Source organism: Xanthomarina sp. F1114, assembly GCF_026410255.1.
GTDB lineage: Bacteria > Bacteroidota > Bacteroidia > Flavobacteriales > Flavobacteriaceae > Xanthomarina.
Map to the genome: position 1 here is coordinate 1 of NZ_JAPMLL010000005.1, position 57,671 is coordinate 57,671.

The following is a 57,671-nucleotide window of genomic DNA, read 5'->3' on the forward strand; positions in this document are numbered from 1 at the left end:
GAAACAACAGATAATTCAGATACTTGTAATATAACAATTACACGTACTTGGACCTTTACTGATGCTTGTGATAACAGTTCGTCTGTTTCTCAAACAATCACAATAATAGATACAACTGCTCCTGTAGCTCCAGAAGCTCCTGCAGATGTTACTTATGAATGTGGAACTGAAATCCCTGCTGCTGCTCAACTAACAGCTGTGGATAATTGTGGCGCTGAGATTGTTGGTACAGTTTCAGAAACAACGGATCATTCAGATGCTTGTAATATTGTAATCACGCGTACTTGGACATTTACTGATGCTTGTGAAAACAGTTCGTCTGTATCTCAAACTATATCAGTAATAGATACAACTGCTCCGGTGGTAACAAACGACTTATCTGATATTACAGTGAACTGTGATGTTGTTCCTAGTGCACCAACATTAATTTTTGATGATTGTTCAGATGATATAACCATCACACATTTTAACGAAGACAATTCTTATGATGGAACAAACAGTGATTACGAAATAATCTGGACTTGGGAGTTTAGTGACTCTTGTAATAATATTGGAACAGCTTCTCAAATTGTTTATGTAACCATGACAGATACTGTTATTACAGAAAATGACAGTAGATGTACAGAAGATGGGATTATTGACTTATTCGATTACTATTATGGAACTGACACTTCAGGAACTTGGATTGTTCTCTCAGGAGATGCAAACCTAGATGGTCAATACTTTGATCCATTAAATGTAGAACTTGGAGACTATGTATTTAGCTATACAGTTGCTAGTAACGGTTGTTTAAGTACTACGGAAGTTACCATTAATGTAAACGATGATTGTATTGTATTAGATTGTGGTTCGGAAGCTGTAGTAATCTCGAAAGCGGTTACCCCTAATGGTGACCAATGGAACGAGTACTTTGAAGTTACTGGTGTAGAGGCTTGTGGCTTTGTAATGGACCTGAAAATATTTAATCGTTGGGGAGCTATGATTTACGAATCAAATAACTACCAAAACAATTGGAATGGTGCAACATCTAAAGGCTCTGTAGGAGGTGCAGATAAAGTACCTAACGGAACATATTATTATATACTAAACTTAAAAAATAGTGGATTACAACCTTTTACAGGCTACATCTACCTAGGAACCAAATAATAAAACTATAACCTATGAAACCTATTAAACATTACATAGTTGCCTTGGCAGTATTGAGTTGTACGGTTGGAGTTGCACAACAATTACCACAGTTTACTCAGTACATGTATAACACAATTTCTATAAATCCGGCCTATGCTGGAAGCCGTGAGACTTTAAGTATCGTAGGCTTACACCGTAGCCAATGGGTTGGAATAGACGGTGGGCCGGTAACTCAAACCTTATCGGTAAACACGCCTTTGAGAAATGAAAAAATTGGATTGGGATTATCATTTATTAATGATAAGCTTGGAGACGAACGTTTTTCTTATCTATATGCAGATTTCTCTTATACCATTCAAACAGGTGATAACACGAAGCTTGCATTTGGAATAAAAGGTGGTTTTACAGGATATAGTTTAGATAGAGGCGCTATTGATCCCGACGGACAAGATCCAAATATTTATGGCGTAGAAGACCGTTGGAGTCCAAATGTTGGAGCTGGAATTTACTGGCATTCCCAAATGTGGTATTTAGGACTTTCTGCTCCAAGAATTCTGAATACAGATTATACCAAAGGCAAAAACAATCAGGACATTGCTGCACTAGAGCGTGTTAGTTATTACTTTACTGGAGGTTATGTTTTCACACTTAGTCAAAACACCAAATTAAAACCTGCCTTTTTAGTAAAAGCTACCAATGGTGCTCCATTATCATTCGATTTAACGGCTAACTTCTTATTCTACGAAAAACTATGGCTTGGTGGAGGGTATAGAATTAACGAGAATACCTCTGCCCTTGCCGGGATAGTAGATTTTCAGATTTCTAAAGAATTCCGAATTGGATACGCATACGAATATCCATTATCCGATCTAAACAGTTATACTGGAGGAACACATGAGATTCTAGTCATGTTCGAATTGTTTAAACCTAAAAGAATTAAATCACCTAGATACTTCTAAAAATATTTCAGCATGAAAACAAAATTCATATTCACAATACTCGTATTAACTAGTGCTTTCATTTTCGCTCAAGAAAAAGTAGCCGATAAGTTTTTTGATAACTATGCCTATTTAAAAGCAGCTGAGTTATATAAAGAAGCAGTAGATAACGGAAAAGATACCAAACATGTCCTTACTAGATTAGGAGATTGTTATTACAACAACTCCGACTCTGAACAAGCCGCTATATGGTATGGAAAAGCATTGGAACAATATTCTAGTGTGGAACCAGAATACATCTATAAGTATATTCAAACACAACGTAGTTTAAAAAACTATGAAGCAGCTGATACTTGGTTAGATAAGTTTAAATCTCTACAAAATAACGATAGTAGAGCTAGAAAAGCAGATGAGAACAATTTACATTTATACGAAAGATTAGCATCTACAAAAGGTACTTTAGCAAATGTAAAGAACCTTTCTATTAACTCTAATTATTCAGATTACGGTGCATTTGTTCACGATAGCACTATTTATTTTGCATCGTCTAGAAATACAGATAATAAAATTTATAAATGGAATAACGAGCCTTTCCTAGACTTATACCAAGCAACTATTAGTTCTACAGATGGGGAGCAAGAAATATCAGATGTTAAAAGAATAGAGTTCGAAGGTGTTCGTAGAAGCAATGTACATACAGCAGATGCTGTTTTAACTAACGATGGCCAAACTATGTATTTTTCTAGAATGAACGTTGGAAAAAGAAATAGAGCCAAAATGGATAAGCAAGGTACTGTACAATTAAAAATATACAGAGCCACTCTAGTGGATAGTGTTTGGTCTAATATTACCGAATTACCTTTTAATGACGACTCCTACTCTACTTATCATCCCGCTTTAAGTCCGGATAATGGAACCTTGTTTTTCTCTTCAGATCGTGAAGGTGGATACGGACAAACAGATATATATAAAGTAACCGTAAATGGTAACAACTCTTATGGTGAAGTAACCAATTTAGGTCCAACAGTAAATACAGAAGGTCGTGAAGGTTTTCCTTTTGTAGCTAAAGATAGTACGCTATACTTTTCTTCAGATGGATTTTTAAACTTAGGATTATTAGATATTTTTAAATCAGATTATATTAAAGACGAAAATGCCGAAACTGTTAATCTTGGTGCTCCATATAATAGCGGTTACGACGATTTTGCTTATTATATTGATTCAGATACTCAAGTAGGTTTCTTTTCTTCTAACAGATTAGACGGAAAAGGAAGTGATGACATTTATCAATTTAACGTATATGAATGTAAACAAAAAGTAGAAGGAATTGCTAGAAACAGCAAAACTTTAGAACCTCTACCTTTAACAACTGTTCAACTTATAGACGAATCTGGTAAAATTGTTGAAGAGGTAACTACAGACGAAATAGGACAATACTCTTATGAACTTGATTGCGACAAAACATATAAAATTCTTGGTAGTAAACCTGATTACAGAGATGCTTTAATTACTTTAGAAACAACCAACGAACACGAAAAAGTACATAATGGCGATTTATTCTTAATTCCATTAATTGACTATAACGAAATTGTAATTAACCCTATTTTCTTTAATTTTGATAAATGGGATATTAGAGCGGATGCAGCATACGAGCTAGAAAATATTGTATCTGTTATGCGCGAACACCCAAATATGGTTATTAAAATTGAATCGCATACAGACAGCCGTGGATCGGATAGTTATAATATGAAACTTTCGGATAGAAGAGCAAAATCTACAAGAGATTATTTATATTCTAGAAATATTGCTCAAGATAGAATAGAAAGTGCTATTGGATATGGCGAAAGCCAATTAGTGAACGAATGTTCTAACGGTGTGAAATGTTCTGAAGAGCAACATCAAGAAAATAGACGCTCCAAATTTATTATCATTTCTGATACAGAAGAATAATCTAAAGCTATTAAAATAATAAAAAACTTAAGTCTTCTATTATTTTAAGATTACACGGTAATAAGTTGGAATATTTTTAATATTTATAGCTTACATATTATATACCTTCCTAACAATAACTTATTACCCTAAAGCCACTCTTACTGAGTGGCTTTAAAATTTTATAACATTTTGTAATCTCTATAAAACAACTGTCATTCTAAACACATTTTACTTTTTTCTTGTTTATTAAAAACCCTAAATAAAACAAGTTTTAAAGTTCATGTCTTCTTTCCTCTTTTACCCAAAATTATGTTCTGCTTTTGTACTTATTAATTAAATATAAAGGGTGAACCTATAAATTAAATGACTTAAATTTTTAAAAGATAAAGTCTCTAGGCACTAGAAAACACTAAATTTGCAGAGTTAAAATTAAACATACCTCTTTATATGCCCCGTACGTCTATAACTATTATTTTCTTAACAATTTACGTTCTTGCAATTATTGTGGTTGGTTTATGGAATAGCAAAAGTACTTCTAGCGAAGACTATTTTTTAGCTTCTAGAAAACTTCCTGCTTGGTTATTGGCTATTACTTTTATTGCTTCTTGGTGGGGAGGTGGATCGGCAATAGATTTAGTAGACCACGCTCATAACAATGGTTTGAGCTCCTTTTGGATTTATGGTGTTCCGGTTTTAATTGCTACTGCTTTAATGTATCTATTTGCTAAAGGTATAAGAAATGTTGGAACAATCTCACAACCCGAGCTCATGAACCAGAGATACAATAACACGGTATCTTTAATGCTTACTATATTTATTATTATTTTTATGATTATTGCCTCGTCTGTTCAGGTAATTGTTATGGGCCGATTTTTTCATGCATTTTTTAATATGAGCTACGAATCTGGAGCCATTCTTGGCACTTTAATAGTACTAACCTATTCTATGTTTGGCGGATTTAGAGGTGTAGTACTTACAGATTTGTTACAGTTTGTATTTTTCCTTTTTACAGGCATATTTTTATTTTACTATACCTATTCGCACGCAGGTGGTTTAGAACAAGTTAAACTAATGGCTATTAATAATTCAAAAGTTGGTTATACTAACTTTTTCTCTAATGTATCAGATAATCTAGCCTATGTAATAACCTTTGGTACTTCTTGGATGATTCAGGCAAATATATGGCAACGTATTTCGGCAGCTAAAAAAACAACAGATGCTAAAAAAATGATGCTCTTTAGCTTCTTTGCTTTTATTCCTTTGTATTTAATGGTTACTTATACAGGTATGTTTTCTTCAGTAATGTACGATGTTGTTCCAACAGGTGGAATTGTTCCAGATATAATTAGTAAACTCTCCAATCCTATTCTAAGTTCAATTCTTTTTGTTGGTTTGTGTTCTGCAATAATGTCTACTATGGATTCTCTTATAAATACGGGAGCACTTTCTTTAACTGTAGATATTTACCAAAAATATATTAATCCGAAAACCACTCCAAAACACTCTGTGCTAATTGCTAGACTATCCACAATTTTTATGGCAGGTATTGCTCTACTAATTGCCTTAAAAATTCAATCTGTTTTAACTATTTCATGGATTGCATCAGATTTTCTTACAAGTGGTGCTTTTGTTCCATTAGTTTTAGGATTTATATGGGGTCGTGGAACATCTACTGCAGCAACCATTTCTATGGTTTTTGGCTTGATTTTTTCAACATATAACTTGTTGGTTGCTTTAGGTGTTGATTTACCAATTGCTTGGGAAATTGCATCGGCAAAACAAGCGCTTATTGGAATTTCTATTTCTTTTATATTATATGTTAGTGTTAGCTATTTAACAAAAAACGACTTAGAAAAAAGTACTCAGTTTATTAGAAAAGCAAATATCTTAAGCAAAAAATGACAACTTAAATAAGTTTGTTTTACTATCTGCTTTAAACTTTGTTTACATTTGATTAATAATAATCTATAAATGAAAACAACGATTTTAATAATAAGTAAGAATGCTTATTTACTTTTACTACTTCTAATATTTAAGTCTGGATTTTCGCAAGACATTGAACCTAGAAGATGGACCTCCATGCCTCTTGGAACTCAAGTAATTGGAGTTGGATTTAATCATGTTTTTGGAGAAATAGATTTTGATCCAATTTTGCAGGCAGAAAACGCTCAGGTATCTATAAATTCTATGGCCATACAATACGTTAGGCCGTTTAGAATTGGAACCAAACAAGCCCGTATAGATGTATTAATTCCTTTTAGTTCTGCTAATTGGGAAGGACTTTTAAAAGGAGAAGAAACATCTATAACTAGAACAGGATTTGCGGATCCCAGATTGCGACTTTCTGTTAACTTTATTGGTCCTGAAGCAATGACTATTAAAGAAATGCAAGAGTTTATGAAGGAAAATCCAGTATATACAACAGTTGGAGCTTCTTTAGCTGTTAGCTTTCCCTTTGGACAATATTATGGAGATAAATTATTAAATCTTGGTTCTAATACGTTTGTTTTTAGACCTCAATTGGGAATGACACATAAGTGGGGTCCTTGGTCTTACGAGTTATCTACTTCTGTTTTTATCTATACCAATAACAACAACTTTTATATAGGTAAAACAAAAGAACAGAAACCACTTTTTGCTGTGCAAACACATCTTACCAGACTATTTAAGCATCAAATCTGGACAACCCTTAGTTTTGGTTATGGTCTGGGAGGAAATTCTATTGTTAACAGACAACGTAAACACGATGAAAGAGGTAATTTTTTAGGTGGACTTTCTGCCGGAATGCCAATATTTAAAACACAAGCCATAAAAATAGCTTATGGTACAACGCTTACATTAAAAGATGTAGGTGCAAATACAAATGGTTTTGCTTTATCCTGGTCGATGATGTTCTAAGTAACAATTTTAATTTAGAAACTTTTTATTTCTCTTTCTTAATAGACTAAGCTTAATTAGTGGTACGTAATAAGAAACTAGCCTAACAAAACCCACAAGAATTCAAGTTAGACTAGCTTTTTCAATCCTCTTTTTATATAATTTCTAAAGCATCATTCCAGATGCTACAATTTTTTTATTTAAGTTATAATATCTCTTTTGTTTCGTGTTTTAAATACTTTCAACCTCGATTAGCACATAAAGTTCTCCCGTTTAGTGCAATGGACTTTGAGTACAAGGACAATTACTAATACCTTGTAAGAAGTCTAATCCTATAGTTATCATATGGGTTCCGGAGTTATACCCAGCCATATCGTTAATTGTAACTTGATATGCATAAGCAAAATAGAAATTAGATTTCTTTATTCCTGCCATAGGTCCAAGGTTTAAAGGATTCATAAATTGGTCGTTAAGGAAACGATAGGAAATTCCACCCCAAAAATAATCTTCATTTTTATTAAACTTTCTAACCTTGATATTTATATCTGTACTAGAACGGTTATCACTATCAAAATACTGGAAATATAGAGAAGGCTCTATTTCTAAACTTTTGTTGTTTTTATTTTGAATAATAAGTCCCGTATAAATCTGGTAGTTTAAAAGTAAATCAGGTTCAATACCTACATAATCGTCAATATCCTTTGGCAATAGGTTATTAGCATTTAAACTAAAGTAGAAGCCTTTATTTCTATATAAAACTCCCACATCAAAGTTATTATTAGAGTTAGCTCTGTCGTCTGTTACTCTTGGATCTATAATTGGTGTTTCGTAGGTTGGTTGAAATTTATCAATATCAATTCTAAAACTATTTAAATTATAAGATATACCAAAAGATAAATACTGCTTGGAATAATAATCTAATATTAAGTGATGAGCAAAAGACAGTTTTAATCCTTTTTGTAAGGTGTATCCATTTTTATCATTATATAGCGAAACTCCAACTCCCGAACGATCTGCAATTCTAAAATCGGCATAAAGAGATTGGTTATCTGGAGCTCCTTTTATTCCAACCCATTGGGTTAGTCCATTTGCTCTAATTTTCAGATTATCTCCTATTCCCGCATAAGTTGGGGAAATTACAAATGGGTTATCTGCTAAATATTGTGTAAAAACGGGTAGATTTAACTCTTGACTATAACTATGTGTTAAGACAAAAAACAGGGAAAATATAAGTAGCTTTTTCATTTTAATTCGTTTTTGTTTTTTAATAATCACTGTTTATGGTTATCTATATAAGGTGAAATGTCCAACAAAACTTCTATTATCTTTAGGATCATTCAGTCTAACCACATACCAGTAATCACCTGTTGGAAGTTCTTTCCCGTTATAGGTTCCATCCCAAGATTGACCTATTCTTAAAGTGGCAATTTTACGGCCATAGCGATCGAAAATATCGAAATCAAGATTTGGGTAATGGATTGTACATCCTGGTGCCCAACCATCTTGGTTTCCATCTCCATTTGGTGTAAAGTAATTTGGAATACATACATCTACAAATTCGAAATGTCTTGAAGCTGTAACTGTACATCCATTACTATCTGTAACTGTTACAGTGTAAGTTCCAGATTCTGAAATAACAAATACATTAGTACTTCCGTAGTCTACACCATCAAGAGTGTATTGATAACCGCCAGAACCTCCGGTAGCCACAGCAACTATTTCGTTTATTTCACCGTCGTTTAATACAAGTGTTAATGGGTCGTATCCCATAATATCAAATAATGGGGTTCTTTGTATACAACCATTTGTATGTCTAACATCTATAAAGTGTCCGTTTCCAGGAACCACATCTATAAATACATTACTTGGTTGGTACGGACCTCCATTTAATGAATAATCTAATTCACTTGGATCTGTAATACTATCGTCAACAATTACTGTTACTACATTCCCTTGGGCATTATTTACACAGGTGTAGTCAATTTCAACTAACGGATTGATTAATACAGATTCTGGGAATGTAATATTCCATTCAGATTCACATCCAAGACTATCACGTACATAAACAATATGATCTCCTCCACCTAAGTTCGTGAAATCAAACTGAGTTTGTCCTGCAGTTCCTGTTGTATAAGGTCCGTTGTAATCGTCTATACTTACGGAGTAAGGAGGTGTTCCTCCAGCGATATCAATACTAAACTCACCATCTAAATCGCCATCACAAACTTCTGGTAAAATTGATCCCGGTACTATTGAAATGATTACTGGAGTTGGTTCTGTTATAGTAAAATCGATTGTTACATAACAACCTAATTCATCTTGTACAATAACTTCGTAATCTCCAGGCTCTAAGTTTTCGAATACATTCGTATCAAAAAACTGATTCAATTGCGGAGAAATAGCGTATTTAATAATACCTGTTCCACCGGTAGCGTTTATAACTACAGTTCCATTATTGGCACCATAACAAGTAACATTTGTAACTGTAAATGGAGCATCTAAGGCCTCCATAGGTTCTGTTATTTCAAATGGAGCAGTTGTATTTTCACAATCTCCACTTTCCACATGTACTACATAAGTTCCTGCCGCTAATTCTGTAAAAACACCAGGGCTATTTTGCGTAGCAGGAATAATGTTTCCTGAACCGTCTTGTAATGTGTAAACATAGTTTCCTAGTCCACCTAAAGCCGTAGCAACAACAACTCCTGTTGTATCGCCCGCGCAGTTAATAAACCCATTGGTTACATCCAGATCCAGAGTTAAATCTGGTAACGGATCAATAATAATTTGATTAGATACAACAGCCACACATCCATTAGCATCCTGCACGTAGTATTCGTGTGTTCCAACAGGAACTGTAAACGTTACTGACGTTGAGAAAGTTCCTAGAATAGGTGTAAAGTTGCTATTGTTGCTATAGGTATATGTTCCTGTTCCCCCTGTTGCACTTAAAGTAAGCGTCGATTCTGTTAAACATGTTTGCGATGTCGCTTTTACCAAGCTAGCTTGCACCGGCGTAGGTTGTGTAATTACAATTTCAGGAGAAGTAAAACTACAGCTATAAGCATCTGTAATTACTACCTGATAAGTTCCTACTCCTAAGTTTTCAAAGACAGGAGAACTTTGAGGTCCTGACGTACTACTTGTAGGCGTAAGCATATTTAATGTATATAAGTAATTACTACCTAATCCACCTGTAATATTAGTTGCAGCAATTGTAGCGTCTGAGTCTCCAAAACAATTTAATAAAGTAGCACTAGCTGTAACTATGGCATCTATTGGATCAGGTATTACAAGTGTTACTGTATCTGAAGCAATACAGCCTTGAGCATCCATTACATTCACTGTATAAGTTCCTGCTGAAAGATTTTCGAAGGTTCCATTACTTGAGTAAGGAACGATAGCATCTCCTGTTAATTCATATTGATAAGTTCCCCAACCACCAGTTGCTGTTGCGTTAATAGTTCCTAAGTCGTTTGTACAAGTTACATTCGAAGTTTCTAATGCTACAACATCTAGAGCCTCTGTTGGAGAAGCAATAGTTACTACATTAGTAGTTGTTGCACAGAACGGACTATCTGTTTCGGTAACTTCAACAGTATAATTTCCAGCTTCTAATCCTGTAATTGCTTGTGGATTTGTACTTGTATTTGCTGTTATTGGACCTACAACAGAAGTCCCTGAGCTATCAAAAACCTCATAATTATAAGCTCCAGAATATCCGGTTACATCAATCTCTAATGCACCATTATTATCTCCAAAACAAGTTACTGCTGTGGTAGCTGTTGCACTAACATCAATTAAATTAAATGGAGCAACCGTATAAGCAGCTGTAGCTATATTACAACCTGTACCTAAATCCGTTACTAAGAAGTAGTAATCTCCAGGTACACTAACATCAAAAATATTAGAAGCCTGTGGTACTCCATCTGGTAACATTTCATATTCAAAGTTTCCAGATCCACCTGTAACAGTTATCTCTAAAGATCCTGTATTATTACAATCAATTGGAGTGGCTTCTGTAACCGTTGCTAAAGTTAAGGTTGGTAAAGGCAATATATTAACAGTATTAGTTGCAATACACCCGTTAGCATCTTTAACATAAATAGTTATGGTTTGTGCACTTCCGGTATCGATTATATCGAAAATATTAGAGTTAAAATAATTTGTTCCATTAATACTATATGTATAAGGTCCAGTTCCTCCTACTTCTGTAATTGTTAAAACCGATGTGTTTATTGAACCATCTGCTGCACACGCAAAATCGGTAGCAACTCCAGATACTTCTAATAAAGTAGGTTCTCCAATAACAACATTTTCTGTAGCCAAACATCCTCTTCCTGAATTTACTTGAACTGTATATGTTCCAGCCGCTAAACCTGTAAACAGATTCGAGTTTTGAGGTCCAACAACAATTGGTGCGGTAATTTCATAAGTGTAAATTGGGTTATCGTTTCCTGGATCTAAATTAACTGTTATAGCTCCTTCATTACTTCCATAACAACTAACATCTGTTACTGTAGTAGTGAAGCTAACTGGAGTTGCAGGATCTAATGTAATAGTAGCATCTTCTGTACAACCAGTAGTAGCATCTGTAATAGTTACAGTATATGTACCCGCTGGAACTCCAGAAAACACATTTCCTGTTAAGGTTATAGAACCTGGATTAGGAAGTATACTGTACGTATAAGTTCCTGTTCCACCTATAGCCGAAACTGTAATTTCTCCATCATCATCAGAACAAGTGGTTATTCCTGTAACTGTTGGTGTAATTCCTAATGGAGATTCAATATCAACACTTACCATGTTTCCACATCCATTAACATCTCTTACCTCAATAGTATGAGTTCCAGATGATAAGTTCTCAATAGTAAATGGAACCGTTTGTGTCTGGAAAGCTCCACCATTAACACTAAAAGTGTATGGAGGCATTCCCGCTGTTGCTAAAGTAACGTCGATTTCAAAGTTACCTTCGGCAGTATCACATTGATTACTAACAGAAGCAGCAACAACAGGTGATGGATCCATTGGTAGAACTAGAACTGGTGTTGATTTAATACATCCGTAGGCATCCATAACATGCACATAATAACTATTGGCATCCATATTAAATGTATTTGCAGAATCCCATAGTGGATCTGTTGCAAGTGGTGGCGTTGCCGAAGTTGTTATTTGATACACATAAGGTGCTGTTCCATTTGTAGCTACTGCATTAATAACACCAGAGTTTGCATTACAATTGGCATTCTGGTCTACAGTTGCACTTAAGTCCAATTCTATAGCAGATTCTGTAATATTAAAAGGTACAGTTACCACACTACATCCAGTATTTGGCCCTGTAGTTTCGCTAATTAGAACAAAATATTGTCCAAAAGGTAACGGCCCTAAATTGGTTATTGGTAAAGAACCATTTGCAGGAACTGTTCCTGTTCCATTAATTCCTGTTGAATTTAATGAAAGTGAATCGAATATCTCGTAGCTAACATCTGTTGATGTTCCATAAACACTGTTTATTGTAAACGATACATTTCCATCTGCACTTCCTGTACAAGTTATATTGTTGGCTGTAACAGCCGATGCTGTTAAGGTAGAATTTGTTGGAACAGGACTTGTAGCAGATTCGTAATAACTACAACCCGTGGAGTCATCATACACAATAAATGTATAGGTAACTCCTGGTAATAACCCAGTAAATGTAGTTGATTGACTTCCCGGTGCGTCTTCTGGTTGCCATGATCCTGGTGGATTTGGATATACAGAAATTGGTCCCTGGTAAATACTGAAGTAGAAAGGTCCTGAACTAATTAAAGTAGTTCCAATAGTTACAACAGCTTCTCCTCCTGAAAGACAATCTACAGTAGTATCTATATTGATATCTAAATCGTCCGGTGGAGATGCAACAAGGACATCTTGTATTAACACCGAACATCCATTAGCATCTACTACGTTAATTTGGTACAGTCCAAAATCAACGACATCAAAACTAACTGAAGTTGATCCTGAAGCGTTTAATTCTGAATTTGAATAACCATTAGTTCCAGTAACAAAATAGTTATATGGAGGAGTTCCTCCTGTTACTCCATCGACTATTACAGATCCTTGAGATTGACCACTAGCATCACAAGTAATATCTACAGAATGATAATCTACTACAATTTGATCTGGTTCTGCAATAATAATAGTTTCAGTATCTGTACAAGAATTCCCGTCGGTTAAGGTAATTATATAAGAACCTGAAGATAATCCTGAAGTTTGCGTACCATAATCTACTCCTGTAGTAGTATTAAACACATTAATCTCATAAACTGGTTCACCTACAGTTGTATTAATTACAATATCGATAGCCGCATTACTATCTCCAAAACATAAAATAGGTTTTATCTGCGTTACGGATGTAATTTCTGGTAAGGTTAACTCATCTATTGTGCTTACTCCTGAAGTAACCGTACAACCCTGAGCATCTGTTATCTGGAATTGATACGTTCCATCTGTTCCTGTTGAATAAGTAAATGGTGTACCTGTTGCTCCTAAAGCTGTAAAAGCACCTCCATTAATTGATACCTCATAGGTGTATGGCGCATATCCTCCAGAAATAGTTCCTGTAATTAAGGCATCAGGCGATACCGTACAATCTAAATCTTTAGTAATAACTGTACTTAAAGTTAATTGAGGCTCAATAGTTTCTGCTGGCAAGCTAAAAGTACATCCAAAAGCATCTCTTACTGTAATTGTATAAGTTCCTGGAACCAAGTTATTAAATATATTATTTGAAATATATGGCGATCCATTAATACTGTATTCGTAAGGGGCTTGTCCTCCAGAAACTGTTACTTCTAAAGTAGCTCCATTAGTACTATCGTAACAATAATCAGATGTTAAGCTTATTGTAGCAGTAGGACTTGATGGCACAACTAAATCGAAAGTAGTTGACTCCGAACATCCGTTAGTATCTGTAACAGTTGCAGTATATGTTCCAGTTTGAGATAAATTGACAAAAGTATTACTTGCCTGCGCTGGAGTTACAGTTCCATCAGGTAAAGTTATGGTGTAAGTATTTCCACCCCAACCTCCTGAAGCATCAATAACAACTTCACCATTACCATTACAAGTAATTGGTGCTATTGTAGTTGAAATACTTAAAGCTGAGTCTGGTCCTTCTACAGTTACAGTAGTAGTAGCCTCACAATTTGTAGTAGTATCTGTAACTACTATAGTGTAAGTTCCTTCGGTTAAATCTGTTAGATTTATTGGAGAAGTTCCTGTAATCGATGTTCCTCCATTTATAGTATATTCAAAACTTGTTGAGCCAGATACTGTAAATTGAGCCGTACCGTTAGCATCTCCAAAACAAGTGATATTACTTGTAGTTTGTCCCACTACTGATAAAGCTGGTAATGGCGCAATAGTATAAGATTCTGAATATGTACACTCATTTTCATCGCTTACCTGGAAAGTATATGTTCCTGGTGCTAAATCAGCAAATACATTTGAAGCTTGATAAGGAGTTGCAGCTGATGCAGGTGCAATTATTTGATATTCTAAAGTTCCAAAACCTCCCGTAGTTCCGGTAATAGTAACTGTTGAATTATTTAACGGACAGGTTAATGCCGAACTATCAAAAGTTAAATCTGTTGGAGGGTCTAATGCTTCAATTGTAATATCGTCTGCAATAAAAGTACAACCAGTATCATCTTGCACAGTTACAGTATATGTGCCATTAGATAAGTCTGTAAAAGTAGTTCCGCTCTGGAAATTTACTCCATCTATACTATAAGAATATGGAGGAGTTCCTCCTGATACATCGGATACTGTTATTACTCCCGAAGAAGTACAAGTATAAGGTGCTGTTAACGTTACAGTTCCTGTTAATGTATCTGTTTCTGTAATGGTAATAGTTTGAGGATTAGAAATACAAACATCTGGTCCAGTTGTATATTCTACAACCACTTCGTAATCTCCAGCAGAAAGTCCTGTAAAAACATTAGAATTTACAAAGGTAATTCCACCATCTATACTATACATTAAACTGTTTCCATTAGGATTGGTAACATTAACTGTAATTGTTCCGTTTTCAGAACCAGCACAAGAAATATTGGTCTGATCTACCGTATATTCTGGAGCTAATGAAGTTTCAACCGTAATAGTAGTTGTTGTCTCACAGTTATTAGAATCAACAACTAAAACATTATAAACTCCAGGAGTTGTTACTACTATTTCTGGTACTGTTTGGAAATCTGTATCTCCATTTACAAAGTAGAAATAAGGAGCTGTACCTCCATCCGCATAAATTGTAATTTCACCATCTGTACAAGTTAACGGACTCGTTAAAGCCGAAGTAGCAGTTAATAAAGACGGTTCTATAATGGTGATATCCTCGGTATATGTACAACCGTCTTCCGTCTCAACAAGAGTTGTATAAGTTCCTGGATTCAAGTTTGAAAAGGTATAATTATTATCTGAAATAGGTCCAACACTGTTAACCAAAGTTGCCCCGTTATAAATAGAAAAGAAGTACTGTGGAGGCACATCGTTTGCAGCTAGGCTTATACTTCCTTTATCTCCATAACATAGAGGTTGTGTTATAATGGTTGAAACCGTAAAATTTCTTTCTCTAATTTGTACATCAGGAACCGTAAAAATACATGGGTTTGATGTTACACCTACTTGTCTAATATATATTGTATAAGTATTTGCAACAGTAATTGTAAAAATATTACTCGTTTGATAGTTTACACCATCAATACTATACTCATAACCATTTGGTACTCCACCTACCGTAATCTGTCCTGGAGTATCACAAATTATATCATTACTTGTAACTGTTGGGTTTAGTACATTCTGATAAACATTAAAATAATACTGATTAAAACATCCACCTTCATAGTTCAAGGTAAGTCTAAATTGTCCTGCAATATTAGCGTTAAAGGATGGACCAGTATTTACTTGATTCCATGTACAAGATGCGTTTTCATTAGCACAATCTGTATTTCCAACAGGTGCGCAACTTCCTTCGTCTAGTTGTTCCCAAACAATTGAAGATGCATCTGTAATATTAGTTTCAATTAATCTAAAGTCGTTAGCTCCACATAAAAAGATATTAGGAAGTGGTTTTCCATTATTCGGACAAGTAACTACTTCATCGGCAAATGGAATCACTGGGTTTGTAACTGTAGCCCCACCAAAATTGGTGACTTCAAAAATTTGATCTATAGACTGACAAGGTGCCGTTGCTGTATTATGAACATAATAAGTTCCAACATCTGAAACTGTAATGCTTTGGGTTGTTCCTATAACAGGAACACCAGTTGGGCTAGTTGACCAGGAATAAGCATCATAACCATCGGCAGCTGTTAATTCAACTGTGTTTCCACAAAGAGTTTCATTTTCGGTAAAAATACAATCATTTAAATCTGCTAAAAAATTGGTAGCTTGAGGCTTAATTAAACAACCTGTATTTGTATTTATACTAGGATCATCTGAAATCTCAAAATCAGGGTTTTCAATCCCGCTATAAGTTGCAAAAGCTTGGTTGTTAATAATGTTCGAACAAGCGTCGTTTAACGCATTACATGACTCTACCACTTGTACATGAATTCGAATTTCAGTAACCGGATCGTCTTGTTCCACAATAGAGTTGTCCACACTAAATACTAATTCTCTTGTACCTGGATTATAACTTTGTACAGTAACTCCAGGGGGTAAAACTCCCAAATCGGTTGGGTGATTATAAATAACATTTACAGGAAGAATATCTCTAATAATTAAATTATTAGCATCATCGTTTCCTGTATTTTGAAAACCTATTATATAATTTAATGGCTGCCCCAAACCAATAGTTTGACCGCCAATATCATTTCCTAAATCGTCTTCAACAATTTTGGTAAGCACTATTTTGGGTTCGATAACATCTACTGCAAAAGCAAAGAAATATGCGAAATATTGGTCCTGATTACTTTCCATTCTAATAACAGCATCAGTATCTCCATTTCCTATCACAGTATTCCCAGGGTTTGGAACCACCATAACTCCAGTATCAAAACCTAAAGTGTTGGTACTATTTGGGTTTCTATTATTTACAGGTAAAGCGCTTAACTGTGTAACAGAAGAATTAAAGAAGTTATTTACTGAACGATCTGCAGTCGACATGGTGTAACCGTTTATTTTTAAACGATCTCCAGAAATAGGTTGATCACCTTCCAAAGCAGCAAAAGCAAAGTTGGCTCTTACAGGAATTGGAGGTGGCGGAGTTGTAAATCCGGATACTGGAACATTGACGTCATTAGAACTATTAATAGAGCTAAACCCATCAAAACTAGTCAGGTATTTTCCTGGCAACGTAGGGTCTTCAAAAACGACAAATAGAGACCAACCAGCTGAATGTCCAGTTCCATTATACGGGTCAAAAGTACTTGTCTGACCTTGACCAGTAGATACATTACCTACAGTATAAGTTCCTAGGTTATTAGGTAGACCAGAAACTATAGATGTTACATCTGCATAACATGAATATGGGTAACTACTACCTGTTTGAGTACCATTGGCTTCGTAAATTATTGACCCTGTAATATCATGATAACTCCCTGAAGGTCCTTTAAACTTAACCTCGGTCATTGGTGTATCCCCATTATTTACTGCTCCCCAGTATAAACCAGCATAAACAATCTCATAACAACCTGGATTCGGAATTTCTAAATCGGCACTACTAGAGTTAAAGGTTGTAGGATCTCCATCTACATCCACATAAATCATGTTTACTAAGTGATTATATTGACCACCGTTGTATGGAGCATTACTATAAGGACCCAGAATATTGTTTCCGATTAATCGAATATCTCCTTTTAGAGTTCGGTCAAATCTAGGGGTAAATGGCACGAAGTTTTGGGCGATAGATTGTAAACTCATCAATAAGATAGTCACAATGATGCCGATCTTAAAAAAAGTAGGTTTTTTCATGATATATTTATTTATAAACATTTAATCATCATTAGGGGCATAATGAAAACAAATGGTACTTTTAAATTAGTTCTTTTCTTTAATTTTCAATTTTTACTACAGACATATTCCCGTTATAAGGTTTATCTCCTTTTGTTTGTAATTTATTCATAGCTTCTTCTACATAATCGAACTTCTGGTAGTAAATAAAATATTTACTTGAATTAACATCGAAGAAAAAATTAATATTTTTTTGTCCAGTAGACACCACTTTTTCCAAGAAGGCGTCTCTATCTTTTGCGTTGTTATGAACAGCAATAATCATGTAAAATCCATTTTCCACATTTTGAACTCCTTTTAAGATTTGCACATTACTAGTTTGTTTTTCACCAAAATCAAAATCTTCTGCAGTCAAGGTCTCAGAACTTATTGGCGTACTTTCAATAATTCTTTCTAAGGCTGTTCTGTCTTTAATATATCTGTCTTTTTCATTATCGTATTGAGCACGTTTTATTCGTCGTTTTCTCTCAATTTCTGTTTGTACATTAATAGTTTCTAGGGTTGAAACAAGTCTAGCTTTTACTTTTTCAGACTGCTTTTGCTCCTCTCTTATTCCTTTAATAGTTTCTAAATAATACTTACTGGTAGCATCATTTTTATTTGATCCTTTTTGAATTCTCTGAATATAAAGCTCCTCCAATTCTTTAATAGTTTTACTTCTTTCTTCCATAGCTCTATCTAAATCGGCTCTTAAAGCTGCTAAAGCTCGGTTTTCTGCAGTAATACTCTTAAATGGCTTTGGTTCCAAATAAATACCTTGCTCACTTAAATCGTTTTCTTCTCTTAAATCTTTAAGGTCTTGATCTTTTATAGCGATTACATCATCAAACCTTTGTAATAATTCCTCCTGTTGTTCTTTAGATTCTTTAGTGCTTTCAGTTAAAGCAAACATCGATTTTGCCAATTCATCTTTTTGAGTTACTTGTACATCTGGTTGAACTGGTACAGCTTGTGCTATCGCTGCTGCTTCTGCTGCTAACCTTGCTTCTTCATTAGCCTGAGCCTGAGCAGCTGCTTCTGCTACTAATCTTGCTTCTTCTTCAGCCTGAGCTTGAGCGGCTGCTTCTGCTGCTAACCTTGCTTCTTCATCTGCCTGAGCTTGAGCGGCTGCTTCTGCTGCTAACCTTGCTTCTTCATCTGCCTGAGCCTGAGCAGCTGCTTCTGCTGCTAATCTCGCTTCTTCATTAGCCTGAGCCTGAGCAGCTGCTTCTGCTGCTAACCTTGCTTCTTCATTAGCCTGAGCCTGAGCGGCTGCTTCTGCTGCTAATCTTGCTTCTTCTTCAGCCTGAGCTTGAGCGGCTGCTTCAGCTACCAATCTCGCTTCTTCTTCAGCCTGCGCTTGAGCGGCTGCTTCTGCTGCTAATCTCGCTTCTTCATTAGCCTGAGCCTGAGCGGCTGCTTCTACTGCCAATCTTGCTTCTTCATTAGCCTGAGCTTGAGCGGCTGCTTCTGCTGCCAATCTTGCTTCTTCATTAGCTTGAGCCTCAGCTGCTTCTGCTTGAGTAGCTGCCACAGTTTGTGCTTCGGTTATGGCTTTAGCTTTTTCTTCACTATTAAGTTGAGCTGCTTCTTGAGCACTTTTTCTAGCTTGTGCTCTTTCTTCTGCTGCCAATCTTGCTTGTTCTTGAGCTGCTGCTCTTTCACGAGCTCTCTCTTCTGTTACTTGAGCTCTTTCTTCGGCACTCATTTTTGGTTTTGTAGAAATTCCTGGCTTACGTTTTTTATCTTTCATGAGCAAGGCTTCTTCCCTATCGTCTCCACTATAATAGTATTTATCTCTACTTTCAAACTTATAAGCTAAAGTAAATTCATGCGAAGCTCCAAAGGTTGATAGATCTCCTACTGCTTTTTCATAATTGTATTCTACAGCTATTTGTTTAGTAATATTAATACCAAGCCCACCAGTAAAACCATATACTGAATTATAACCAGCTTGCGCCCAAATTCCTTTAGGAACCATAAGCATAGCTATTCCTGAAAAAATAGTTTGATCTTTTTCAAATTCGGATTTTACGAGAGCAGAAAACTTACTTTCATCAAAAAAACCACGACTAGACATATACCCAGTATACATTAAGTGTGCTTGAATACTTTGTTGTGGATCCTTTTTTAGTAATTCTGAAGATTTAAAATTGTATTGAACCAGGTTATTAACCGACAAACCAAAGTCGAAAAATACTAGCCCATAATTAATACCAGGACTCACACTTAATACCATATTATTAGGTATATTATCTAAGGATGGGTCTGGCTGATTTACAACTACCTTTCCATCGTTGATGCTACTTTTATAAAACCCTATATTTAAACCAAAAGTTAAGTTACTATCTGTTTGTAATTGAGCATTATAAGCTAAGTTCACAAGTCCTCCAAAGGTGGTTAATACTCCGTGATTTTGTTGAAAAAGTCCAACTCCTACTCCAATATTTTCTTTAAATCTTCCCGAGTAGTTAATTAGATAAGTTTGTGGAGCATCATCAAATTGTCCCCATTCTCTTTTATTAGTAATATTAATATAGGTATTTTGCTCTCTTACAAAACTGAAGGTTGGGTTTATAATATAACGATTAAACTTTAGAGAACTCCTTACTGGAATAGCCAACGATACAACACCATCTTCTTGAGAGAAGCTGAATTGTATCGAACAGAAAAACAAGACTATTATAAGTAAAAGTGTTTTCATATTATTTTACAACGGTTATAGAACCTTTTTTGGTTTTATTATCTTGTGTTGTTATTACATAGTAATACACAGGATTTACACTAGTAAAACTTAATTCGTTTTGAGGCCAATTATTTTGGTAGTCGTTTGTGTTTAAAAGGACTTTTCCATAAGAATCCATAATAATAACTTGTGTGTTTGTGCCACTAACATATTGGTTTGGTATCACCCAAGTATCATTTATACCATCCCCATTTGGACTAATTAAATTTGGAATATCTGCCACATTTGGAAATGGATCTACTGTTTCTATAATTTCAAATTCTAATTCATTTGAAACTAAACATCCGGTTGTTTGATTTACTATAACTTTATAATTACCAACTTGGGTTGCTTGATAGGAGTTTCCTGTAGCTCCTGGAATTATTGTATTGTTTAAATACCACAAAAACTCTGGGTTTTCTGCTGTTGTATTTACAATCACCTCTAAAGAATTTCCAGGATCTATGGTGTTTTCTGTATCTACATTTAACGAGCTTGTAAACATGTCGCTAACTAGTTCTATACTTGCGGTTGAAATACATCCTCCTAAATCTACCGTTACAGAATAAGTTCCAGAAAATTCGGTATTATAAGTTTGTTCTGTGGCGCCAGGAATTGCTGTTCCATCTATATACCATTGATAACTAGTTCCTGCCGAGGTAGTTAAAGTTGTTGGACCCGAATCTGGACAAAAAGGATTGCCCAAACTAGATACAATATTAGTAGTAGAACCATTTGTAGATTCTGTAACAGTAACTCTGTTTGAGAAAGACTCTGATGTACAGGTACCATAATTAGTTTCTACAAAATAAGTTCCGTCTGTACTAACCGTTAGACTTTCTCCATCTGCAACAAACACAGATGTAGTTGGACCAGTTTCTTTATACCATTTAAAAGTTAAGGATGGGTAATTTAAAGGAGAATCGTTTAGACCTGTTCCAGGATTATCTATTGTTAAAAGGTAACTTCCTCCAGCACAATATGAAGCTGTAGGAACTAAGTGGTTAATTGTAAAAGGGCTGTCTTGAATTTTGTAATAAGCTGCAAATGATGGCGACCCAGTACTAGTTGCTGCCGGAGCTGTACTTTTAATTCTTATTCTATAAGTTTCTCCTGCTGTTTCTGTTGGAAAAGAAAAATTAATATTTGCTGGAGATGATGTAATCTCACCTGCATTTGAAGTATAAATAATATTTGGATCTGTACTAGAGAAACTCCCATCTGGAGCTGATAATTCGATTATAAATTGATTGCTAGGACTTAATGCGGCTTCTGGTGAAAAAACAAAACTTACATAAAAAGAATTAAATTCAGTATTAGCACAAGCCTGAGAAAAACCTAGATTTGGAGCACCAATAACTACCTGAGCTTTTAGGCTCTGGCTATGAACAAGAACTGAAAAACACAAAACAGCAAGTAGGTTTTTTACAAAAGTAGTTTTATCCATACACTTTAATAGTTAGTCTTCAATTCTAAATGAGAAGTTTCTTCAGAATAGCATGTTCTATGGGTATTATCATGTTTGATAATTCCTTACATATTAAAGAACTAGTTAGGTATAATTCTTTAGTCAGAATGCTCATGTAGATTTGGGGCAGTTGTTGTTTTAGTTTTTTGGGGTTATAATTAAATATTTTTGTTACTAATTAGTTTAATCTAAGCTAGATGCAATAATTTTATTAATACGCAATCTAAAGTCTGGTCTTTTTGAATTCTTTAAATCAATAAATGTTTCAGAATCCAATCCTTTAGAATACACATTAAAGAAGCTACTATTTCCATACCAACTTTCTAAATCTTCATTATTAGAGTTATACTCTATAAAGATGTTTCCCTTACAATTATTGAAATACATTTCTGTAAATCGGATTCTATCTAAATTTTCATTATTGATTTTAATTTTATTCTCGAATAAAACCGCTGGATTAAATCCAGAAACAACACTTTTACTCATATCTAAAGAAGCATATTCTCCAATATAAATAGCCTCTCTAACTAAGCCCATTTTAATTTCAGAATCTAAATTATCACTGGCGTTGATTAATGTTAAATTAGTTGCTGTAACTAAGGTTTGCTTTTTAGAGAAATCTATATCGCTTTTATCATCTTTATAAGTCATCACCTCCATAGCTCTAGACCCTTCAGGACTTGAGATATAAGAAGATCTTACAGCTAAAGAGTTATAAATATTACACTGTGTACCGTAATTAAAGTTATAATCAATTCGGTTGGCTTTATAGGAAACCACTTTACTTAAGTTAACCTGTCCGCCATACACGTCTAACGAGTTTCCTGCAGAATAACTAACCATCACATTTTCAATAATAGTCTGACTTCCAACACCAGCTAATAGCAAAGCATTAAAATTATCTTTACCCATTAATTTTTTTCCAGCAAATTCAATTCTCACAAATCTTAAAATTCCTGAATTACTTTCAATATTATCTCCTCCATAACTTATTTGATCGTAAGAGACAGATTTAAAGTTGTGATTTACAGAAGAACCATTTCCAAATTTATTAATTGGCGCATCGCCAAGAATAATAAGTCCTCCCCAATCACCAGCTTTTTTAACACTTCTATTAGAAGTAAAAACTATAGGATCTGTAAGTAGGCCATCTGCAATTATTGTAGCTCCTTTGGTAATGATTAAGGAACCATTAGTTTTAAAGTCACCAATAATTACCGTTCCCGGTTCGATTGTTAAAGTGGCGTTATCGGTAACAAAAACATTTCCTAATAACATGTAAACGTTTTTCTTAACCAATTTTGTGTCTGTAGAAATATTCCCGGTAAGAATTTCTGTAGCCTCACCGTACTCTACTTGTTCTGGATTAAATTCTGACCAAGAGTTTAGCCAGTTATTGGTACCAATGATGCCTTTTTCCTGTTGTGCATTGACGCTACAAAACACTAACAGAAAAAGAGTTAAGAGTTGGGGCAAATTTTTCATAGTTAAAATAGTTATTTATTAATCATAAATCTCTTTTATATATGTATCAAACATAGAAAATAATTCTATTAAATACAAATAAAAGCGACGAAATGCATAAATCGATTTGAAGTTAAGGTTTTTTCCTACAAATAAAATTTAGTATTTTTCATAAATATTAAAAAATCACATTTCTTAGCTTACTATTATATTTAATTCTGGGTCAAAAAATGCCTTACACAATTAGGATTTAGTAATTTCTTAAGACATCAAGTTTTATTGTTTTAAGTAGACTTCTTAAATTTCAATACTTATGAAGTATCCTTAACTAATTAAATTAGTTTATAAAACAAGAGACATGGATAATCTAAACTTAGAAATTAGAACCTATTGTTCTGGCTATATATATGTAATGATTTTAGAGTCTCTTCATAGAATAAAATGGCAGCAATTAAATTTGCTCTATCAGAATAGGGTAATATTTTATTCTGAAAATCCATAGTGCTCTGGAAATAACTTGTGGTAGCATTTATTTGATCATCTAAAGCTCTTCTGTTATCTTTTGTATCAGGAATTCCAAAAGTTGACATAGTTACTCCTGGTTTTGTAGCAAATGCTATATAAGGTAAAATTTTAACAATAATCTCTATACGTTCATTATAAAGATTAAGTAAAACACCTTTATTCATTGTTTCTAATTCTTTTCGGTCGTGATACTTAGCAATTCTTACATCCTGACTAATAATGCTTTTAGGTGCATTATTTTGGGCAAAGCCCATGCCAACCATTAATAAAAAAGTAAGGCAAAACAAAGTAATTTTAGGTTTCATAAGTAGATATTTTGGGTTTCTATAAAACAAATTTATGTAATTAATCGTAAAAACCAAGCGTTTTGTCGAATATTTGCAGCATTTTATTTTTATTGATTACAAATTATAAGATTTTCTTTTCTAACATGCAGAAAACAATGGGGTTATAAAATACTGCTTTTTAACCAGTATTTATTATTACCGTTTCATTGGCTGTAAAGACATAACTTACTCCAGATTCTCCATTCAAAAATAATGAAACTATAAGTCTCTATATTAATTGATAGGCTAAAACGAAATTTCTTCTCCGGTTTAGTTTGGTTTAGGGTGTAAAGGACGAATAGTCATTTCGTTTATCAACAAATTATCTGGAGTTTTCAAAACGTGCAAAACAGTTTCTGCAAGATCTTTTGGCTGCAGCATATTGGAGTGCGCTTCAATACCTGAACTTTTAAAAAAGGAAGTTTCTATAGAACCTGGGTTAATACAGGTTACTTTTATATTAAAAGGTCTTAATTCTTTAAACAATGCGTCGCTAAAACCCTGAACTCCAAATTTTGTTGCACAATAAGCTGTACCATCCGCTCGTCCTACAGCTCCAAGAATAGAACCTATATTAATAATATGTGTACTGGAAGTTTTATATTTCATTATTTTTGTAACTTCTGAAGTGATATAGAACAAGCCATTCAAATTTACATTTACCATTTTGTTCCAGCTACTATCAGTCATTTTATCTATAGGGGAAAATGAACCAACACCTGCGTTATTTATTAAAATGTCTGGACCAGGATTTTTAGAAAATGTTTTATCCACCCATTTTTTAACAGTCTCAAAATTTGAGATATCAAGATTTATAGGAATAAACTTGTCTCCTAATTTTTTTAGTAAATTCTTTAGTTTAATATCGTTTCTACCAATACCATAAACCACGGCTCCATGATCTATTAGACTTTTTGCTATAGCTGCCCCTAAACCACTGCTTGCTCCCGTTACTATAGCTGTTTTTGAAGAAATATGCATGACATTATTTATTATTATTAAATTAGTTTAAAAAACGTGCTCAAGAAAAACACGAGAACCACTTCTTTAACTAACTAAGAAATTATTTAATTTAAAAGCTACCATAATATGACAACAATAATTGTAGTTTATTATTTCATACTTACTAAGTTTAATTTTAAAAAGCTTCTTTTATTATAAGCTCTTTAGGAACATTCAAACTTTTTAACTGATTCTCTACAGCATCCATCATACCTGGAGGACCACATACATAAAAATAATTATTTAAGGAGAAAGCGTTTTCTTTTATAAAATCTTCGGTAATATACCCGTGAGCATATTCTTTATTTTTTTCTTCGGAAAGAATATTTATAAAATTATACTTGAGCATATCTTCAAACTCCGATTTAAGAATAATATCAGTTCTTCTTTTATTAGCAAAAATAAGTTTATTGCTTCCTAGTTTATTTTTTGCTCTTAAATCCCGAAGAATAGAAATAAATGGTGTTACTCCTGCTCCACCCGCAATAAAAGTACCTTCGCCTTTATAATTTATTGCTCCAAACACATCATTAATAATTAATTTATCTCCAGAATGTAAACTTCGTAATTGATTGGTAACTCCGTTATGAGAAGGATAAGTCTTTATATAAAATTCCAAATGTTTGTCCTTAGGAAGTCCTGTAAAAGTAAAAGGCCTTCCTTCGTTCTCCCAATTGTCTTTGTATAAAAAAATCTCTGTAGCTTGACCTGGAATAAAGTTTACACCATTAGGTCTCTCCGTAACTATATGTAAGACATCTGGAGTTGCATGCGTTATGGATGTAATTTTAACAAGTTCATTTTTCATAATTTTCAGGTATTAAATTAATAATTTCTAAAACAAGTATTTGTACCCTGTTAATACTAAAAAGCAGTTTTTAGTTTTTTAGTCAATTTGAAAATCAAATTTCAGGAAACAAAACTTCTATTCGTATTAAGTCTACTTTTATCTATAAGCCAAATAATGTTTAGGATTCAAATTCAGTACTTTTCTAAACTACAATCTAAATTCATTATATAATATGTATTCTAAGACTTGTGTTTATCCATTTCTTCCATGGCTATAGTAGCATGGGCATAAGCTGCTCCCGCTTGCATTTCGGCTGCTACCCAAATAGCCTCCATAACTTCTTCTTTGGTTGCTCCCTTTTTAAGTGCCTGGGGCGTATGGGCACGGATACAATAAGGACATTGGGTTACATGAGCTACTGCTACTGCAATAAGTTGCTTGATTTTTTCATCTAAAGCTCCGGCTTCAAAAACTGTTTTACTAAAATTACGCCAAGCTTCTATATTTTTTGGCGCGAGTGCTGCTTTTTTTGAAATTAAATCTGGGGTCGTTTTTGGAAACATTTCATTATCTTTCATAATAAGTAGTTTTAAAATTTAATAAATTCAGTTTAATCAAATAATTTAAACTAAGATAGACTCAATCCAATTTAACTAGTTGGTTAAGTCTTTATTAGAGAGGATGTTCATATTAAAAACAACTTAAAATAACTGTTATAACCTAGTTGGATTATGAACTTATATTTATTTCTAAAAGAATAAAGAATATTCCTCCTTCTTTAATTTACTGACTTCTTTTGTATACCAAGGCTACAAGCTTTCATGGTTAAGATTAAAGAATACAAATGCGTGGAGCTAAAATATTTAAATACCATATATCTACTCTCCGTTTAAAGGAAACTTCTATATATTACTTTCGTGTATATAAGATAAGAAATTAGATTTAATTATTGCGTATTTATTTAAACAAAAGAACCATAGAGCTCTTGGTTCCAATACATTATTAGATAAAAAACACCAAATGCAATAAACAAAATAACTAAAGCCCAAACCCAAGCAGGAATTGCTTTTGGCGTTTCAGACCCCTTAATTACGAAAAAGTCTTTATTCTCGCTTCCATAGGCATTAATTATCAGTGGCACATTGGTATCGACAGTTTCATTTTCTTTTAAACCAACTACGGAAATTGATGGTCCATTTCTAACTACAAATGGAATTTCTCGAATACCTTCAATACCATCTGAAGATTTGGCTACAATTTTTAAAATATGCTTCCCATCGGGAATCTTAGTAGTATCTAATACAACCTTTACGGGAGGTGCAAATGAAGCGAAGGGCTTTGGGTCTTCATCTAAAAAAACTTTTATAATTCTATGATCTTCCATAACTAAAATCCTTCATTTTTAACAATGTTCTTAATATGGTCTGAATTACTCTCTTTAGGCTTAATAAGATATTTTAAGCTTAAGATTAATGTTATTCCAACTATAATTGCAGACACCCAAATAATAATATAATCTATGGTTCCAGACGGTCCTGGACCATGAGTGACATCCTGTAGAATTTCAGGTTGGTTTTTTTTACATACATCGCAAGCTTTAACTACTTGTTGTCCAAATAGAAAAAGTAGGATGAAAATGGGGAGTATCTTTTTCATAGTTTATGGATTTAATTCTTTATTAATAAACTCTCTAATTTTCTTCACATCGTCTTCAGATACAGGAGGCGCATTATTACCCCAACTACTTCGTTCGTGGGATGCTATAGCTGCAATTTCTTCATCTGTAAGTTGTTCTCCAAATGGAGGCATTACTCCAAAATTTGGATTAGCATCGTACCCTTGAATGATAATTCGGATCAGAGTTTCGTGGTTTTCATCGTTTACAATTTTACTACCATCTAAAGGTGGAAATGCTCCTGGAATTCCTTTTCCATTGTCTTGATGACAAGCCACACACACTTGTTTGTATAAATTAGCACCATCTGGTCCGGATCTAGCATTTGAAGAATTGGATGTACCTCCAGATACTTCTTTTCTCTTTTTAGCAGGGATAAAGTCTTTTGAAATACCTGTTGGTAATTCGGTTTGTTTTAAAGATTTTAAATAATCTACTAATAAAAGTGCTTCTCTAGAGGCAACAAGAGCTATTCCAGGTTTATTAAAATAGGCCTCTGGCGCTACAACTTCTCTATCGTCTTTAGTTAGCATACTTTCCGGAACTTCTCGAAATAACCAAGGATAAGAAGGCATTACAGAAGCAGAAACTACTGCCCGTGGATTGTACAAATGAAGTAAATGCCAATCTTCACTAGGTTGACGTGATCCAATATCTGTCAAGTCTGGCCCGGTTCTTTCACTTCCTAAAACGGAAGGCGATTGTCTCCAAACGTCCAATCGTTTTTTACTATAAAAGTAATCTGAAGGAATGGATGGTCTAGACCCCCACATTTTATCCATTTCAATATTTCTAACTTGTTGTGTATGACAGGCCATACAGTTTTCTTTAACGTAAATGTGAAGCCCTTCTCTCTCGGCTTCTGTTAAGGGTTTCTCGTTAGGCAATGGCACTGTTTCCTGCATTTGAAAAGCTGGAAGTATGGCCACCATAACACTTAAAGCAACAAATACAAGGCCTGCCGTTAGCACCAAATTTTTATGATCTTTATGAAAGTTAAGCATCTTTTATTCTTATTTAACAGTTAATTTCTCTACGTTTTTTGTTGACGTTGAAGTTTTTATTTTTTGATAGTCTTTTACCATATAATAGAAATTATATGCAAAAACTAAGTGGGATATAAACATTAGCGAACCTCCAACAGCGCGCCATACCCAATACGGTTTCATTAAGATAACAGACTCTATAAAAGCTTCACCTTCTATCCAGCTTAAACCTTTGTAAGTTCCTCCAGCCATAAGTGAAATCATATAAGCGAACAGCCCAATAAATGCCATCCAGAAATGCGCTCCTACTAATACTTGAGGTGGTTCTTTTCCTGTAATTTTTGGTAAAATGGCATAGATACATGCCCATAACATAAAAGCAATAATACCATACATGGTCATGTGGGAATGCGCTACATTAAAGTCGGTGAAATGCCAAACATAATTTGTAAATCTAAAGGCTTGAATGCTTCCTTGAGAAGAACCCACAAAATAAAAGATAACTCCCACTAAAAAGAAAGGTAATACATAGCTTTTTGATATGTGGTTCCAGCTGCCTTTCATGGTCATTAAAAAGTTGGTAGTTCCAGCTATAACAGGAATAAACATTCCTGCACTAAACACAATGGCCACAGTTTGTAGCCACCATGGTAATGGACTAAATACAAAGTGATGCGTTCCAATCATTGTATAAAACAACATCTGAGTCCAAAAGGCTAAAACTCCTAAAGAATAGGAATAAATAGGTTTATTTAAAGAAGATGGGAGGTAGTAGTAAACCAAACCTAAGGTAAAGGTCATAAACCACATTCCTACACCTTGGTGCATATAATAACCCTGTATAACAGTTTCTCCTAAACCGTCTTGATAAAATGGTAAATATCCAATAGTAGTTAAAACAATTGTCCAAATTAAAGCGGCTAGAATAAACCAGTTGGATATATATATTTCCGATATTTTACGTGTAGCAACCGTTTTATAGAAATTCCAAAAGGTAAGGATTAGACCAATAGCAAACAGCAACATAATAGGCCAGATATATTCTCTATACTCTCCACCTCCATTATTAACTCCTAGCATTAAAGATAGACTTCCTAAAATTATGGTTGCATTAATCAGGCGCCAAGCATACCAAGCCCATTTGTAATTATAAATAGTTGTATTGGAAGTTCTTGCTATAACAAAATACCCTAAACCAATCATTGCCAGCGAAGACCATCCCCAAAAGACCATATTGGTATGAACGGGTCTTAAACGACCAAACGACAACCAAGCTTGATGGTCCATTTCTGGCCAGACGAATTTCATACCTAAATACTGCCCAATTAATGTTCCTAAAACTAACCAGAAAGCTGCTGCGCCAACATAATAGATTACTATTTTCTTAAGTTCGATTGGGGTTTCTATACTTAAGGTTGTCTTTTGTTTTTCGTCAAATAAAGCATTGCTAGGACTATTATCAATACGTTGAATAATCCCTTTTTCGTCAAAAGCTTCATGTTTTCCACCTAGTTCATTCCCTTTCAATTTATATTTTAGGGCTGCTTTTCTTTTTTCAAGGATATAATCTATATCCTCATCTTCCATGGCAATAAGTTCATCGTCGAAAGCCATTTTATGCTTTTCTCTCTGTTTGCCTTTCATGCCATCGATATAGGAGTTCACTTTTGCCAACAAAATAATGACAGCAATAATAAATACGATGGCTATTAAAACAAACGTTCCAATAATTCCAGGACTAGACACCCAATTCTCTGTACTAATTGGTTCGGTTTGAGAAAGTGCTATTTGCGGTATCCCTACTACTAGGCAAATGATATACCAAGTTGTTTTTTTCATAATTATGATATTCTTACCTTTTTATCAGGTATTTGTGTAATTTTTTTTTTTTATCGCTTTAAAAAAACAAGGCCTCCTTTTAATCCAAGAGCTAGTTCTTTTAAAGTAGTACTATCTAACATAACTTTTAAATCGTTTCTAATATCAACAAATTTGTGATGCATTGGACAGGGTTGATTTGCATCGCAAGTGTCAAATCCTAAAGCACAACCGGTATATAACGAGTCACCGTCGATGGCAGAAACTATATCACTAGCTTTTATTTTATCAATCTGTGTTTTAACGATAGTAAATCCTCCTTTGGGCCCTTTAGAGGAACTTAAAATATCTTTTTTAGCCAATTGATGTAATATTTTAGCCGTAAAGGCTTCAGGAGTATCAATATTAGTTGAAATCTCTCTTAAATTTACACGTTCGCCTTCTAAAGACTTCATCGCGATAAAAACACACGCCTTAATGGCATACTCACATGCTTTCGAAAACATTAATTATATATCAAAGTTATAGGCACAAAAGTAGTCAATTTTTAATTCTGACAAAACTATCTGAAATCAAATTTTTGAATAAAATTAAATATTTAATAAAAGACAAAATAGTCTTAAAATAAAGAATAGCGCGTGATTACAAGGGGTGCCATTATTTTTATGACACAAAATACCCACCCAATTTTTAAAAAATAAACATCAAAAATTACAGAATAAATTTAGCATGATTTCTTCAAAATCTGAACTAGGTTAACTTCCTAATTCAGATAACCAATAACTACTATTAAAATTGAACTCTCTGGATAGAATACCTTGGCAACTGTATGCCTAATTCTTATATTTATATTACAAATTGTTCAGGAAAAAGAAAAAAATGCTACTCTCCTATCATTTCACTCTTGCAGGTCTGTATTTTAGTTCTGAGCATTATAACTAGTGTAATCAAAAAATGGGCATTTATAAAAATTATAATATTTTATTTCCTACGAATTCCATCCATTTTAAATTTTAGTGTTATTTTCGGCATAATAAGTGTTATAGCTTAATTATATCAAACTTAAATATATGTTGAAGTATTTATTCGTTTTAAGTCTTTTGGTTTCATCCTTAAGTTTTGGACAAAATTCTGCATTTTCAGCTGGCGAAAAGCTAATATTTACAGCCTCTTACAACATGTCTGGAGTCTTAACCGAATTGGCACAAGTAAATATGGAAACTAGTGAGGTTAGAACGTCGAAAGCTACTCTATTAAGACTAAAATGCACGGCTACTACCTATAGTAAATGGGATAGTTTTTTTAAAATTAGAGATTTGTATGAAAGCTATGTAAGTCCAAAAAGTGTAAAACCTTATCTTTATAAAAGAGATATTAATGAAGGTGGTTACTCTAAATTTGTGCAGTATAAATATAGTCACTCTAAAGGAACCGTAACGAGTGTGATAAAAAAGAAAAAGAAAGGTGGAGGCACTTATGATCAAAATAACACATTAAAAATTTCAAACAATACCAAGGACATAGTTTCTACTATTTATTACTTAAGAACTTTAAATTTAAGTACTTATTCGCCAGGAAAAGTTATAACACTAACGGTACTATTTGACAATAAGCCTACAGAAATTGCGGTAACATATTTAAGCAAAGAAACCATTAGCACAAATATTGGAAATAAAGCCTGTTATAAACTAGCTATCTCAATTAAAAATAGCAATGTTCTAAAAGGAACCAACGATAACTTACTTTGGCTAAGTGCTGACGACAATAAGATACCTGTTTTTGCAAAGTTTAAAGTAGCTGTAGGTAATGGCGAATTAAAAATTAAATCTGCCACTGGCTTAAAAAATTAATTAGATGAGAAAATTACTTATTATTCTAGGAATTATCGCTGCAGTTTTAGCTATAGTCCTATCCGTTTTACCTTTATCTAATCTGGCTTATTTCCCTGCTATAGCGGCCTTATTATTTGGGTTGATTGCGTACTATATTTCTAACAAAAACAATCAACCTATAAAAACGATTCAACTAATATTTTTATTGACCATTATTGCTCTTTCAATTTCTATTTATAAATCTATTTTTCATACTGTAGAAATAGGAAATACTGAAGAATTGCAAATAAGAGAATTAAAGTCTGAAGAAAAAGCTATTGAAGATTTAGAGAGTTTAGATATTGATTTAAACGAAGAGGATTTAGATATAAATGAAGAAGATTTAGATATTGAAACAGAAGATCTAAATATAGACGAAGAATAAAAATAAGACAGAAGTTTATGATTTTATAATCCTCAATTTTAAGGCTTGCTTGTATTTTGAGATCTCAATAATAAATAATAAAAAAACCGAAGTTAATTACTTCGGTTTTTTCATTTTATTTGCTATGGTTTAAAACATAAACCCTACTCCTACTTGCCAAACAGCGTTTTTTGCGTCTATATTTTCAAAAATTGTATTTTCTTTAAAAATATTGGTCAGACCTAAATTGTAACGGCCATTAACAAAAAAACCATTATCGAATTTATATCCGGCACCAAACGCTAAATTAGTATCGAAGTCTTTTACATAAGAAGAGTCTGGATCTACTTCTAGGTCTCCTCCATCAGAATTAGGTTGAAAATCTAGCTCCTCATGTACTTTAAATCCAAACTGAGGTCCTACTTCTATACTTAAACCCTTAACTAAGTAGGCTTTTAATAAAACAGGCACTTGGATATAATCTAATTGGTATTCAATATTTTCATCGGTATCAAAAATATTACCTTGATTTATTTCTTTGACATCAAACCCTTGACCAGAATACATAATCTCAGGTTGTATTGATAATCTTTCTGTAATTGGTATTTCGGCAAGTAGACCTACATTAAAACTCGTTCTAGATTTTGTATCGCTAATGTCGTCTCCAGAAATTGTAGAGAAATTTGCACCTCCTTTTACACCTAATTGAACGGCTTTAGAGTCTGATTGTGCCAAAGCTGTACTTAAACTAAAAAGGACTAATCCTGTAAATAAAATCAATTTTTTCATGTTTCTAATTTTTAAGGTTAACAAACTAATTACGAAACAAGACTCTGTTTTAGTCGGATTGTTAACTTAATTTAACAGGAAAACACAGACATTTAACAAGACCTTATAAAAAAACCGAAGCTATTAACTTCGGTTTTTAGTTTTGTATTAAGTCGAACTATCTAATTAAGGTTAACAGTAAAACCAAGATTAAATGCTGAATAATAAAAGTAACTATCGCTTATTCCAATATAATTAAAATTCAATTGAAAACGCTCGTTTAGGTTAAAACCAAACATTGGTCTCCAATAAAAACCTCCATCATAGTATCTATTATTAAAATTATCTTTTGCGCTTGTAACGGAGAAAGCATAACCTATATCTGCCCCAAATACCAAACGTCTATTTACATTAAAACGAAGTGCTGCTGCTGCAGGTACATATTGGAAATCTGGTGTGTCAAAATTTCCATAAAAAGGACCAACATAATAACTATCTCCAAAGGCTTGTCCGTAACCAGTAGCTAAACCAATATCGAATGCTTGATTTATTTCAAATAAATAATTGGCATCTGCAGAGAAGGCAAAAGAAAATTCGTATCCATCATAATTTTCGTATGGGAATCCAATACTTGCACCTATATTAAAACCAGATTGGGCATAAGTAAATGCGCTAAACAGGGTAGCAACTATAAGTGTTAAAATTTGTTTTTTCATATGTTTTGTTTTTATTATTATTAAAGATAAATAAAAATCTTTTTTAATGGATAGGTTAATCAAAAAAACCGAAGTTAAACTTCGGTTTTAAAATTTTTAAAAATGTTTTTAGCATATTTATTAGAAACCAAATTCAACTCCAAAATTGAAAGAGTTAAAACCACTTCCAGAAACATAAGTTCCTCCAGTATAAGTGTCTCCATAATCAACTCCGCCCGAAATACTTTGGAAAGAAGCAATTAAAGCAATTGTTCCTAAATCAAAACCAAATTTAGGTCTGGCATAAAACCCTGTTTTTGCATCTCCAGACACATTAATTCCAACTCCTAAATCTAAACCTCCAAAAAACTTATGATTACCAAAGTAATATCTGGCAGAGGCCGCTATCGGAATAAAAGAAGCATCTTTATAATTTTGAACAAAGTAATCTCCATCATTCCAATCGTAATATCTATAATCACCATCTGCAATAAAATGGGTGTAACCTAATAGACCACCTATTTCTAAGTTATCTACAACTTCAAATAAATAAGCGCCATCGAAACCAAAGTTAAAAGAAGTAATATCGCCTGCTGTACTGAATGGAAATCCAACATTAGCTCCAAGATAAAAACTTCCGTTTTTAGCTTTATCAGCAAAGTCATCTTGCGCATTCATTGAAGTAAATCCAAATACTGCGATTGCGGTTAATAATAATATTTTTTTCATAATTGTTTGATTAATTGATTAAATACATATCAAATATACTTAATTTATTTTTTAGGCTTTAACATTTTTTTAATTTTATGGATACTTATTAAAACAACGTTGTTTGTCCTTCTTCATCTAAATCATTACTTTTCTTTTTCTGGTCGTTTTTTTCTTTCTTCTTAGAGGTAGAACTATCTGAGTCCGATAAGTTCTCTTCATCCACCACCTCAATAGTTTCAGCTGGTAATTCTTCTGGTGCTTCGTATGGCAGAGGATCTAACAAATTTATCTGCTTTACCTTATCTTTTGTGAGCTGATTACCAAGTGCAGTTATTCCTTTTACAGCAATAAACTCTTCAAAATTAACTTCTAAGTTCTCTCTTCTGTCTTTACCGCGTTCTTTAGTGAATTCTACATCTGCCCTTGGTCTCCAATCTGTTGATACAATTTCCAATTGTGAGTTTGGGTGATCAGAAATAAAGCTTTCTTCCTTAGATTCGTTTTCCACAACAAACCGTTTTACATAATAGCGTTCCTTTTCTCCGTCGAAGTAAACTGCAGAAATTGGTTTTTTAGGAATCCATTTTTCCATAACAATCATATCGCTATCAAAATGTGTTGTAATTTCCGGAACTATGGTTTTTATTGTTCCTGATTGATTGATAATTAAAATACGGTCTTCTCCTCTAAACTCTCCCACTAAATCACCTCTTTCATCCACATTTAAGCGTTGAACTGTATCATCGAACCAAATTTTTCGAGGTTTTAAGGTAGAAACCCCTTTCTCTTTAAGTTCAATTTTTTTAATTGCGTGTTTTGTGACTCTGTTACCTTTAGAACTTCGTCCCTTTATTAAAATATCAGCAAAGTCCAAGTCCCATTTTAGTTTTTTAATACTGCCTACTTGTCGCAGATTAATAGTTACCACTTCTGCTTCGCCATTAGGGTTGGCAGAAAAGTACCACACCTTAGAACCTTTAGTACCGTTGGTTAAGTCGTATTCCCTATCTCGGGTTACGCTAGTTACTGAAAAACGTTTCACGTAAGATGGTCCTTTAGCTCCATCCTTATAAATTAGATTATATATGGTACGTTTATCTTTTTTCTTAAATACAGCCACATGGATAATATCTTTACCAACAAAGGTTTTTGTATCCACTTTACTCACCATCATTATGCCATCTTTTGTAAATGCTATAATATCGTCTATATCGCTACAATCGCATACATATTCGTCTTTTTTAAGAGATGTTCCTATAAAACCTTCGGCCCTATTTACATAAAGTTTGGTATTTCTAATTACTACTTTGGTAGCATCTACATCTTCAAAAACTCTAATTTCAGTTTGTCTTTCTTTACCTTCTCCATAGTCCTTTTTTAGTCTTTCAAAAAAAGCAATGGCGTAATCTATTAAGTTTGCTAAGTGGTGTTTTACTTCTGCAATTTGGTCTTCTAAAGCATCAATCTTTTGTTGCGCTTTATCTATATCGAATTTAGAAATACGTTTGATTCGAATTTCTGTTAACCTAACTATATCTTCTTCTAAAACGGCACGTTTTAAATGTTTGGTATGAGGCTTTAACCCTTTATCTATAGCTTTTATAACGCCTTCCCAAGTTTCTTCTTCTTCAATATCGCGATAGATTCTGTTTTCTATAAAAATACGCTCTAAAGATGCAAAATGCCATTGTTCTTCAAACTCTCCAAGTTGAATCTCCAACTCGCTTTTTAAAAGTTGAACTGTATTATCTGTGGAGTGACGAAGCATTTCAGAAACCCCAACAAAGAGAGGTTTATTATCTTCGATAACGCAACCTAAAGGCGAAATGGAAATCTCGCAATTGGTAAATGCATATAAAGCATCTATGGTTTTATCTGGAGAAATCCCTCCAGGTAAATGGACCAGAATCTCTACTTTTGCAGCTGTATTATCTTCAATTTTTTTAATTTTTATTTTTCCCTTATCATTAGCCTTCAAAATAGAATCTATTAAGGAAGACGTATTGGTTCCATAAGGAATTTCGGTAATAACCAAAGTGTTTTTATCGTACTGAGAGATTTTTGCCCGAACTCGAACTTTTCCTCCTCGTAAGCCATCGTTATAATTGGTAATATCTGCAATTCCAGCTGTTGGGAAATCTGGTAATATAGTGAATCGTTTTCCCTGAAGATGCTTTACGGAAGCCTCGATAAGTTCGATAAAGTTATGAGGTAATATTTTTGTTGAAAGCCCTACGGCAATACCTTCCCCTCCTTGAGCCAATAGTAATGGAAACATTACAGGAAGGTTTATAGGCTCTTTTCTTCTCCCATCGTATGAGGCTTGCCATTCTGTTATTTTAGGATTATAAACAACATCTAAGGCAAATTTAGATAAACGCGCTTCGATATAACGAGATGCTGCTGCGCTATCTCCAGTAAGAATATTACCCCAGTTTCCTTGCGTATCTATCAATAAGTCTTTCTGACCAATTTGAACCATAGCATCGGCAATACTCGCATCTCCGTGTGGATGATACTGCATGGTATGACCAACAATATTAGCTACTTTATTGTAACGACCGTCGTCTAAATCCTTCATGGAATGCATAATACGGCGTTGTACTGGCTTAAACCCGTCTTCTATGGCGGGTACTGCACGTTCTAAAATTACATAAGATGCATAATCTAAAAACCAGTCTTTAAACATACCAGAAACCTTAGTTATGGTTTCCTGGTTATTTTCTTGTTCATTTAACAAATCGTTGTTCTCTTCGCTCATTAATCTTTAGATTTTCTATTTTCCTTAATCATTTTTCGCAATGACTGTCTGATATATTTTCTTTTTTTACGTGAAACCAAAGTCACATTAAAACGCTCCTTTTTAATATGGCCGCTAGAACTTTTAACATACAGCACCAATTCTTTATAAACCAAATAATTATTGAATTTATAGCTTGCAAGTCTGTCTTTATAAAATTCTATGGTATGCTCTCTATAGTTGAAGTAGTCTGAGAGTAGCAATCCCTTGTTAGTAACAACTACCTTTAAACCATCGCTGTCGTATTCAAAATACTTTGAAATATAATGAACTATAAAAAACAGCGCTGCAAAGCCAAATACCAAAATAAAGAAAGTTAATAATGGGTTTGCGGTTAAGTCGCTAAAAGCTTTAAAAATAGTTGCCATGAGTATGGCCAAAACAATCAGTACAAAATATACTGAAATAATAACATTTCTTACTTTATCATTATTGGTTCTCATATACTTTCTTCTACTATATCCAATTCAACTTTTAGGTTGTCTATAATAAAATCTTGTCTGGTAGGTGTGTTTTTACCCATATAGAAAGAAAGCAAGTCTTCAATAGACATCTCTTTATCTAACATTACAGGATCCAGACGAATGTTTTCTCCAATAAAATGAACAAACTCGTCTGGAGAAATTTCACCGAGTCCCTTAAATCGAGTGATTTCGGGTTTAGGCTTTAATTTTGCAATAGCATCCAGACGTTCCTGTTCTGAATAACAATAAATAGTTTCCTTTTTATTTCTTACTCTAAAAAGTGGAGTTTGCAAAATATACAAATGCCCTTCTTTTATAATTTCTGGAAAGAACTGTAAAAAGAAGGTAATTAACAACAACCTAATATGCATTCCATCCACATCGGCATCTGTAGCAATTACCACGTTATTATAGCGTAAATCTTCTATAGTTTCTTCAATATTTAATGCAGCTTGCAAGAGGTTAAACTCCTCATTTTCGTAAACTATTTTTTTACTTAATCCATAAGAGTTCAAAGGTTTTCCTTTTAAACTAAAAACGGCTTGGGTGTTTACATCTCTAGATTTAGTAATACTTCCAGATGCAGAATCTCCCTCTGTAATAAATAAAGTTGTTTCTAGATATCTTTCATTCTTAACATCTCCAAAATGCACTCTACAATCGCGTAATTTTTTATTGTGAAGATTCGCTTTTTTAGCACGGTCTTTGGCCAATTTTCTAATTCCAGAAAGTTCTTTTCGCTCACGTTCTGCCTGAAGAATTTTACGCTGAATTTTATCGGCTGTCTCCGGGTTTTTATGTAAAAAGTTATCTAATTGTGTTTTTATAAAGTCGTTTACAAATGTTCTAACTGTTGGCAGATTTCCGCCCATATCTGTAGAACCTAATTTTGTTTTGGTCTGACTTTCGAAAACGGGTTCCATTACTTTTATGGAAATGGCAGAAACTATCGACTTTCTAATGTCTGAGGCATCGTAATTCTTTCCATAAAACTCTCTTATAGTTTTTACTAAAGCTTCTCTAAAAGCGGATAGATGCGTTCCTCCTTGTGTTGTATTTTGTCCGTTTACAAAAGAATGATACTCTTCGCTATACTGTGTTTTACTATGGGTAATAGCTACTTCTATATCTTCTCCCATTAAATGAATAATTGGATAAAGCCTGTCTGTGTCTTTAATATTTTCAGATAACAGATCTTTTAATCCATTTTCACTGTAATATTTTTCGCCATTAAAAACAATAGTTAAACCTGTGTTTAAATACACATAGTTTTTAAGCATTTTTACTACATACTCACTTCTGTACTTGTAGTTTTTAAAGATAATTTCATCTGGAACAAAAGAAACTTTAGTTCCTTTCCTTCTTGAGGTATCGTCAAGTAACTCTTGATTAGTAAGGTTTCCTTGTTCAAATTCTGCAGAAGCCGATTTACTTTCTCTCGTGGATTCTACTCTAAAAAACGAAGACAATGCGTTTACGGCTTTGGTACCAACTCCATTTAATCCTACAGATTTTTTAAAAGCTTTAGAATCGTATTTTCCACCGGTATTCATTTTAGAAACTACGTCCACCACTTTTCCTAAAGGGATACCACGTCCATAATCGCGAACAATTACTTTGCTACCTTGAATAGAGACATCGATAGTTTTCCCTGCTCCCATGACATATTCGTCTATGGAGTTGTCTAGGACCTCTTTTAAGAGAATATAGATACCATCGTCTGGAGAAGATCCATCACCTAGCTTCCCAATATACATTCCAGGACGCATTCTAATGTGTTCTTTCCAGTCTAATGAGCGTATGTTATCTTCGGTATAATTGGATTGTTCAGACATAAAATTGGTACAAATTTTGGTGCGTTGCTAATATAAGACTTCGTACCAAATTATAAAATACCAAAGTCACAAAGTAATTAACAATAAAAAAGCCAATGTTGTTGAGAACATTGGCTTTTAATATATATTTTAATAGAACCTCGAAGAAAGGCTTCATATTTAGCTATACATTAAACAAGAAATGCATGACATCTCCATCTTTAACTACATAGTTCTTTCCTTCTACGCGCATTTTTCCGGCTTCTTTAACTTTGGCTTCGCTTCCCAGGGTTACAAAGTCGTTATAAGCAATAACCTCAGCTCTAATAAACCCTTTTTCAAAATCGGTATGAATAACTCCAGCAGCTTGTGGTGCGGTTGCTCCAACATCTACTGTCCAAGCACGAACTTCTTTTACCCCGGCTGTAAAATAGGTTTGTTGTTTTAACAACTTATAAGCCGAACGAATTAATTTTGCAGAACCTGCTTCTTCCAATCCAATATCGGCTAGAAACATCTGGCGCTCTTCGTAATCATCCAATTCATTAATATCTGCTTCTGTACCTACTGCCAATACTAAAACCTCAGCATTTTCGTCTTTAACAGCTTCGCGAACTGTGTCTACATAAGCATTTCCTGAGGTTGCAGAACCTTCATCTACATTACATACATACATGACTGGTTTGTCTGTAATAAACTGTGAAGGCACAACAAAATCTAAATAATCTTCTTCTGAAAATTCTAAAGTTCTAACCGAAGTACCTGCTTCTAAACCAGCTTTTATTTTTAATAAAACAGCCTCTTCTTTTTGAGCCTCTTTATTTCCTGTTTTAGCTGCACGTTTTACTTTATCTAGTTTTTTATCTACAGTTTCTAAGTCTTTTAATTGCAATTCCATATCGATAGTTTCTTTATCGCGAATGGGATTTACATTTCCGTCTACATGGACAATATTATCGTTATCAAAACAACGTAAAACATGAAGAATGGCATCTGTTTCTCTAATATTAGCTAAAAACTGATTTCCTAAACCTTCACCTTTACTAGCTCCTTTTACCAAACCAGCAATATCTACAATCTCAACAGTTGCCGGTTGTACACGTTCTGGTTTTACTAATTCTTCCAACTTTTCTAATCTTGGATCTGGAACATTTACAATCCCGATATTAGGTTCTATAGTACAAAACGGAAAGTTTGCACTTTGCGCTTTCGCATTAGATAAACAATTAAAAAGGGTCGACTTCCCTACGTTTGGTAATCCTACGATGCCTGCTTTCATATTCTATATTCCTGCTAAAGCAGGAATCTCTTTAATGGTTGTACTTATTTTTTCAAGCTGCAAAGGTAGTTAATTCCTTGAAATGTTTTAACGAGGAATTAGGGAAATGTTTAAGTTAGAAATCTTATTTACTTAAGAAAGGTGTTCTATTAACTTTTTAAAAGCTAAACTGGTTCATATTTTAGACTCTATTAGTAAATTTAAAGTCCAATTTATTGTGTTATCTAAGTTGAATCAAATCATTCTCATATTTTTGTAAGTTTGTTTTAAATATGACAACAGTTTCATTCTATTGATAAACTTACTAATTATATGTTATATGGAACTTATTTCTGTTTATGAAAAATAACGAAACCAAAACACCTTGGCCAACTAAAGCTGCTATGGAACAGGTGTATAATATGAACCTTTGGGGAGGTAACGGGGCTGGTTTCTATTCTGGAGATGGTTCGCATAATCCAAAACTAGTAAATCCTTATATTGATAGTTTAACTTCATTTTTAACCTCTTTTAAAAACCCAATAACGGTTTGTGATTTGGGATGTGGAGACTTTAATATAGGAAAGGAACTAGTGCCATACACTAAAAGCTATATTGCAGTAGATGTTGTAACCGACTTGATAGCTTATAATAAAGAAACGTTTAAAAAAGATAATTTACAGTTTTTATGTTTAGATCTTGCTGTAGACAGTTTACCTACGGGCGATTGCGCAATATTAAGACAAGTATTACAGCATTTATCTAATGCCGAAGTACAAAGTATTTTAAACAAATTATCTGCTTTTAAATATATTATTTTAACCGAACATATTCCAGAAGGCAACTTTATACCGAACAAAGATATTATTTCAGGACAAGGAATTCGGTTAAAAAAACAAAGTGGTTTAAATATTATGGCATCGCCATTTAACTTTAAAACAAAAGCTGAAAAACACTTACTATCTGTTGTATTAGAGAACGGAAAAGGAGTTATTATTACTACTTTGTATGAAGTTTATTAGGCTTTTTACTTGTTTTACTGAATATAAAAGAATGTTCTGAGTATTTTCGTTAAGCTTTTAATTCATTAATTTCACAGTACTAAGATTGGATGGATGTATCATTTCCATAAATGAATTTTTCTCAATTTCCTTCAGGTATAATAAAATAAAGTGTCCATCTCCTTTTGTGTTTTTCACATTTAGCATATTTACTAAATTATTCTATACGATTTCCATTTTTGTATCATCTAAATTATCGAGAATTATTATTCCAGTTTCTTAATTTCTGGAACAATATAATCATCTAATAAGTTGGCTGTTTGTGTATGAGATTCCATTCCTCCATTAAAATAAGTACTAGTTAATACAACTACTAAATCTAAATCTGGGAAAACAGCGATCTTATTCCCTCCTGTACCTGTCATAAAACTAGCTTTTACTTTGTTATTTATTTCTCCAAATTCTGAAAGCCACCATAAATAACCGTAATCATAATCTAACATTCCAACTTCTGCGTGTGGTTTGGTAGATTGTGAAACAAAATTGTCTGAGATAATCTGCTCCTCATTCCATTGTCCTTTGTTTAAGTATAATTGGCCTATTTTTAGCAAATCTCTACTTTTTAAGCCCAAGCCACCACCTGTCATTGGTAAACCTGTTGGAGTTATTTGCCAATGGTAATCTGTAATTCCTAATTTAGAAAAAAGAGCCTGATCAGCATAGTTTTCCAGAGAACCAGTTATAGTATTAATTACATCGCCCAAAACCACAACTCCTGCTGTACAATAGCTAAAACTTCTACCATATTTTGTATCTTTAGGCTTAGGTATCCATTCTGGGAATCCTTTTATGGGTAAATCCCAATAAAATCTTACCCAATCTTCTATAAGATACATTTTTTCTTCTTGTCCTCGAGAGTTCTGGTCCCAATCATTGCATTCCAGAAGCGAAGACATAGTTAGTAAGTCTTCGATAGTTATTTCGCTTTTTCTAATATCGGGATACTGGATATCTGTTATATTGGAATACCTAGCGGCATTCTCTTCCACCGTTTCTAAAACACCATCCTGAAGTAGACAACCAATAAGAGTTCCTGTAATAGTTTTTGTTGCAGATCTTGTATTGTGTTTGGTGTCCAGATTATTACCATTATAATAATTTTCAAAAACCAGTTTTCCTTGGTAAGCAATAAGCACACTAGAAATTTGTTTGAAATCGCCTGTACTAATTAGGCTATCCATTTTCTGAAGCTTCAAATTGTTTTCAAATTGGTTTATTATTTTCCAACCATCTTTTTTCTGAATGGGTTGAAACGGATTGTCTTGTGCATTAACATGAAAACTAAACATAATCATGATAGCGAAAAGATAGAAGATTTTCATTTTATGATTGATTGATGAATATACTTATGTGACGCAAGTTTCTGTTATCCGTTACATAATTAGTAGAACATTAGATATATACAAAACCATTTTATAAATCTGCTTCTACATAATAACGAAACTACAACAGAGAGTTGAAAAGAACTTTTGTTAAGATTAAAAGTTTTCAATTTTATTAAAATGTTTTGGAGTAAACAACAAAACTATTAATGTGAGAAGTCCAACCGTAAGCAAACCTATATATACGCTGTGAGTAGAATCAAAAAAAACGTGTTGCAAATAGGTTTGAACGCTATCGTTTGCTTGAGCAGATTGTAATACCTCTACCACTTCGTTTGCCTGTGGTAAAGCATTTTTTAAGTTTTCTGGCGCTTCTTCTAACTTATCAAATAAGACCGAATTAAAAATAGCTGCAAAAATAGCTGCTCCTATACTTTGTCCAAAATATCTAGAAAACATACTAGCTCCGGTAACGACTCCTCTTTTCCCCCAATCTACTGTAGATTGCACTCCAACCATTAAAGGTGTCGAGATTAAACCGAAACCAGCTCCCATAAGTAACTGAATTCCAACTAATGCTCCAACAGAACCAGGATATGGTAAAAATATGAAACTTAAAACCGCAATAAGAACTATTATAATTCCACAGAGAGCTGTATTCCTGAATCCAATACGCAGATATAATTTACCAGAAAAAGATGAAGATATTGGCCAGGTTATACTCATACTCGCCAATATAAATCCTGCCGTAATTGCTCCTACTCCTATAACAGATTGTGCAAAAATTGGAATAAACATATTGGGTCCCATAGTCATGCATCCCATTCCAATTGTAGCAAGATTGGCACCTACTAATACACGTTTTCTCCATACCCATCTTGGCAAAATAGGACTTTCGGCGCGAGATTCTATTTTTATGGTTGCAAAAACCAAAATAACAGATATCCCAGCAAAAATAAGAGTTTCATAAGAAATCCATTCCCAAGATTGGCCTCCTTGCATTAAACCAAACATAATAAAAGCGCCAGTTACTAAAAGAGAGAAAGCTCCAAGCCAATCAATCTTTGGATGTTTTGAAGGTTTATTCTCTTGTAGAAAGTGGCTAATCATTATAATTGAACCAATACCAATTGGAATATTAATCAAGAATATCCAACGCCAAGAAGCATAGTCTGCTAAGGCACCACCTATAGTTGGACCTAAAAGTGCTGAAACACCCCAAACACTAGAAAGCCAACCTTGAATTTTTGCACGTTCTTCTAAGGTGTAAATATCGGCCGCTATGGTATTAACAGTCGCCATAATAGCACCAGCTCCCACTGCTTGCAAACCTCTAAAAACAATTAGACTTATCATGTTCCAAGCGCCACCACAGGCAGCAGAACCTATTAGAAAAACAATTACTCCATAAATTAGAATAGGTTTTCGACCATAGATATCTGCAAGTTTTCCATAAATGGGAATTGTAATGGTTTGAATAAGCAGGTAAATTGAAAATAACCAGCTAAATAAAGAAAATCCTCCTAAGTCTCCTACAATTTGAGGAATTGCAGTTGCCACAATAGTGCTATCCATTGCTGCCAAAGCCATTGTAAGCATTAAAGCTGCTAAAATCCAACCTCTTCGCTTTTGCTCCAAAGCATTCTTATTCATAGTAATTATACTGTCTTTTTTCTTCGGGCAAAGTTAAAGATTAAAAGAGGAATGGCTTGGCTAATTCTGATATATGTATATTCCATATTACGGACATATTTAGAATACAATCTTGATGAAGTTCCATACGGTTAAATTCTAATTAATTATTAAATAAATCTGTGATATCTTCTTGGCAAAGCGCTGCATTATATATTCTTACATCATCAATTTTTCCTTTAAAGGTGCTGGATGGTATACTTAATCTTGTACCTATTATGAGTGGTAGAGAATCGTTAAAAATCTCTCCTTCAATTTCTTCTATGGCTACTAGTTCTTCATTGACATATAAATATATTTTCTGGTCTTTAAGTACTCCAGTAATTAGATACCATTGATTCATATTATATCCTTGTTTCCTTGCCTGATACAGAACTCCTCCAGCTGTAACGGAAAAAACAACTTCGTTTGTTGCGCTCAATCCCAAACCGTATGGCCAAGAAGAAGTTCCATTTACATTAGTTCCTTTTCTAAGGATTTGTTGTGTTTTTATGGCTTGGGGAAATACCCACGCCGAAATGGTAAATTCATTATCAAAAAACAACTGTTCGTTGTCTTGAATTTGTATATTATCATCTATTCCATCAAAATAATATGCCGATTCAACTTCCGAAAACCTATTAGTTGTTAATACTGCTCCGGAAACTGATCCATGATTATCAAATCCACTTTCATCCATAGCATTAGAATTCAAAGGATAAAAAGCATTCAGTACTGGAACTGTTGTAGTATTACAGGGTTGTACAATGTTTATAATAATATCTATATCCTTAAAGGTTTCTCCATTTTCTATTCTTGCCGTACCAGTAATTATCGGGTTTCCCATAAAATTTGGAACATGTTGTATTATTACTTCTCCAGTTAGGGAGTTAATTTCTAGAATTTGATTAGGACTTTGTTCTATCATGGAAAAGGTTAAATCTCCTTGACTAGTTGTAGCTTCTATTACCCCCAACGATTGATTTACTGAAGGAATACCTTCAAGGGTTTTTACAAAATCTAAAGCATCAATATCATTTGTGTTAGTCAGATTTATTATTAAGTCTGCCGTATCTGAAACTCCTTCATTTTCTACTTTAATTGTACCGGTAATACTTGGGTTTATTTCAAAATCAAAAAGTGTTTGATCTAACACTCTTATTTCTCCATTTGAAGAATTAATTTTCAAAGCTCCGCTTGGATTTTGTTCTGTAATCGAATAAATTATAGTCCCTTGATTAGTTGAAGCTTCAATAGATCCTATGTATTGATCGTTATCAGGGTTTTCGTTAATTATTGTTATTAAATCTGAAATTGTTATGGTTGTTTCAACTATTTCTTCGTTGTTTTCTGTGCAGGAAATTATTAATCCTAAAATACTTACTAGTACTATCTTAACTTTATTCATGGTTGATTTGGTTTTTTATCAATTCAAATTGCTTTCGTAAGTAACTATAGTAAATCCTCATAACTAGGCTGCATACTAATTAATAATACAAAAACGAGTTTAAAAATTCTCCTTTGTCACCTATTAATTCTTCTTAAATAATTACTAAGAAGTTTTAAATGTAATAATTCATTTATAATAATAAACTTACAAAGCAAATTAAAATGTTAGCTTTTGTATGTATCACAGAAAGCTAAAATACAAGTAATAAAAAACCCCAAGCTTTAACTTGAGGTTTATTTTATTAATTTAAATTCAATTTATCCGTCTGGATGCATAAAGCGTTGTTTTCCTAGAAGCTCGTCTTCAGACTCCACATGATCGTCGTCTGGAACACAGCAATCTACCGGACAAACTGCTGCACATTGTGGCTCGTCGTGAAATCCTAAACATTCGGTACATTTATCTGGAACTATAAAGTAAATCTCATCGCTTATTGGCTCTTGAGCTTCATCGGCATCCACTTCTTTCCCATTTGGTAATACAACCTTTCCATTTAAACTAGTACCATCTTTATATCTCCAATCGTCTGCTCCTTCATAAATGGCATTATTTGGACATTCAGGTTCGCAAGCGCCACAGTTTATACATTCGTCTGTTATAATTATTGCCATACCATTGTATTTTTTAATCTTTTCGATTTAAATTTTAATAGGTCTTGATAGATTCTTGAGGAAATAAAGTTTACAATCAGATTCAAAACCTTTCATTGCTCATTTGCTTTGTGTAAATTTGCAACTGCAAAAATAAAGCCAAAACAATTCATAACCAAACCTTATAATGAATTTAGAAGAAAGAATCCAAGCCTTTGTTAAATTAGGCGATTTTTTAAGTCAGTTTTCAACAAACGGAATCGTTAAAAAAAACGATATTCCACATAACGACTTGTTTTTTGATGGCTTTAAACATCAATTAAAATTAGCCAGAGAACACAATGGTTGGTTTACAGAAGAAAACATTCTGTTTGGTTTAAACAATTGGTCTAGAGCTCTGACGGAGAAAAACATAAAGCAGTTTACTAAAAACTATCAATTCCATACGGTAACACCTAAAAAAATAGCCATTATAATGGCTGGAAATATTCCTTTGGTTGGTTTTCATGACTTCTTTTGTGTTTTACTTTCTGGACATGAAGTCCTGGTTAAGCAATCTTCTAACGACAAACATTTATTGCCATTTTTAGCTAAATATTTAGAATATGTAGCTCCAAAGTTTAAAGGGAAAATAACTTTTACAGAAGAAAATCTAAAAGATTTCGATGCTGTAATTGCTACAGGAAGTGATAATACTGCCAGATATTTTGAGTATTATTTTAAAGGGAAACCGTCTATAATAAGAAAAAACAGAAATTCGGTAGCTGTTTTAACTGGAAATGAAACAGAAGAACAATTAAGTCAACTCTCTCATGATATTTTTAGATACTACGGACTAGGATGCAGAAATGTTTCTAAATTATTTGTACCTGAAAATTATGATTTCGACGGCTTTTTTAAAGCTATGTATGCTTGGCATCCAATTATAAATGAAGCCAAATACGCCAATAATTACGATTATAATAAAGCTGTATACTTAATGAGCGAGTTTGAAATGTTAGAAAACGGTTTTCTAATGATTAAGGAAGATTCTAGCTACGCCTCTCCTATTGCCACAGTTTTTTATGAACATTATAGCTCTTTAGAAAACTTGAGAAACGAGCTAGAAAAAAGTTCTAAAGACATCCAATGTGTGGTATCCAACAACCTATCTAGTAACCATATAGCATTTGGGGAGACTCAAAACCCAAACCTTTGGGATTTTGCTGATGGAGTTGACACTTTAGAGTTTTTGTTGAAAATTTAGTTAATAATTAATTCAAATTATATTTCTATTTCTTTAAGAAATTAGCACCTTTGTTGTTAAAATTTAAGACTTTATTATCTATCTCTGTTTTTAAAACCATATTTATTAAGGATATAGATGTTTAACTAAACACCATTTCCATTTATTTGGAGAATAACTATGAAAATACATAATTTTAGTGCCGGACCATCAATTCTTCCTCAGGAAGTATTATTAAAAGCTTCAGAAGCTGTTATAGATTTCAATAATGATGGTTTATCCTTGTTAGAAATCTCCCACAGAAGTAAAGCTTTTGTAGATGTTATGGAAAAAGCTAGATCTTTAGTTTTAGAACTTTTAAATCTAGAAGGTAAAGGTTATAAAGTATTATTTTTACAAGGAGGTGCAAGTACTCAATTTTTAATGGTAGCTCTTAATTTATTGGAAAAAAGAGCAGGCTATTTAAATACTGGAACTTGGAGCGATAAAGCCATTAAAGAAGCAAAAATATTTGATGATATTTTTGAAGTAGCCTCCTCCAAATCTGCTAATTATAATTATATTCCTAAGGGCTACGATATACCTTCAGATTACGATTATTTCCACTGTACATCTAATAATACCATATATGGAACGCAAATGAAATCTTTTCCAAAATGCGATATTCCAATGGTTTGTGATATGAGTAGCGATATTTTTTCACGAAGTTTAGATTTTTCTCAATTCGATTTAATCTATGCAGGTGCTCAAAAAAATATGGGTCCAGCCGGAACAACATTAGTGGTTGTTAAAGAAGATATTCTAGGAAAAGTATCCAGAAAAATTCCTTCTATGATGGACTATAAATTGCATATAGAAAAAGGCAGTATGTTTAACACACCTCCTGTCTTTGCAGTATATACCTCAATGCTAACTTTAGAATGGCTAAAGAACCTTGGGGGAATTAAAGCTATAGAAAAAGAAAACGAAATGAAAGCTAGAGTTATGTACTCTGAGATTGATTTAAACCCATTATTTAAAGGATATTCAACTAAAGGAGATCGATCAAATATGAATGCTACTTTTACTTTAGTAAACGATAATCTTAAAGAAACGTTCGAAACCATGCTAAAAGAAGCAGGTGTAAGCGGGGTTAACGGACATAGAAGTGTTGGAGGTTATAGAGCATCCATGTACAACGCCATGCCATTGGATAGTGTAAAAGTATTGGTGGAAGTTATGAGTGAATTGGAGACCAAAGCATAATATAATTCATAGGTTTTCAAAAGAAAGAAGCTATTAAAGCACAAAAAAATAAAAGTAAATACTAATTAAAACGCCCCAATAAATCTCCTTTCAAAAGGAAAGGATTAGGGATAGAGAAATGAAAATACTAGCAAACGACGGAATTTCAAAAAGTGGGATAGAGGTCTTAGAAAACAACGACTTTGAAGTTATTACCACGACAGTAGCTCAAGAACAATTAATTAACTATATAAACACGAACAAAATTGATGTTTTATTGGTAAGAAGTGCTACCCAAGTGCGAAAAGATTTAATTGACTCCTGCCCTAACTTAAAAATTATAGGACGTGGCGGAGTTGGCATGGACAATATAGATGTCGATTATGCCCGAAGCAAAAAAATACATGTTATAAATACACCTACAGCTTCATCACATTCTGTTGCCGAATTAGTTTTTGCGCATTTATTTGGAGGCGTTCGTTTTTTACACGACTCTAATAGAAACATGCCTTTAGATGGAGATACACAATTTAAATCTCTAAAAAAGAACTATGCCAAAGGCATGGAATTAAAAGGAAAAACTTTAGGTATTATAGGTTTTGGACGAATAGGTAAGGAAGTTGCTAAAATAGCTTTAGGTATAGGAATGCGCGTAATTGCCAGTGATAAATTTGTAGGAAAAGCAGATATAAAAGTAGAGTTTTATAATGGACAGTTTATCAACGTAGAAATTGAAACGGAGCCAATGAACGATATCTTAAAAAGTGCCGATTTTATCACCCTACATGTTCCAATTCAAGAAGATTATGTAATAGAAAAAAATCATTTTGATATAATGAAAAATGGCGTAGGAATTATCAATACTGCCCGAGGTGGAGTAATTAATGAAGTGGAACTAGTTAATGCTTTAGAAAGCGGAAAAGTAGCTTTTGCAGGATTAGATACTTTTGAAGAAGAACCAACTCCGGCAATTCAAGTTTTAATGAATGGTAGGATCTCGTTAACTCCACATATTGGAGCTTCCACAAATGAAGCCCAAGATAGAATAGGTGTTGAATTAGCTGAACAAATTATAAGTCTTTTAAAAACAGAAAGAGATTAAACTTGTTAACAAACTGAACTTTAAAAGCCTATAAGTTTTATTTCTTATGGGCTTTTTTGTAATTTAACAACTTCATTAAAAAATATAAAAAATGACAGGAATATTAGATTTACTTAATAGCGACATGGGTAAAACCATAATAAATGGTGTAGCGGGCCAAACAAATCAATCAGAAGACAAAACAAATCAAGTTTTAACAATGGCACTTCCAGTAATGATGCAGGCCATGAGAAGAAATGCTTCTACTCCACAAGGTGCCGATGGCCTTTTAAGTGCTTTAAATAGCAAACAGGAAAACAATATTCTGGACAATCTTGGCGGACTATTTGACGGTGGTGTTAACAACGATGTTTTAAACGATGGGAGTAAAATTTTAGGTCATGTTTTAGGTAGCAAACAACAAAATGTGGAAAATTTAATTGGCTCTCGTGCTGGAGTAGATTCTGGCTCTGTAGCTAATATTTTAAAAGTGGCTGCTCCCCTACTTATGGGAATGTTAGCAAAGCAAACTAAAGAAAACAATGTAGACAGCTCTTCAGACTTAGAAGGCTTACTGGGTGGTTTATTAGGCGGAAATTCGGCTAAAAACGAACAAAACTTTTTAGAATCTATTTTAGATGCCGATGGAGACGGAAGTGTCATAGACGATGTAGCCGGAATGGTGTTAGGTGGTAGTAAAAAGAAAGGTGGACTTGGAGGTTTGCTTGGCGGGCTTTTTGGAAAATAAGATCTTTACATTATATATTAAAAAGTCAAACTTAGGTTTGACTTTTTTTTGTTAAAGCTTTTCGAAATCGAGCAAACAAAATATGATTTTTGTATCTTTAAGAGAAACAAATTGCTATGAAATCTTTCCTGTACATTTTTTTAATTACTGGTTTTTTATACAGTTGTAAGTCTAGCCAACCAACTGATAATTCATCCAATAACGAAGAGGTAAATATTACTAAAAACGATACTGTTTCTATTGCCAACAACGATTTGGAATATGAACTAATAATTATAGAACCTGGTTATAATTTATGGTTAGAGACTAGAGCCAGACCTAGAGGTTATTATGAACAAGACTTTATGGAAACCAGAAATAAGAGATATGTGGATGCCTGGAACAACAGAGCCCTGAACCCACAAGAATATCCTTCTGGTCTATATGAGTCTCAAATTTACTACGATCCATCTATAGATTATGGTTACGAAGTAAACTACAAGCTGTATAACTATTTCATATACTTTCAATTAACCTATAAGCAACAATTAACTAGTTATATTCCTAGAATTTAAAGTATCTTTGCATTTTTAAAAAAGTGTGCATGGAGACTTTCAAAAAGAACTGGGAAATACAAAAAAACTGGCAGCTTATTTTTCCTATTTTAGGAATTTTAGCCTTGATTTATAGTTCGTATAAATTGGTAAATGCTTTCTTAAAAGAATTTCACATCCTTCTTGTTATTGGAGCTACTACTGTTATTTTCTTTGTATTATTAAAACTTACTTTATTTATTTTTAAAAAGTTAGAAAATAAATGGAAGGTAGATTATAAATGGGAAATGATTCGAATTTTCCTTGTTTTTGCCATAACCGGAACCTCTTCTTTATTTGTTGGCAAACCCGTAATTAAACTGCTAGGAATTACTAAAGAAAACTTAAATATTACTGTATATTGGATTTTATACATTATTATTGGCCTAATTTTTTACCAAATACTATTAGTTACAACGGGTTGGCTTTTTGGCCAATTTAAATTCTTTTGGGAATTTGAAAAGAAAATGCTTAGAAGATTTGGCTTAAAACGCTTTTTAGATTAGTGCAACAAATAAACCAACATATCATTTTTAGAGTCTTATCCATTCTTTTGGTTTTGTTAGTCTTGACGCCTTCTGCCGTTAAACTAGAGCATGCAATTAATCATAGTCATCATAAGCACGAAGTTTGTCTGGGAGAGCCACAAGCACACTTACACACCTTGGATGTAGATTGTGAATTTCATAAATTTCAACTAAATACAGCTTTTAGTCTTCCGGAAAACAATTATAAAATTCTTGAAATACAAGATAATCATCAAGTAGTCATTTCTCAATATGACTTTATTAGTGAGTTTCAAGCTCTCCATTTTTCCCTTCGCGGTCCTCCTTCTTATAATAGTTAATTTTTTTTTTACATCTATTTTTTATGCTGAAATAACTTCGGCTACATTATTTATTTAAACTATTATAATTCATATCAAATGAAACAAATAACATGCTTGTTTCTTTTATGGTTTGCGCCAACATTATTTGCGCAAAATACCGTAGAAGGTACGCTTATTGAAAATCATACAAACCAACCCATTGCATTTGCTAACATATATTTTCCACAATTAGAAAAAGGAACAACCACAGACGAGTCTGGCTATTTCATTTTAAATAACTTACCCTCTGGAAACTATAAAATAGTTTGCTCTTTTATGGGCTACGAGTCTTTTTCCAAGACTATTTCTATTCCTTTAAATAGAAAACTTGAAATTACACTAAACCCATCGGCTATAGAAATGGGAGAAATTATTATATCAACACCATTTCACAAATTACAAAGTGAAAATGTTATGAAAGTTGAGCAGGCTAAAATTACAGATTTAAAAGCCAAAGGTGCATTAACTTTATCCGATGGAATAACAGATATTGCCGGAGTAGAAAGCATAAGCACAGGAATTGGTATTGGAAAACCTGTTATTCGTGGGCTTAGTTCTAATCGTGTTTTAGTGTATACGCAAGGTGTTAGATTAGAAAACCAACAATTTGGAGATGAGCACGGCTTAGGCCTAAATAATTCTGGCGTGGAAAGCGTGGAAGTTATAAAAGGCCCGGCTTCTCTACTCTACGGAAGCGATGCACTCGGTGGTGTTTTATACATAAACCCTGAAAAATTTGCTGGGCAAGACTCGAATGCTGCCGATTTTGAAGGTACTTATTTTGGAAACACACAAGGATATTCTGGTAATATTGGGTATAAAGAATCTGCAGAAAAGCTCAAATTTCTTATTAGAGGAAGTATTAGCGAACATTCAGATTACAATACTGCAGATTACAGAGTAACTAATTCCCGTTTTAAAGAGCAAGATTTTAAAGCAGGAATTGGGTTTCAAGACAAGCAATTTAAAACAGAATTTAGGTACAATATGAACCATTCCAAATTAGGAATTCCTGGTGAAATTGGTGAGCAAACTACCAGAAAAACTCCAGAATTACCTTATCAGGACATCACGAATCATGTATTTAGTTCGAAGTCTAATATCTACTTTGAAAACTCTAGTTTAGACATCAATTTAGGATATATTTATAACGATAGAAAGGAATTTGAAGAACCTCATGATCATCATGACCATGACGGTCACGACGACCATGATGATCATGATCACCACGATGATCACGATGATCACGGTGATGAGGCTTTGGAAGCAGCTCTTCAAATGAAACTTAAAACATTTAATTACGACATAAAATATCAATTACCTATTTACGGTAAATTCGAAACCATTATTGGTACTCAAGGCATGCATCAAACTAACGGGAATTACGGACATGAGATATTAATTCCTGATGCTACGACCAACGATTTTGGTGTTTTTGGGATGGCTCATATTCACTTTGAAAAAGCAGATGTACAGGTAGGAGCACGTTTTGATACCAGACAAATTGATGTTGTTAACGGGTTTACTAAAAGCTTTAATAGCTTTAACGGGGCTCTTGGAGTAAAGACCAAATTATTCGATTTAATTACAACAAGATTAAATGTAGCCTCTGGGTTTAGAGCACCAAATCTTGCTGAGTTAACTTCTTACGGAACACACGAAGGTACTAACAGATTTGAAATTGGAGACGAAAACCTAACAAACGAACAAAATTTCCAAACAGATTTATCTTTTGAGTTTAAAAGTGAACATGTGGAATTTTATGTGAACGGGTTTTACAATTTAGTGAATGATTATATTTATATGCAACCAGAGGGTACTTTTATAGATGAAACTCCTGTCTACCAATATGTACAAGAAGACTCAAAGTTATACGGAGGGGAAATTGGATTTCATTTTCATCCACATCCATTAGATTGGTTGCATGTAGAGAGTAGCTTTGAAACCGTAACTGGAAAACAAGATAACGGGATGTATTTGCCTTTTATCCCTGCCAATAGCCTAAGTAATGTTCTTAGAGTAGAGTTTGATACCAAGTGGGTAAATAAACTCTATAGTTTTGTGAAACTTCAATCTACTTTTAACCAGAATTCAACTAGTGAATATGAAACAAATACGCCTGGTTATAACCTATTAAGCGCTGGATTTGGTGGAAATATAACCCTGTTTAAGAACAACTTAAATATTGCTGTTTCTGGAACTAACTTAACAAATAAAACTTATATCAATCATTTATCAAGATTAAAAGAAGAAGGTATTTATAATATAGGAAGAAATATTAGTGTCTCACTTACTTATAGTTTGTAACCACTATATTTAAGCGTATTTTATATAAAAGCTGTCTATTAAAAATTGAACTTATAGACAGCTTTTTTTATTATATTTTAATTTGTTTTTTCTGGGATTTTTGGGTTTCCTTAGAAAGCACAAAGGTGTAAAACCACATAAGTGTAAACGAAGGAATAATATCAATCATTGGTAAGGCTTCTTCCACAAAGGAAATAACAGCCGCAATCTTTCCTTTTCTTCCAGGGTACAATTTCGTCATTAAATAGGCCGATAAAGGCGCCCAAACAAAATCGAAAGGAGGAAAAACATAAGAGACATACCCCAATAAATCGAATAGGATACCTAATAGGAGTTTTTTTCTTTTAGAACTTTTTTCTACAGTCATATAAATTGTTAATTATGAATATAATACCAAAAAACATTCCAAAAATGCGATGTATGACAAAATTGTTATAAAAACCACTTCAGATATCAAGCTTACGGTAAAGTAAACGAATTAGATTATTGTTTAACTATAAGTTAGTATTTTTGAAAACAATTAAATTATACTTAATTAACTTAACGTGTAACATTTTAAAATATTTGCTGTCTTTAAAGCATCAACCAATCACTTTAATTTAATGAAAGAGACTTCATTTTTAATTATATTTCTTCTATTCTCAACTACTTTTCTTGCTCAAGAGAAAAAAAATATTCATATAAAAAGAGCAAGTATAGCTCCTAAAATAGACGGTGATTTAGACGATATAGCTTGGCAAGATGCCGAATTAGCTGAAGGCTTTACGCAGTTTAGACCAGATATTGGCGTACCAGAAAATCCCAATAAGAAAACAATTGTTAAGGTTACTTATGACGATGATGCCATCTATTTTGGAGCTTACCTCTACGATACCCCAGATGAAATAACAAAACAATTTCAAAGTCGTGATAACTTTGGAATAAACGACTTTTTTGGAGTCATCTTAAATCCAAATAACGATTCACAAAACGATACAGAATTTTTTGTTTTCCCTACAGGAAATCAAGCGGATGCGATTTCTTCCCCTACTATTGGCGAGGATTTTGGTTGGAATGCCGTTTGGGAAAGTGCTGTAAATATTGTTCATGATGGATGGATTGTAGAAATGAAAATCCCGTATTCAGCCTTGCGTTTCTCTAATAAAACAGATCATGTTTGGGGTTTACAATTTCATAGACACTTTAGAACGGATAGAACACAATACACCTGGAATCCTATAAACCCTGAAGTGGGTAATATAGGTTTATATCACGGACAATTACTTGGTATAAAAGATATCCAACCTCCTACCCGATTAATGCTGTATCCATATGCTTCAACTGTAATTAGTAAAAAAGGAAACGAAGACATAAAGGACGAATATCATATAGGAATGGATTTAAAATATGGTATCACAGAGAACTTTACTTTAGATGCTACTCTAATTCCAGATTTTAGTCAGGTGGGTTTTGATGATGTAGAACTTAATTTAGGTCCATTTGAACAACAATTTTCTGAACAGCGACAATTTTTTACTGAAGGAGTTGATTTATTTACCAAAGGAGATTTATTTTACTCTAGACGTGTTGGAAATGCTCCCACAGGAAAGACTAATCTTGAAACAAATGAAGTAGTTAAAAAGTATCCAGACAAGGTTAAAACTTTAAACGCTTTTAAAGTTTCTGGAAGAACAAAAAACGGCTTAGGGATTGGAATTTTTAATGCCATTACTCAAAAAACATATGCTACAATAGAAGACACCTTAAGCTATAGCTCTAGAAAAGAGCTTATAGAACCTATTACAAATTATAATATTTTTGTAATAGATCAGCAATTTAACGGCAACTCGTCTGTTAGTTTAATCAATACAAATGTGACCAGAAATGGACACTTTCGAGATGCCAACGTAACTGCTGCCTTGCTAGATTATGCCAATAAGAAAAACACCATAGGCGTCCAAGCAGCCGTAAAACACAGTTATCTTAATCTAGAAGATGGGAACGAAAGTGGATTCAATACGCAACTTGAGATTGGTAAAATAAGTGGGAATTACCAATATAGCATTGGCCATGAGTTAGCTGATAAAAATTACGATATCAATGATTTAGGTATTAACTTTAGAAATAACTACAGTAATTTTAGCGCTGATTTTTCTTATCAAATCTTTGAACCTATGGGTAATTTAATAGACTTATATTATGG

The 57,671-nt window shown here is 33.5% G+C and carries 43 protein-coding genes (1 of these 43 running past the window's edge); 17 read left to right on the forward strand and 26 right to left on the reverse strand.

The genetic code is table 11. The features are described 5' to 3' along the window. The 5 genes from OS188_RS04930 to OS188_RS04950 form a co-directional block, all read left to right on the forward strand. Nucleotides 1-1,146, forward strand: a 1,146-nt coding sequence (locus tag OS188_RS04930) for a T9SS type B sorting domain-containing protein (protein WP_267147716.1), incomplete at its 5' end; no start/stop codon positions are given. Nucleotides 1,147-1,160: 14 nt separating this feature from the next. After that, on the forward strand, nt 1,161-2,087 hold the full coding sequence (locus tag OS188_RS04935) for a PorP/SprF family type IX secretion system membrane protein (RefSeq protein WP_267147717.1): 927 nt from the start codon (nt 1,161-1,163) through the stop codon (nt 2,085-2,087). A 12-nt stretch (nt 2,088-2,099) separates the two neighbouring features. Then, on the forward strand, nt 2,100-4,016 hold the full coding sequence (locus OS188_RS04940) for an OmpA family protein (protein ID WP_267147718.1): 1,917 nt from the start codon (nt 2,100-2,102) through the stop codon (nt 4,014-4,016). A gap of 429 nt (nt 4,017-4,445) precedes the next feature. Then, nucleotides 4,446-5,900, forward strand: a complete 1,455-nt coding sequence (locus tag OS188_RS04945; protein ID WP_267147719.1) for a sodium:solute symporter family protein — start codon at nt 4,446-4,448, stop codon at nt 5,898-5,900. A 69-nt stretch (nt 5,901-5,969) separates the two neighbouring features. Beyond that, nucleotides 5,970-6,896 carry a transporter gene (locus OS188_RS04950; RefSeq protein WP_267147720.1) on the forward strand — a complete coding sequence of 309 codons (927 nt, stop codon included), beginning with the start codon at nt 5,970-5,972 and terminating at the stop codon, nt 6,894-6,896. Nucleotides 6,897-7,148: 252 nt separating this feature from the next. Here OS188_RS04950 and OS188_RS04955 read toward each other — a convergent pair whose 3' ends face one another. The 14 genes from OS188_RS04955 to OS188_RS05020 all read right to left on the reverse strand — a co-directional run bounded on the left by OS188_RS04955 (nt 7,149) and on the right by OS188_RS05020 (nt 31,131). Continuing rightward, entirely contained in the window at nt 7,149-8,120 is a 972-nt protein-coding gene (locus OS188_RS04955) for a PorP/SprF family type IX secretion system membrane protein (protein ID WP_267147721.1), read from the reverse strand. Nucleotides 8,121-8,159: 39 nt separating this feature from the next. Beyond that, on the reverse strand, nt 8,160-17,828 hold the full coding sequence (locus tag OS188_RS04960) for a T9SS type B sorting domain-containing protein (protein ID WP_267147722.1): 9,669 nt from the start codon (nt 17,826-17,828) through the stop codon (nt 8,160-8,162). Between the two features lie 79 nt (nt 17,829-17,907). Further along, nucleotides 17,908-20,550, reverse strand: coding sequence for a PorP/SprF family type IX secretion system membrane protein (locus tag OS188_RS04965; protein ID WP_267147723.1), 2,643 nt, complete (start codon nt 20,548-20,550; stop codon nt 17,908-17,910). A gap of 1 nt (nt 20,551) precedes the next feature. After that, complete coding sequence (locus OS188_RS04970) at nt 20,552-22,018, reverse strand: T9SS type B sorting domain-containing protein (RefSeq protein WP_267147724.1); 1,467 nt, start codon at nt 22,016-22,018, stop codon at nt 20,552-20,554. Nucleotides 22,019-22,222: 204 nt separating this feature from the next. Continuing rightward, a complete protein-coding gene (locus tag OS188_RS04975) occupies nt 22,223-23,524 on the reverse strand; it encodes a beta-helix domain-containing protein (protein WP_267147725.1) in 1,302 nt (433 codons plus the stop codon). A gap of 359 nt (nt 23,525-23,883) precedes the next feature. Then, nucleotides 23,884-24,333 (reverse strand): hypothetical protein, encoded by a 450-nt coding sequence (locus tag OS188_RS04980; RefSeq protein WP_267147726.1) that lies wholly within the window; start codon nt 24,331-24,333, stop codon nt 23,884-23,886. Nucleotides 24,334-24,624: 291 nt separating this feature from the next. Further along, nucleotides 24,625-25,335, reverse strand: a complete 711-nt coding sequence (locus tag OS188_RS04985; RefSeq protein ID WP_267147727.1) for an SDR family oxidoreductase — start codon at nt 25,333-25,335, stop codon at nt 24,625-24,627. Between the two features lie 157 nt (nt 25,336-25,492). Further along, nucleotides 25,493-26,164 carry a ferredoxin reductase domain-containing protein gene (locus OS188_RS04990; protein WP_267147728.1) on the reverse strand — a complete coding sequence of 224 codons (672 nt, stop codon included), beginning with the start codon at nt 26,162-26,164 and terminating at the stop codon, nt 25,493-25,495. 221 nt (nt 26,165-26,385) lie between these two features. After that, nucleotides 26,386-26,724, reverse strand: a complete 339-nt coding sequence (locus tag OS188_RS04995; protein ID WP_267147729.1) for a carboxymuconolactone decarboxylase family protein — start codon at nt 26,722-26,724, stop codon at nt 26,386-26,388. Nucleotides 26,725-27,107: 383 nt separating this feature from the next. Further along, a complete protein-coding gene (locus tag OS188_RS05000; protein WP_267147730.1) occupies nt 27,108-27,530 on the reverse strand; it encodes a cytochrome C in 423 nt (140 codons plus the stop codon). A 2-nt stretch (nt 27,531-27,532) separates the two neighbouring features. Further along, nucleotides 27,533-27,802, reverse strand: coding sequence for a hypothetical protein (locus tag OS188_RS05005; protein WP_267147731.1), 270 nt, complete (start codon nt 27,800-27,802; stop codon nt 27,533-27,535). 3 nt (nt 27,803-27,805) lie between these two features. Further along, the gene (locus OS188_RS05010) at nt 27,806-28,825 is read right to left on the reverse strand and encodes a cbb3-type cytochrome c oxidase subunit II (protein ID WP_267147732.1); all 1,020 of its coding nucleotides are present in this window, start codon (nt 28,823-28,825) and stop codon (nt 27,806-27,808) included. Between the two features lie 9 nt (nt 28,826-28,834). Beyond that, nucleotides 28,835-30,646 (reverse strand): cbb3-type cytochrome c oxidase subunit I, encoded by a 1,812-nt coding sequence (locus tag OS188_RS05015; protein WP_267147733.1) that lies wholly within the window; start codon nt 30,644-30,646, stop codon nt 28,835-28,837. 50 nt (nt 30,647-30,696) lie between these two features. Next, nucleotides 30,697-31,131: an RrF2 family transcriptional regulator gene (locus tag OS188_RS05020; RefSeq protein ID WP_267147734.1), complete on the reverse strand. Its 435-nt coding sequence runs from the start codon at nt 31,129-31,131 to the stop codon at nt 30,697-30,699. A 564-nt stretch (nt 31,132-31,695) separates the two neighbouring features. Between OS188_RS05020 and OS188_RS05025 the strand changes: the two genes are divergently transcribed. Together OS188_RS05025 and OS188_RS05030 are read left to right on the forward strand one after the other, a co-directional pair. Further along, on the forward strand, nt 31,696-32,475 hold the full coding sequence (locus OS188_RS05025; RefSeq protein WP_267147735.1) for a DUF3108 domain-containing protein: 780 nt from the start codon (nt 31,696-31,698) through the stop codon (nt 32,473-32,475). Between the two features lie 4 nt (nt 32,476-32,479). Further along, nucleotides 32,480-32,881 (forward strand): MraY family glycosyltransferase, encoded by a 402-nt coding sequence (locus tag OS188_RS05030; RefSeq protein ID WP_267147736.1) that lies wholly within the window; start codon nt 32,480-32,482, stop codon nt 32,879-32,881. A 129-nt stretch (nt 32,882-33,010) separates the two neighbouring features. On the opposite strand, the gene OS188_RS05035 is transcribed toward OS188_RS05030, so the two are convergent. The 7 genes from OS188_RS05035 to ychF form a co-directional block, all read right to left on the reverse strand. Next, nucleotides 33,011-33,649: a porin family protein gene (locus tag OS188_RS05035; RefSeq protein ID WP_267147737.1), complete on the reverse strand. Its 639-nt coding sequence runs from the start codon at nt 33,647-33,649 to the stop codon at nt 33,011-33,013. 161 nt (nt 33,650-33,810) lie between these two features. Beyond that, entirely contained in the window at nt 33,811-34,344 is a 534-nt protein-coding gene (locus OS188_RS05040; RefSeq protein WP_267147738.1) for a putative outer membrane beta-barrel protein, read from the reverse strand. Between the two features lie 120 nt (nt 34,345-34,464). Further along, nucleotides 34,465-35,052, reverse strand: coding sequence for a hypothetical protein (locus OS188_RS05045; protein ID WP_267147739.1), 588 nt, complete (start codon nt 35,050-35,052; stop codon nt 34,465-34,467). 88 nt (nt 35,053-35,140) lie between these two features. After that, on the reverse strand, nt 35,141-37,795 hold the full coding sequence (locus OS188_RS05050; protein WP_267147740.1) for a DNA gyrase/topoisomerase IV subunit A: 2,655 nt from the start codon (nt 37,793-37,795) through the stop codon (nt 35,141-35,143). Beyond that, nucleotides 37,795-38,277 (reverse strand): hypothetical protein, encoded by a 483-nt coding sequence (locus OS188_RS05055; RefSeq protein ID WP_267147741.1) that lies wholly within the window; start codon nt 38,275-38,277, stop codon nt 37,795-37,797. Before OS188_RS05055 ends, OS188_RS05050 begins: the two co-directional genes overlap by 1 nt. After that, on the reverse strand, nt 38,274-40,133 hold the full coding sequence (locus OS188_RS05060; RefSeq protein ID WP_267147742.1) for a DNA topoisomerase IV subunit B: 1,860 nt from the start codon (nt 40,131-40,133) through the stop codon (nt 38,274-38,276). Before OS188_RS05060 ends, OS188_RS05055 begins: the two co-directional genes overlap by 4 nt. Nucleotides 40,134-40,296: 163 nt before the next feature. Further along, on the reverse strand, nt 40,297-41,391 hold the full coding sequence (gene ychF, locus OS188_RS05065; protein WP_267147743.1) for a redox-regulated ATPase YchF: 1,095 nt from the start codon (nt 41,389-41,391) through the stop codon (nt 40,297-40,299). Nucleotides 41,392-41,729: 338 nt separating this feature from the next. Here ychF and OS188_RS05070 point away from each other — a divergent pair, with 338 nt between their 5' ends. Beyond that, on the forward strand, nt 41,730-42,392 hold the full coding sequence (locus tag OS188_RS05070; RefSeq protein ID WP_267147744.1) for a class I SAM-dependent methyltransferase: 663 nt from the start codon (nt 41,730-41,732) through the stop codon (nt 42,390-42,392). Nucleotides 42,393-42,637: 245 nt separating this feature from the next. Here OS188_RS05070 and OS188_RS05075 read toward each other — a convergent pair whose 3' ends face one another. The 4 genes from OS188_RS05075 to OS188_RS05090 form a co-directional block, all read right to left on the reverse strand. Beyond that, nucleotides 42,638-43,753 (reverse strand): serine hydrolase domain-containing protein, encoded by a 1,116-nt coding sequence (locus tag OS188_RS05075; protein WP_267147745.1) that lies wholly within the window; start codon nt 43,751-43,753, stop codon nt 42,638-42,640. Nucleotides 43,754-43,909: 156 nt separating this feature from the next. Beyond that, a complete protein-coding gene (locus OS188_RS05080) occupies nt 43,910-45,406 on the reverse strand; it encodes an MDR family MFS transporter (protein WP_267147746.1) in 1,497 nt (498 codons plus the stop codon). 142 nt (nt 45,407-45,548) lie between these two features. Next, nucleotides 45,549-46,832: a LamG-like jellyroll fold domain-containing protein gene (locus OS188_RS05085; RefSeq protein WP_267147747.1), complete on the reverse strand. Its 1,284-nt coding sequence runs from the start codon at nt 46,830-46,832 to the stop codon at nt 45,549-45,551. A gap of 299 nt (nt 46,833-47,131) precedes the next feature. Continuing rightward, complete coding sequence (locus OS188_RS05090; protein WP_267147748.1) at nt 47,132-47,485, reverse strand: 4Fe-4S dicluster domain-containing protein; 354 nt, start codon at nt 47,483-47,485, stop codon at nt 47,132-47,134. A gap of 166 nt (nt 47,486-47,651) precedes the next feature. On the opposite strand from OS188_RS05090, the gene OS188_RS05095 reads away from it, so the two are divergent. The 8 genes from OS188_RS05095 (at nt 47,652) to OS188_RS05130 (ending at nt 55,489) form a co-directional block, all read left to right on the forward strand. Further along, nucleotides 47,652-48,710: an acyl-CoA reductase gene (locus tag OS188_RS05095; protein WP_267147749.1), complete on the forward strand. Its 1,059-nt coding sequence runs from the start codon at nt 47,652-47,654 to the stop codon at nt 48,708-48,710. A 159-nt stretch (nt 48,711-48,869) separates the two neighbouring features. Continuing rightward, nucleotides 48,870-49,934 (forward strand): 3-phosphoserine/phosphohydroxythreonine transaminase, encoded by a 1,065-nt coding sequence (gene serC, locus OS188_RS05100; protein WP_267147750.1) that lies wholly within the window; start codon nt 48,870-48,872, stop codon nt 49,932-49,934. Nucleotides 49,935-50,052: 118 nt separating this feature from the next. Beyond that, a complete protein-coding gene (locus OS188_RS05105) occupies nt 50,053-51,015 on the forward strand; it encodes a D-2-hydroxyacid dehydrogenase (protein ID WP_267147751.1) in 963 nt (320 codons plus the stop codon). A gap of 91 nt (nt 51,016-51,106) precedes the next feature. Continuing rightward, nucleotides 51,107-51,742: a DUF937 domain-containing protein gene (locus tag OS188_RS05110; protein ID WP_267147752.1), complete on the forward strand. Its 636-nt coding sequence runs from the start codon at nt 51,107-51,109 to the stop codon at nt 51,740-51,742. Between the two features lie 116 nt (nt 51,743-51,858). Next, nucleotides 51,859-52,296, forward strand: coding sequence for a DUF6146 family protein (locus OS188_RS05115; RefSeq protein ID WP_267147753.1), 438 nt, complete (start codon nt 51,859-51,861; stop codon nt 52,294-52,296). Between the two features lie 29 nt (nt 52,297-52,325). Beyond that, nucleotides 52,326-52,820 (forward strand): DUF6787 family protein, encoded by a 495-nt coding sequence (locus OS188_RS05120; RefSeq protein WP_267147754.1) that lies wholly within the window; start codon nt 52,326-52,328, stop codon nt 52,818-52,820. A gap of 62 nt (nt 52,821-52,882) precedes the next feature. Then, entirely contained in the window at nt 52,883-53,161 is a 279-nt protein-coding gene (locus OS188_RS05125) for a hypothetical protein (RefSeq protein ID WP_267147755.1), read from the forward strand. Nucleotides 53,162-53,239: 78 nt separating this feature from the next. Further along, nucleotides 53,240-55,489 carry a TonB-dependent receptor gene (locus tag OS188_RS05130; RefSeq protein ID WP_267147756.1) on the forward strand — a complete coding sequence of 750 codons (2,250 nt, stop codon included), beginning with the start codon at nt 53,240-53,242 and terminating at the stop codon, nt 55,487-55,489. A gap of 70 nt (nt 55,490-55,559) precedes the next feature. Here OS188_RS05130 and OS188_RS05135 read toward each other — a convergent pair whose 3' ends face one another. Then, a complete protein-coding gene (locus OS188_RS05135) occupies nt 55,560-55,856 on the reverse strand; it encodes a hypothetical protein (RefSeq protein ID WP_267147757.1) in 297 nt (98 codons plus the stop codon). A 235-nt stretch (nt 55,857-56,091) separates the two neighbouring features. On the opposite strand from OS188_RS05135, the gene OS188_RS05140 reads away from it, so the two are divergent. Further along, nucleotides 56,092-57,671 carry the 5' portion of a DUF5916 domain-containing protein gene (locus OS188_RS05140; protein ID WP_267147758.1) on the forward strand. The gene runs 847 nt beyond the window's last position, so the window shows 1,580 of its 2,427 coding nt (coding positions 1-1,580); its start codon is at nt 56,092-56,094; its stop codon lies beyond the right edge, outside the window.

Coding starts and splice junctions, on each gene's coding strand:
- OS188_RS04935 (WP_267147717.1), top strand. CDS start 1,161: ATGAAACCTATTAAACATTACATAGTTGCCTTGGCAGTATTGAGTTGT.
- OS188_RS04940 (WP_267147718.1), top strand. CDS start 2,100: ATGAAAACAAAATTCATATTCACAATACTCGTATTAACTAGTGCTTTC.
- OS188_RS04945 (WP_267147719.1), top strand. CDS start 4,446: ATGCCCCGTACGTCTATAACTATTATTTTCTTAACAATTTACGTTCTT.
- OS188_RS04950 (WP_267147720.1), top strand. CDS start 5,970: ATGAAAACAACGATTTTAATAATAAGTAAGAATGCTTATTTACTTTTA.
- OS188_RS04955 (WP_267147721.1), bottom strand. CDS start 8,120: ATGAAAAAGCTACTTATATTTTCCCTGTTTTTTGTCTTAACACATAGT.
- OS188_RS04960 (WP_267147722.1), bottom strand. CDS start 17,828: ATGAAAAAACCTACTTTTTTTAAGATCGGCATCATTGTGACTATCTTA.
- OS188_RS04965 (WP_267147723.1), bottom strand. CDS start 20,550: ATGAAAACACTTTTACTTATAATAGTCTTGTTTTTCTGTTCGATACAA.
- OS188_RS04970 (WP_267147724.1), bottom strand. CDS start 22,018: ATGGATAAAACTACTTTTGTAAAAAACCTACTTGCTGTTTTGTGTTTT.
- OS188_RS04975 (WP_267147725.1), bottom strand. CDS start 23,524: ATGAAAAATTTGCCCCAACTCTTAACTCTTTTTCTGTTAGTGTTTTGT.
- OS188_RS04980 (WP_267147726.1), bottom strand. CDS start 24,333: ATGAAACCTAAAATTACTTTGTTTTGCCTTACTTTTTTATTAATGGTT.
- OS188_RS04985 (WP_267147727.1), bottom strand. CDS start 25,335: ATGCATATTTCTTCAAAAACAGCTATAGTAACGGGAGCAAGCAGTGGT.
- OS188_RS04990 (WP_267147728.1), bottom strand. CDS start 26,164: ATGAAAAATGAACTTGTTAAAATTACATCCATAACGCATGCAACTCCA.
- OS188_RS04995 (WP_267147729.1), bottom strand. CDS start 26,724: ATGAAAGATAATGAAATGTTTCCAAAAACGACCCCAGATTTAATTTCA.
- OS188_RS05000 (WP_267147730.1), bottom strand. CDS start 27,530: ATGGAAGATCATAGAATTATAAAAGTTTTTTTAGATGAAGACCCAAAG.
- OS188_RS05005 (WP_267147731.1), bottom strand. CDS start 27,802: ATGAAAAAGATACTCCCCATTTTCATCCTACTTTTTCTATTTGGACAA.
- OS188_RS05010 (WP_267147732.1), bottom strand. CDS start 28,825: ATGCTTAACTTTCATAAAGATCATAAAAATTTGGTGCTAACGGCAGGC.
- OS188_RS05015 (WP_267147733.1), bottom strand. CDS start 30,646: ATGAAAAAAACAACTTGGTATATCATTTGCCTAGTAGTAGGGATACCG.
- OS188_RS05020 (WP_267147734.1), bottom strand. CDS start 31,131: ATGTTTTCGAAAGCATGTGAGTATGCCATTAAGGCGTGTGTTTTTATC.
- OS188_RS05025 (WP_267147735.1), top strand. CDS start 31,696: ATGTTGAAGTATTTATTCGTTTTAAGTCTTTTGGTTTCATCCTTAAGT.
- OS188_RS05030 (WP_267147736.1), top strand. CDS start 32,480: ATGAGAAAATTACTTATTATTCTAGGAATTATCGCTGCAGTTTTAGCT.
- OS188_RS05035 (WP_267147737.1), bottom strand. CDS start 33,649: ATGAAAAAATTGATTTTATTTACAGGATTAGTCCTTTTTAGTTTAAGT.
- OS188_RS05040 (WP_267147738.1), bottom strand. CDS start 34,344: ATGAAAAAACAAATTTTAACACTTATAGTTGCTACCCTGTTTAGCGCA.
- OS188_RS05045 (WP_267147739.1), bottom strand. CDS start 35,052: ATGAAAAAAATATTATTATTAACCGCAATCGCAGTATTTGGATTTACT.
- OS188_RS05050 (WP_267147740.1), bottom strand. CDS start 37,795: ATGAGCGAAGAGAACAACGATTTGTTAAATGAACAAGAAAATAACCAG.
- OS188_RS05055 (WP_267147741.1), bottom strand. CDS start 38,277: ATGAGAACCAATAATGATAAAGTAAGAAATGTTATTATTTCAGTATAT.
- OS188_RS05060 (WP_267147742.1), bottom strand. CDS start 40,133: ATGTCTGAACAATCCAATTATACCGAAGATAACATACGCTCATTAGAC.
- ychF (WP_267147743.1), bottom strand. CDS start 41,391: ATGAAAGCAGGCATCGTAGGATTACCAAACGTAGGGAAGTCGACCCTT.
- OS188_RS05070 (WP_267147744.1), top strand. CDS start 41,730: ATGAAAAATAACGAAACCAAAACACCTTGGCCAACTAAAGCTGCTATG.
- OS188_RS05075 (WP_267147745.1), bottom strand. CDS start 43,753: ATGAAAATCTTCTATCTTTTCGCTATCATGATTATGTTTAGTTTTCAT.
- OS188_RS05080 (WP_267147746.1), bottom strand. CDS start 45,406: ATGAATAAGAATGCTTTGGAGCAAAAGCGAAGAGGTTGGATTTTAGCA.
- OS188_RS05085 (WP_267147747.1), bottom strand. CDS start 46,832: ATGAATAAAGTTAAGATAGTACTAGTAAGTATTTTAGGATTAATAATT.
- OS188_RS05090 (WP_267147748.1), bottom strand. CDS start 47,485: ATGGCAATAATTATAACAGACGAATGTATAAACTGTGGCGCTTGCGAA.
- OS188_RS05095 (WP_267147749.1), top strand. CDS start 47,652: ATGAATTTAGAAGAAAGAATCCAAGCCTTTGTTAAATTAGGCGATTTT.
- serC (WP_267147750.1), top strand. CDS start 48,870: ATGAAAATACATAATTTTAGTGCCGGACCATCAATTCTTCCTCAGGAA.
- OS188_RS05105 (WP_267147751.1), top strand. CDS start 50,053: ATGAAAATACTAGCAAACGACGGAATTTCAAAAAGTGGGATAGAGGTC.
- OS188_RS05110 (WP_267147752.1), top strand. CDS start 51,107: ATGACAGGAATATTAGATTTACTTAATAGCGACATGGGTAAAACCATA.
- OS188_RS05115 (WP_267147753.1), top strand. CDS start 51,859: ATGAAATCTTTCCTGTACATTTTTTTAATTACTGGTTTTTTATACAGT.
- OS188_RS05120 (WP_267147754.1), top strand. CDS start 52,326: ATGGAGACTTTCAAAAAGAACTGGGAAATACAAAAAAACTGGCAGCTT.
- OS188_RS05130 (WP_267147756.1), top strand. CDS start 53,240: ATGAAACAAATAACATGCTTGTTTCTTTTATGGTTTGCGCCAACATTA.
- OS188_RS05135 (WP_267147757.1), bottom strand. CDS start 55,856: ATGACTGTAGAAAAAAGTTCTAAAAGAAAAAAACTCCTATTAGGTATC.